A 57,671-nucleotide genomic window follows, 5' to 3' on the forward strand; every position below is an offset into this window, starting at 1 on the left:
TTTGGCCTCGGACCGACGACCGACGAAACTGCTCAGTTCGATCGGTAGGTTTCCTCGTTTTGCCGCCATGAGAATCGCGCCGAATTTGTACGTGCAGAGTGGATTGACCCCACACAGTGTACGCGGAATCGCGTGTGTGAAATCTGTCAAGGCACCACCGGTGTTCGCCCGTGATTGCCGTTGGGCCGAAGCTTTTCGGTGCATGACGCGGAATAGCGAACACTTTCCACCGACGTAGTTCGCGCCTCATTCGAAAGGGATGAGAGGCGCATTTCATCTTTCTGGCGCACTTACGATTCGGGCATGAAACGTGTGTGGGAAGGTGTGCGGCGCTACGGCAAGACGCTGCACTCGGTCGGGTTGTCGTTCGGTCTGGTGTTTTTCGTCCTCTCGATGAGCCCGTCCCTCTTACCGCGCGCGTGGTACCTGCAGGGCGTGGCAACCGGTATTTCCGTCGCCACCGGGTACGGCATCGGTGTGAGCGTGGCGTGGATGATCCGCAAATGCGGAGTCGAACCGACATGGTCGGACCGGACCAAGCGGATCGGTTGGGCCGTACTCGCCGTACTGGCAGTGATATTGGTGCCTCTTTTTCTGATCTTGGGTTCGTGGTGGCAGCAGATCGTCCGTGATCTGGTCGAGGCGCCTCGCGTGAACCGGGCGAACTATCTTCTGGTGCTGCTGGTTTCGCTAGTGGTGTGGTTGATCTTGCTGGAGGCGGGTCGCGGTCTGCGGCATCTCACCAGAGGACTCGCTGCCGTTGCTCTGCGGTTTGTTCCCAAGGAAGCAGCGAAAGTCGCGAGCTTGGTCGTCGTCTTCGCGTTGGCGATCTTCGTCGTCAACGGTGCCCTCTACAACGGGCTCATCGCTTTTGCGAACTGGAGTTTCTCCGGCGCGGACAACGACACGCCCGATGGTATCGACCAGCCTCTGATCGCCGAACGCAGTGGTTCACCCATGTCTGCGGAGGCATGGGATTCGCTGGGCAAGGAGGGTCGCACTTTCGTGGGTAGCGGGCCGTCTGCGGTGCAGATTTCCGCGCTGACCGGCCGGGACGCGAAGCAACCCATCCGCGTGTACGCCGGCCGTGAGTCGTCGGATTCCGTCGACGGTGTCGCGCAGCGGGTCGTCAACGAACTCGAGCGCACCGGCGGCTTCGACCGTGCCGTCCTGGCAGTAGTGACCACCACCGGCCGCGGCTGGGTGAACGACGACGTGGCGTCCGCTTTCGAATACGTCCAGGGCGGCGACACCGCCATCGCGGCGATGCAGTACTCGTTCCTTCCCAGCCCTTTGGCATTCATCGCCGATCGCGAAACCCCGATGGCCGCAGGCCGGGCGCTGTTCAACTCTGTCTATGCGAAGTGGATCGATCTGCCGCTCGACAAGCGCCCCAAGCTTGTCGTTTTCGGCGAGAGCCTCGGATCGTACGGGGGACAGGCCGCGTTCGCGGGAGCACAGGACATGGCGACGCGGGTGGATGGGGCGTTGTGGTCGGGGACTCCGAACTTCACCGCTCAATGGCAGGAGATCACCAGCAGTCGTGACTCCGGCTCACGGGAAGCCGTGCCGGTGATCGACGACGGGCAGTCGATTCGTTTCGCTGCCTATCCGGAGGATCTCGAACTGGATGCGCCGTGGAACGACTCACGCGTCATGTACTGGCAGCACGCCAGCGACCCAATTGTCTGGTGGTCTTTCGACCTGCTTCTGAACAAGCCGGACTGGCTTGCCGAGCCTCTCGGCCGTGATGTCGATCCGGGAATGACGTGGATACCGTTCGTGACATTCTGGCAGGTGACACTCGACATGGTCTTCTCGGCGGACGTTCCGCCAGGTCACGGGCACAACTACGGTGCCGAGGCGGCGGACATGTGGGCGCGGATCCTGCACCCCGACAACTGGTCTCAGTCGGACACCGACGCGATTCGCGGCGCTCTGACGAACGACTTTCAACCCACCAAGTAGTAGTGCGGAGTGCGGACCTCGTGACGGTCTCTCGTCGTTGGACCGGGAGTACTCGCTCTAGATCGTTCTATCACTGTTTGTCAGCTATCTAACAAGGAGCGCGATGCATTCATCAAGAACACTCGTAGCTGCGGTGGCGCTGAGCGCGATCACTGTATTTGCCGGGGCTGGGTCCGCGGTTGCCGCGCCGGCGGTCGGATCTGTCGATTTCGGCTCGTCGAGCGGATCCGGATCAGGAACCGGTTCGGCTAGCGGATCCGAATCTGGTTCTGTCGATTTCGGATCCGGCGGACCGGACGTCGAGCATCCGGTGTCGACCTGCTTCTGGTCCGTGCCGATCAATCCCGAGCGCGCGGACCCACAGCTCAACTACGCCTTTCCTGACACCGCGGCGATTTACTGGGCTGCGCAGTTCACAATCCCCGAGAACGCCGAGTTGGTTATCCGAGGGCAGTATGCGCATGCGCGCTATCAGTCGTTGAACTCGTACAACGCAGCAACCGCGATGCCGACCGCCGTCCTCAATGACATTTCGACAGCTCCCGACGCAGGTTCGCGCAACACCTATCTTCCCGGTGCCGGTCGATCGAACGAAAGCGCCAGGTCTTACACGGCTTCCGTCCTCAACGAGGCCTCGCCTGCTGAGCCGAAACCCAACACCTTGTATGCCGGTGTGCCAGGTCAGGACCGGATAAGCCTGCTTTATCGCATCTACCTGCCGGACAACGGGCGTGATCTCACCGGCGGCGTTGGACTGCCGGAGCCAGAGCTGCACCTTTCCGGCGGTCAGGTGTTGCGCGGGCAGGATCTGTGTTCAGCGGTCGGTGCGGACAACGGAATCTTGAAGCCGGCTTCGCTGTCGCTGGACACGTACAAGGCATTGCGTGACCAACCGGGCAAGCCTGCGACATTCCCTTCCGAGCAGACACCAGTCTGGCGGGCGTACTACAGCGCCGAGTTCACGCTCGGCTGTACCTATCTCGGCAAATGCGATGGCACACCCCAGCGGGTGGGCGGGCAGTACTCCAACATCGACAACAGCTACGTCACCGCCGAAGTCAACCGTGGGTTCGGCGAAGTTCTAGTACTTCGGGGAGAGTTGCCGAGGACTCCGAAGACGACAGGCGGCGCAAAGAATCTCGACAGCGCAGTCGACATGCGGTTCTGGTCGATGTGCAGCAATGAATCGCTGGCAACGACGAAGGTAGCGACGTGTCTGTTCGACGAGCAGATGGCCACTGATGCGGATGGTCGCTACACGATTGTCGCGTCGCTCCCTGAAGACCGACCCGCAAACGCTACGAAGGAATGTGGGGTGTCATGGCTTTCGCTCTCGCCGGCCGGTGACGGCGCAGGGCACCCCGACGATTCCCTCTTGATCATGCGGAACATGCTGCCGGCCAAGGACTTCAGCCACGCTGCACACGACACCAAGACGCCCGGTGACGAGAAGGCAGTGATGGGAGAGTATCTGCCGGACGGGCAATATACGTCCAAGCTCGCGTTCGAGGGCAGTGGCTGCGCGAAGTAACCCGTCCCTACGCGTGAGGTCACTACTCGAGATTGTGTCTGGTGATCCTCCTCGATGATGTCGGCTGCGCTCTGCTGCGAGCGCAGCCGACACACCGTTGACCAAGTCTTTTCGCGATCTTCGGTGGGGAATCGAGGCCTGCGGTTCAGGCACTCATCCCTTTCGAATGAGGCATCAACTACGCAGGCGCTCGCAGTGTCAGCATTGTCGCGCAGCGGTATCGGCTGTGCTCTGTTGTCCGCCGTGGCGGACAGGGGCGGCTTTTCTCGCCTACCGCCTATCCTGCTTGCCGCAATCAGAAATGAGTTTTGACATGGGTTCCGTTGTCGGAGAACTTCTCCCGTTGGCCGTCGGTGTCGCCGTGTCGCCGGTGGCCGTCATCGCCACCATCTTGATGTTGCTCTCCAAGCGAGCGGGTAGCACCAGCGCCGGGTTCGCGGTGGGCTGGTTACTCGGAATCTTCATCGCTACAGTTCTTTTCGTCATCTTGTCCAGTGCCGTCAGCACGTCAGACGACGGACCGTCCGCCACGGTTTCGTGGATCAAACTAGCTCTCGGTGTCCTCCTGTTGGCCGTCGGGGTCAAGCAGTGGCGGGGGCGCAGCGGCGAGCACGAAACACCGAAGTGGATGCAAGCCGTCGACGAGATGACCGCGGTCAAGGGATTGGGCCTTGGATTCGCGCTCGCCGCGATCAACCCGAAGAACCTGCTCATGTGCATCGCGGCCGGAGTGTCGATCGGCTCGGCGTCGTTGGCGACCAGCGGAGCGATCACCTCGATTCTCGTATTCACGGTCATCGCCAGTTCAACTGTCGCGATCCCGGTCATCGGATACCTGGTGGCTGCTGATCGCCTGCGAAAGCCATTGGCCAATCTCAAAGTCTGGCTCGAGGACAACAACACCACGGTGATGAGTGTGTTGATCTTGGTCGTCGGAGTTGTTCTGATCGGCAAGGGAATTGGCGGAATCTTCTGATACCCGCTCTTTCGCGTGGTGTGAACGCGCGATTCCCGGATGATCGTTCGATCAGGCGCGCTTGACCGCGTAGTCGCCGTCGGCGTGACCGATCAGTTGCCATCCGCCCTCGATCGGGGACAGTCGGACGTCGGAGAGATTCGTGGTCTCGAGCTGTGGCCGGTCGGTGCCGGGGTACCAGGCCTCGACCCGTCCGGTGCCGCTCCCGTCAAACCCGTCACGCGATACCTCCGTCAGCGAGCCGGGCGCTGCCCGCGGATACGCTCGCGAGAGTGGCGCGGCGAATCCCTTTACGAGCCCGAGTGATTCACCGGACGGGCAGTCGATGCGATTCAGATTTCCCTGCGGCTGGTGGGTATTGCCGTCGCGAACCGGGTGGGGGTCACCGCACGCTTGTGTCCACGACCACCACGCGCCGCCCATCCGGTACCTGTCGGTGGCATCGACGAAGCGGTCGACGTCTGCTCTCTGCTCGTCGGCGTCGCCGAACCAACCCCATTCACCTGTCCACAACGGTGCGTCGTACCAGGCGGCAGCGAGGTCGGCGATCTTGAATCCGTCTTCGATTCCGGGAAATTCGCTACTGACCGTTATCGATTCGCTGTAGAGATGGGGCGAGAAGACCACCAGGGGATCGGTCAGGTAATGGCGTGGAGGCAGCGCGTCGAGGCCGAAAGCCGACCAGATCGCGCTGGGCTCGAAGAACACGAGGTGTGGAAATCCTCCTGCTTCGGCCTGTCTGATGGCGTCGGTGGCCCGCTTGTAGAACTGCCCGATCTGATCAGCTGCCGTGAATGGATCGCGCAGGCCGGGGTTCGGTTCGTTCAACAGGTCGTATCCGGCTACAGCTGGTTCGTCTTTGAACTCGGCAGCCAACCGCGCCCACGTCGCGACGAGGCGACTCTGGATTCCTTGCTCGTCGTCGTAGAACGCCTGGAAGGCATGGGCGATCGCGGGTGCGGCTTCCCTGAGTCCACCGATGTTGCAGGTTGTCCATCCGCCGGTCAGGGTTGCCCACTCGGGTGCGCCGTCCCAGCCGACTCCCGGCTCCATGAAAGACGGGCACGACTGGTCGCTCGGGGTGCCGACGTACGGGCCCCATGCATCCTGATGCATGTCGAGAACGGTGTAGATGCCGTGGTCTTTTGCATCCTGGACCGCTACTCGGATGCGGTCGACGTACGCAGTGTCGAATGCACCGCGGGTCGGTTCCAGGAGGGACCACGCGACGTTGAGCCGGACGACGTTGAAGCCCAGCGCTGCCATCTGCGCGAAGTCCGTTCTTCCCAGCGGCGTAACGGTGGGTAGACCGGTGCCGTTGGTTGCGTAGTCATTGAGACCGTTGGCGTTCACGCCGCGGAGCAACACCGTTCGTCCGTCGACGTCCTTGATCGTTCGATCTGCGACGGTCAGTTGGGGGAGAGTCCAGCCCGGATCCGGTGGTGCAGCGTTCGCCGCCGGAGTTGCAATCTGGAGGACCAGGATTGCGAGGGTGGCAAGCAACAGCGCACGCATCCATCGACCTTTCTAGACAAACGTCCAATTCCGAGTCGAGGCTAGCGTGAGAAGACCTCTTTCCGGCGCGGTTTGCTCATACCTGTCACGGCCCCGCGTTGCCGAGAACACGTCGGACACGTGCTCCTGCTGGAGGTGTCATCATTGTCGACAAGTCTCGACCCGAGGGAGCCCTGGTGAAGCTTGCATTGACTGATCTGATCGAACAAATGCCTCGTGACGATTTGGCGAGTACGCGAGCGTTCTATGCGTCGCGGCCTGCCGGTGTCGGTCCGAGTTCCCTGCAGGAACTGCTTGTGGTGCGAGCATCCAGGGTGGTTGATCCCACGGCGAGCCGGGCTGTTGAACACGCACTCGACATCGAGGGCCGATCCGTTTCGGTGCGCGTAGTCACTCCGAAAGACGGCGATGTCAACGGGGTCTATCTGTATCTTCCGGGTGGGGGTTTCTACATGAGTTCAGCGGCCAGCGCTGACGCCCGAAGCATGAGACTTGCCGACGAGGTCGGGGTGGTAGTGGTTACCGTCGATTACCGGCTTGCACCGGAATTCCCTTGGCCGGCAGCGCCGGACGATTGTGAGGCGGTCGCCTTGTGGCTGCTTGATGTCGCTGCCGAACGGTTCGGGACGACCAGGCTCGCCATCGGTGGCGTGTCGGCGGGAGCAACCTTGGTGACGACGACGTTGCTGCGCCTTCGTGATCGAGGTCTGGCCAAGGCATTTTCGGGTGCGGTGCTGGAAGCGGGCACGTACGACGTCAGTGCCCAGACTCCCGCGGGCCGCACCATCAGCGACGAATACTTCATCGAAGCCTACGTCGGCCATGTCGATGATCGCACTCTTCCGGATATTTCTCCGACATTCGGCGACCTCAGCGGCCTGCCGCCGACCCTCGTTGTCGTTGGATCAGAAGACGTGGTCCTGGCAGAGAACCTTGCCATGGTGGCGCGACTGTCGGCGGCCGGAAACGACGTCGACTTGCGTCTCTATCCTGATGTCCCGCATGGATTTACAAACCATCCAACGCCTGTTGCCCGCCGCGCTGCGTCGGATATGGGTGCCTGGCTTGGGCAATGTCTCGACGGCGAGTCGGAGTGACAAGCACGGGCGCGGTTCAGCGTGCCGAGGACACGCGGCGCGTGTTCGGTGTCAGATGGTGGTCGAGCGTTCGGCGATGAAACAGTTCGAGGCTCACGATAGATTTCATCAGGCCGTCGAGGGTTCGCGCATCCCATCCGGTCAGATGCTGCCAGCGGTCGAGTCGATACGTGACAGAGTTCGCATGCAGGTGGATGTCACGGGCGGCAGCGCTGACGGAGAACCCGCTTCGGGCGAAGGCGCGGACGGCATCCATCAGATGTGAGTGCTCTTCGGCCACGGACGCCCCAGCCTGTAGAAGCGGCAGCAGCTCGTCCTGGTGGGTGGCAAGAGTGGCGATGAGCCATTCGTCGGCAAAACTGACCGTCGTGCCCGGCGCTGTCGCCAACTGCAATGTGCGCTCGGCGTCTTTGATGCTTTGAGCTGCGCCGACGAGCCCGACCCGGGGCATCCCGATACCTAGTGAAGTTCGTGGATGATCTCGCATGATTGCGTGGATGACTTCGGTTGGTTCGCCCTGACACATCACGATTACTCGGGAGCCATGTCGACTGCAATGCGCGACAGCATGCACGGAATCCAGGGTTCGTTGCAGGTTTTCCACTTGTGCTTCTGACCATTCCTCCTCGACGGCCGACAGTGCTTGGAACGATTTCTGTGTATCGAATCCGAGGGTTTGTGCCAGCTCTCGGGCGTTGCTCAGTTCCATATCCGTTGCACTGTGCAGTGTTTCGAAGAATCGGTATCGAACGCCGGCGCGGATGGCCTGCTCGCTGCGCGTTGCCTCGGAGTGTCCGACTGCGACTGCGCTCGTCGCGGCGTGAACGAGGTCCCAGAGTTTGCCGCCTGCTTGCAGCAGCTCGTGTGTTGGTTTCGTGGACCGCTGGACCATCGTGTCCCAGAGCTCACGAGATGCAATGTGATAGGTCTCGATGACATCGGAGAGGGGGAGCCCTTGCATCGCGCGACGGCGCCCGAGTTCGCGGTTTCGGTCGGTGTCTTCTGTGGTGATCGTTTCGTTCTCGGCGACGGCACACAGCATTGCGGACAACTGTTTGCGGATGTAGTTGCCTTGCTCGGCCACTGGTACCGCGGAGTAGGCCGGGAGTTCGCTGCGAATCTGTTGTACCGCGCGCTCGGTGAGCGCTTCGAGCTCGTCGGAAACCTCGCGACACAACCGTCGGATCGTGTCTTCTTCTTCGACGTCGGTTACGTCCACGGGGTTACTCCTTTGTGCGTGCTTGGTCTTGCGTCCCGTGAATTTCACGAACGAGCGTCGTGGATTCCGGGGTTCACCCATGGTCCCGCCATAGTGACGGGAGGCACACTCAACGCTAGACCGGACGACGATTCGACGGCAAAACGCCCCTCGCCTCATCTGCTCCGGATCGATCAACGGCTAAGGAGCCACAATCATGTCCAACGAGGCGAAGAGTGCCTTGCTCGCAATCGGAGTTCCGTTCGTCGGGGTGCTGGGCGGGATAGTTGCGCTCTCCGGATCCGAACTGACTGTTCTCGGATTTCCCATTTTGTTCGCGTGGCTTTTCCTGTGGATGCCGCTGACCTCGTTGTGTCTCCACATGGCATGGAAGTTCTTTGACCGCAAGGACTTCGAGGAAGCGGAACGAAACGAACTGGCTCAGGCCAAGACCGAGATCGGGGATCCGACATGATCGCTGCAACATTTACGCTCGTGCTACTCCTCGCGCTCGGCGCCGGAGTGCTTTCACGCCGTGGAAGCAAAAAAGAGATCTCCGACTACCTCGTGGGCGGGCGATCTTTCGGTCCCGTGCTGGTTTTCATCCTGGGAGCAGGTGAGGCCTACAGCATCGGTACGCTCATTGGATTCCCCGGCGGTGTGTACGCCCACGGGGCAAGCTACGGCGTCTGGTTCATCGGATACATCTTGCTTGCCTATCCGATCGGATACTTCTTTGCGCCCTACCTCTGGCGGGCAGGTAAGCGGTACAACGCGATGACGCTGCCCGATGTGGCCGGGCGGCACTTTCGGTCGCGCGGGTTGGAACTGACAATCGCGATTGCCTCGGTAGTCTTCCTCATTCCCTGGGGGCAGTTGCAGCTTGCCGGCCTCCAGGTCGCGCTGAGCGGACTTGGCATCACCATCAACCCGACGGTGGCAGTTTTCGTCGGCGCTGCGCTTGCTCTGCTCTTCCTCCTGCTTTCGGGTGTACGTGCACCGGCGTTCGTGTCTTACGTCAAGGACGCAGCTCTGCTGCTGGGAGCGATCCTGATCGGACTGGCCGCCACGGCCAAATCCGGCGGTATCACGAAGCTCTTTGCCGATGCGGCATCCCATGGGGCCGGGCAGGCCTCGCAATCCACCGTCACCGGTTCGTCGCTGACCTTCGTGCTCACCACAATTGTGTTCCAGTCACTCGGCTTTTTCGTCTTCCCCTTCATCGTGCAGGCCGTGCTATCGGCGAAGTCCGAGGCAACCCTCAAGCGAGTCGCCCGATTCAACCCGCTGTACATGCTCATGTATCCCTTCCTCGTCGCTGCTGCCTTCGGAGCAATTTCATTGCTGCCCAACAAGCTCGAGGGCGCAGAGTCCAACGAGGTCCTCCTGCAACTGTCCCGCCTCGTGCTCCCGGACTGGCTGACCGGAGTGGTGGCGGGTGGTGCGGCACTGTGCGCGATCGTTGTTCTGTGTGGCTCGGCGCTGGGAATCGGCTCGATCGTCTCGCGAAACATCGTTCCTGGAATACCCGAATCACGTCAGAGAGTGTGGGTGCGCGGGGTCATAGTCGCCTACCTCGGCCTCTCGCTGATCCTCACCCTCGCCGCACCCCAATTGCTGCTGACGCTGGTGAATACCGCGTATTACGGGGTGACCCAGGCCGTGGTGGTGTTCGCGACGATGATCTTCGGGTGGAAGCTGCGACCGGCAGCGCTCGCGATGGGCGTGGTGCTCGGCGACGTGCTGGTGCTCTGGCTGTACCTCGACACACACGGCACGGTATCGATGTGGTTGGCGGACAAAGGCATGAACATCGGTGCCGCAGCCCTTGTTCTGAACGTGTTGTTCGTGTCCGCCACCCGGGTGATGTGGCCTCCTGTCGAAGCGGTTTCGGGCCTCCGTGCAGAAAATCGATCGGCACCAGTGCCTTGCCCCGCAGTCCCGACCGCGAAGGCGGATATCCGATGACTCGGACACTACTCACCGCAGATGCAATCCTCACCCAAGACGCAGCGTCACCCCAGGTTGAGGCGCTCGTCCTCGATGGAGGCCTGGTTGTCGCCACCGGAAGTCGAAAGGACATGGGGGAGTACACCGGACCGGAAACTCGTCGGCTCGATCTCGCCGGCGCTACTGTGATCCCGGGGCTGATCGAGTCGCACATTCACCCGACCTACTCCGGCTTGACTGACGGATGGGCTGATTGCCGGACGCCACCGTGCGCCTCGATCACGGATATCCAAGGGGCTCTGCGGAACTCAACTCCCACTCACGGCTGGATACGTGGATGGGGGTACGACGACACACAACTTCGAGAAGGTCGCCATCTCACACGCGATGACCTCGACGCAGTCTGCACCGACCGCCCGATCATCGTTCTGCACATCTCGGGGCACTTTGCGGTGGCAAACACTGTTGCGCTTGCAACTGCAGGCATCGACGAATCGACGGTGGATCCAGGGGACTCGCAGTTTCCGCGTGGGGCGGACGGGAGGCTCACAGGGATGGCCTGGGAAATCGACGCCGTGGCACGGTTGAGTGGCGCGATACCAGACCTGACACAGGCAGAGGTGCAGACCGCGTTGCTGCGTAGCTTGACACTGGCGCGTTCGCGAGGAATCACGACCGTCCACGATCTAGGGGTCGGCCTGTCGGCGGGCATGCAGGAGTTGGCCGCCTATCGTGCCCTGGACACCATGGGCGAGATGCCCGCGCACACGGTTGGCTTCCTTCGGGGTGATCTCGCGATCGCAGAACTGGAGGAAAGGAACATCGCTTTCACGGCTGCACCGGCCCCAGGGTCACGCTTCCGCCTGGCCGGCGCCAAATTCTGGGCGGATGGGTCCATTCAAGGATTGTCTGCAGCCTTGCGAACTCCGTATACCTGCAGCCCGAACCATCACGGTGATCTGCTCTATCCGCAGGAGCAACTCGACGACATGGTTCTCCAGGTGCACCGCGAGGGAGGTCAGGTCGCGGTGCACGCCAACGGCGATGCGGCTGTAGCCGCCGCCATCGCGGCGCTGCGCAGTGCGCACCGCAGTGACGGACGTCGAGCGCGGCACCGTATCGAGCACTGCCAGGTGAGTGGGCCTGCGGATCTCGAGGCGATACGTGATGCCGAGATCGGGGTGAGCTTTTTCGTCAACCATGTTTTTCATTGGGGCGATCGTCACCGTGACCGTTTCCTCGGTCCTGAGAGAGCCGGCAACCTGGACCCGCTGGCGTGCGCCGATGACATCGGCTTGAAATTCGGGCTGCACTCGGATTGCCCGATAACGCCGATGGATCCCCTCCAGACGATTAGGACTGCTGTGAATCGGCTGACCATGGGCGGTGCCGTGCTTGGCGCCCACCAACGGATCGGAGTGCAGCGTGCAGTGCAGGCGATGACTGTGGACAGTGCGTACTTGGTCCATGACGAAGGACGGGTGGGGATCTTGGCGCCGGGTCGTCGTGCGGACCTTGTCGCGCTCGACGGCACTCTTGCTGCTCTCGCAGACGCTTCGTCCGACATTCCTCAGCCTGCACTGGTCATGGTCGACGGCCGGTAGCGCATGAGATTGATTTCGTCCCAACGGATACCAGCTCGAGGTGGAGATTCGTGCAGTTGCTCGACAGTGAAGTTGTTCGGCGCTGTGCAGTTACGGCTGCCGCCGCGGCCGCGGTCTGTCGTTCGATCGGGCCCGGCGTGGTCGATGGCGACGCAGTGACGGGCAAGAGTTTCTTCCTGCAGGATGGCGGCTGGCCGGGCACCTGAACACATGTCCGGTTTCTGGAGCAAAGTCGGGACGAGGAGCGTGCCACCCTTGTAATCTCGCACGGGAGTTTGCGGGGCGCGGGGTATCCCGCACAGCGAATGAGAGGATGAAGGTGACAACTGTCTACACGCGCCGCCGAGGGGCGCGCCCCTTCGGAATCGCCCTCGCTGCGCTGGTCGCTATGGGTGCGGCCCTGACAGGCCCCACACTCGCCTCCGCTTCGAGCGGCGACCTGCAATTGGGTTCGAGTCAGTTCGGATCGTCCGGGGAGCAACCGCCGCTGCCGGAGATCCCACCGCCGTCCGCGGCCGAGATCAGGCTCGACGAGGCGCGGAACTTCCGCGATATCGGCGGGTATCGGACTACCGACGGCAGGACCGTCCGGACAGGCCTGGTGTTCCGTTCCAACAAGCTCAGCTCGCTCAATGAGACTGATCTGGCAAAACTCACCGCCGCGAACCTGACCCTCGACGTCGACCTGCGCAACGCCTCCGAACGTGCGGAGGATCCCGATCGGATCCCCGCCGGGGTCACCTACCAGGTCGCCGACGTCGTCAGTATCGAACACGGCATCGCGTTCCACGAGTTCGTTCCCCTGACCCTCGGTCGCGCGTTGATCGACGGCGCAGTCAAGGGAACCTCGAACATCGGCCAGAGCATCGGCTACCCGTTCATGGTCAACTACCGTGGTTCCGATGTCGCCTTCCGTGACCTGCTGACTGCGATCGCGAACAACTCCGACGGCGCAACCGTCTACCACTGCAGTGCAGGGAAGGACCGCACCGGTTGGGGTACCGCGATCCTGCTGACCATTCTGGGTGTCCCGCGTGAGTTCATCAGTGCCGATTTCATGGCGTCGAACACGTACCTGGGCCGGGACGACGCGGTGGACCTGTCGTGGCTCGATGCGGCGTATGCACAGGTGGACCGGCTCTACGGCGGTATGGATACTTACGTACGGGAGGGCCTCGGCGTCGACCAGGGCACTGTCGACTCTCTGCGCGCCAAGCTTCTCCTCTAAGCGGAGCTCCACGCCCGGCTTCTTGCCTACTCGGACCTTCTTCTGTCCCAGTGCGACCTGTGGTTGCGGGAGCGCGCGATTGTGTGGCGCCGCTCCTGGGGTGGGCCCGAGGTTTCTTGGCCGTGTGCGATCACCAAGTGGCGCAAGAACTTGGCGCGCAATAATCACGACTGGTCATGGACTCGACGCTGGCCAATTGGTCAGCATCGAATCGAGAGCCTCGAGGATTCTTGCCCAGCTTTCGGCGCTGTCCGGTGCACTGTGGCTGAACGATCCACCCAGCTCGAGGCTGGCGTACCCATGAAAAACGCTGCCGAGCAACCGAACTGCGTGGGTCTGATCGAGATCGGTGAGGTTGTACCCGCGCAGAATCGATCGCATCATCTGCGAGTGTCTGAAACCCGCGCTCGCGGCCGCGGCCTCCGGGGTGAGGCGCATCTGTGACGCGGCGTACCGACCAGGGTGTGACCTCGCGTAGTTGCGGTACACGTTCGCGAAGGCGGTCAAGGCGTCGCGGCCGGACCGACCGGCCACGGCGTCGGCAGCCTGGTCGGCCATCTCTTCCAAGGCAAGCAGCGCGATTCTGGTTTTGAGGTCGTTCGAACTTTTCACGTGCGAGTACAGGCTTGCGACCTTGACGTCGAACGCTCTGGCGACCGCCGATACGGTCACCTGCTCGAAGCCCACCTCGTCGGCCAATTCGGCGCCCGCCACGGCGAGGCGTTCGGGTGTCAGTCCTGCGCGAGGCATGTCCGTTGGTCCTGTTCGTCGAGAAGTGAAACCGCTTGCCTAAATAGTATAGGCAAATTACTGTGTGCTGTAGTTAAAACCTTCGCAACTTATCTACAGGTGAATGAGATGAACAGCCAGAGCAGCTGGATTACTACCGTAATTTCCGAGGACATCGTGCGCGGAGCCCTCGAGCTCGAGCGGACCGAACGCGGTGTGCTGACACACCGTCTGCCTGCCAGAGCTCGCACGCAATTCGCTGACGGGCAGATGGCAATGGCGCAATCACAACCGTCCGGAGTGCGGCTGGTGTTCCGAACCAGCGCTACGGCCATCGAACTCGACACTCTGCCCACGAAAATGATCTACATCGGTGCTCCGCCGAGGCCGCAAGGGGTGTACGACCTGATCGTCGACGGCGAACCAACCGGGCACGCAATCGCTGAGGGTGGCAACACGGTGACGATCGACATGGCGACCGGTACCGCTCAGAGACAATCCGGACCCGTCAGCACCATCCGCTTCGCGGACTTGCCCGCGCGATCCAAGACCGTCGAGATCTGGTTGCCGCACAACGAAACCACCGAACTTGTCGCATTGCGAACCGACGCCCCGCTCGAACTCGCAGTCGGCACGAAGCGTGATGTGTGGCTCCATCACGGAAGCTCGATCAGTCAAGGCTCCGGCGCTGAAAGTCCCTCCCGCACTTGGCCTGCTCTCGCAGCCTCCCTCGGCGGCGTGGATCTGATCAACCTCGGGTTCAGCGGCAGCGCTCTGCTGGACCAGTACGTCGCCCGCGCTATGCGAGACACTCCTGCCGACCTCATCAGCATCAAGATGGGCATCAATCTGGTCAACTCCGACGTGATGCGCCTGCGGGCCTTCACGTCGGCAATGCACGGCTTCCTCGACACGGTCCGCGACGGCCATCCAGTGGCTCCACTGCTGGTCGTCTCGCCTGTCTATTGCCCGATTCACGAAGACACGCCTGGACCTGGTGCATTCGATTTCGACGCGCTTGCCAGAGGCGAAATGCGATTCGTTGCTACCGGCGATCCTGCCGAGCGTGCAGCCGGAAAGCTGACGCTGCGCTCTATTCGGGAAGAGTTGGCGCGCATCGTAACCCAGCGATCGGCGGCTGATCCCAATCTGCATTACGTCGACGGGTGCGATCTCTATGGTGCGGCCGAGAACGAAGAGTTGCCGCTTCCCGATCAGCTCCATCCGGACGCTGCGACGCACCGTCTCATCGGCGAACGCTTTGCCCAACGGGTATTCGCAGACGACGGCGCATTCGCACGCACGGTGTGATCGCGCAATCTGGTTCGATCGGATTTCACACGATTTGACCCTGACGTAGCGTGAGGGCTCACGATGACTTCATGACCGATACTTACCCGGCATTCGACATCAGCCCCGTCCCTGTCCCCGCTACAGACGCCGTGCCTCCGGAACAGTTCCGAGGTCTCTACGGAATGCCCATGTTCGTGTCGGTTCCGACATCGGATCTGGCCGAATCTGCCGACTTCTGGATCCGTGGGCTCGGTTTCTTCGACCTCTTTTCGGTGCCTGATCGACTGACGCATCTGCGGCGCTGGGCATTTCAAGACGTTCTGCTCGTGCCCGGCGAGCGAGCAGATTCACCACCGTCCATCAGCGTGAGCTTTGCGTGTGTGCTGAGTCAGATCGACCAGATAGCAAAGGCGTGTGAGGAATTGCGGCCCGGATGCACCAGCGGTCCAGACCTGAAGCCGTGGAATTCACTGGAGTTGGAGATCGTGACACCGGAGAACGCGCGTGTGATCATGACGGCCGCTCGTCCGTACGACCCGAACAGTGCCGAGGCCGAGCATCTGCGAGGCATGGGAATTGACGGACCCGTCGACTGAACCGAGGTCTGACGCTGTGGCCTCCCGAACCGCGTCTGTCAGACTGGATCACGTGACGGACCAACTCTTCGGAGACGAGGCAGACAGTGCTCTCACTGTCGGTGCTGCCGCATCACGACTAGGCATAACCGTACGTACCCTCCATCATTGGGACGCAATCGGTTTGGTGCGTCCGTCCGGGCGCAGTGACGGGGGCTACCGGCTGTACACCGACGCGGACCTCGGCCGCATCGGCCGGGTGCTTGTCTACCGAGACGTGGGTTTGTCGCTCGACGAGATCAGGATATTGCTCGATGCGCCCGCAGCCCACGTGGACGAGACGCTGCGTGGGCAGCGCGCCGAGTTGCGGCAACGGATAGCCGACTTGGAGGAACTGGGCGAGTCCTTGGATCGCATCATCGATGCCAGGAAGTCGGGTGTGCTGTTGCCGGCACACGAGCAGGTGTCGATCTTCGGCCGACACTGGCAGCCGTCATGGGGGCCGGAGGCGCACGAGCGTTGGGGTGACAGCGCGCAGTGGGCGCAGCACGCGGAACGGTCGGCGGGTAGGACCGCTGAGGATTGGCAGAAGATCGCCGACTGCGTCGAGACGCTCAACGAAGATCTGGCGCTGGCCTGCCGATCCGGTGTCGAACCGGGAAGCGCCGAGGCGAATTTGCTGGCAGAACGGCACCGAGCGTCGATCGGGGTTTACTTCGACTGCACACATTCGATGCAGGTGTGTCTGGGACGGATGTACGTGGCCGATCCGGGATTCACCGCGTTCTACGAGCAGGTCGAGACCGGTCTGACAGTGTGGCTCCGCGCTGTCATCGATGCGAATGCTCGGGCCAACGGGGTTGTCCCCGAATCGGCGACGTGGGTGTGAGTGAGCTGGTGGTCGCTCGTCAGTCCAAAGACGCACACGCAGTGCACCACGGTCGGCCGTCGACTCCGGGCGCACGATGGGACACTGCGATGCGCGCGGCCAAAATGCAGCTTTCGTTGTCGTGATAGACGTCGAGATCCGAAGGAACCGTCGAGTGGAACGCCGGGACCTTCATGTCTACCTCCGTTGTGGCTCGCCAGGGAGTTGGCTCGTTGCGGCAATCCTCCCACCACAGAGATCATCTCGCCTGTCGGCAGAAGCAGGGCCGTTGCTCGGCCAAATTGCCAGGGGTCGACACGTGCGGTCCCGTCCGCGCGATTGTGCAGCCCCGCAGCGACTTACGGGCGTGGTTACTTGGTCGCCCTGCCTTCCGAACAGATGCGCACTGCGCGCGCGGTGTGATCTTCGACGGCGCTCACCGCAGAGAATCCCGCAGGGATAGGCTGGACGGATGCGTGGAGAGTACAAGGTTCCTGGTGGAAAACTGGTCGCGGTCGACGTCGAGGTGGCGGACGGTCGGCTGTCCGAAGTCGCAGTCTCGGGGGACTTCTTCCTCGAGCCCGACAGCGCGCTCGACGACATCAACGCGGCGTTGCGCGGAATGCCCGCCGACTCGGATGCAGAACAGTTGGCGCATGCCATCTCCACTGCGCTCGACGAGTCCGTCTCGATGATCGGCTTCACGCCGCAGTCGGTCGGTATCGCGATCCGGCGCGCACTCGGCCACGCCACGAGCTGGGCGGATCACACCTTCGACCTCATCCCGCCGGTGGTTCTCGATCCCGCGATGCACGTCGCGCTGGACGAGGTCATCGCGCGTGAGGTCGCATCGGGTGAGCGTCCGCCGACATTGCGTTTCTGGGACTGGGACTCGCCCTTGGTCGTGATCGGATCGTTCCAGTCCGTGCGTAACGAGGTCGACTCCGAGGCGGCTGCGCGGTACGGCATCGGGGTGGTGCGCCGAATCTCCGGTGGCGGCGCGATGTTCATGGAACCGGGCAACTGCATCACGTACTCGTTGGCAGTACCGGCGTCATTGGTCGAGGGTTTGAGTTTCGAGCAGTCCTACGCGTTTCTCGATCAGTGGGTCATGGGAGCGCTTGCCGAGGTCGGTATCAACGCTCGGTATGTGCCGCTCAACGACATCGCCTCGGACAAGGGCAAGATCGCCGGCGCCGCTCAGAAGCGATTCGCGTCCGGCACTGTGCTCCATCACGTGACCATGGCCTACGACATCGACGCTGAGAAGATGACGCAGGTGTTGCGAATCGGACGAGAGAAGATGTCGGACAAGGGAACCAAGAGTGCGGCCAAGCGCGTCGATCCGCTGCGTTCGCAGACCGGAATGACGCGTGCAGCAATCCTGGAGTCGTTTGCGCAGCACTTCCGAGGTCAATACGACACCCACGACAGCGATTACACGGACTCGGAGTTGGAGCAGGCGCGCAAGCTGGTGGACACGAAGTTCAGAACCGAAGAGTGGACTCACCGCGTCCCGTGAAACCGAGAAACCGGGACGAGACCCGAGCGGTCTCGTCCCGGTCGCCTAGGTAGCCGGAGTCGCTGAGTTTGCCCCGAGGAGCTCGGCGTCGGCCGTCCCGGAGTTCCGCTTCGGAATGGTGAAAGTTGCGCTCACGCACAGGATTGCGATGACGAAGCACGCCACTGTGTACCAGAGGTTCCCGATGGGATCTCCAGCGCTGGTGGAACCGTCGACCGCGTCGAAGAAGTCGGGAAGCGCACTCGCCCACAGGACGGCCATGACAACCAGGTACACCACGCTGTAGATCTGCACGAACCTGTTGGTGTGTGCAGGAGTGTTCGATTCTGCCGAGCGCAGGTGCGTCCATTGGCGGACGAGAACCACGATCGCGACCACTGTGAGGACTGCAAGTTCAGCGGCGTAGAGGAACCCGCGGACAGTGTCGCTTCCCATACCGAAGACCGTCGCCGGGAGCGGGAGAATGAACGTACCCAGCGAGGCCAGCAGGCCGATCACGATGGTGCGCCATACCAATTGAAGTCCGGAGAAGTGCTTGCCGGCATCGACGTGCCGTCCGACGAAGTACTGGACGCAGAATGCCAACGACATCGGCCACAGCGCGGCGAAGACGACCACGCTGGGAAGTGGAACCGCGTCGAACATGGGTTGGTTGATCGGGTTCGACGTCGACCACTCCCACCACCGCAACTGGGGCCCCAGGTGGTCGAAGATTTCGTAGAACGCATGGTGGACGAAGCCGACGCAGACAGCGCCCAGTAGTGGACCGTATTTGCGGAAAACGCCGAGCATTCTGACTATTTCGAAGGCCAACGTCGCCATCAGTGGATAGATGGCAACGATGTACAGCGGCAGTCGACCCCACATGAAGTCGACGGTGAACACGTTGTGCGCGAACATCGTGTCCACTTGTTCTTCGATGCCGAACGCCGCCGGGAAGTACAGCGGAGGCTCGATGATGAACAGGTAGGCGGTGGCGCCGAACCAGAGAACCAGATTGGTGGGGTCGCCGTTGCGGCGCAACCGCACGATCGCCAGGACCAGTGCGAGCACCGAGCCGACGATGATGGTCCATTCGAGGACGGGCAGGGTCCAGTTCTCCAGCGCCGCCGGGTTACGGAACTCGACGAGTCCACCTGCTTCCTGACAGGAGAAACCGAGTTCTGTTGCGAGCTGGGAGAACGTGGGGGAGCAGTGTTCTGCCATCAGTTGGCCCCTGACGTGATCGACTCGGCTTGTGCCTGAGATTCGGCGGTGTACCAGCGTGTGCAGTCGTAGCCGTCGTCGTAACGCTTGAACCACTGGTCGGCGAGTGCGGGGAGTTTCTCGTGGTCCGGGTTGTGATTGGGCATCTGGCTGCGGAAGACACCGCCGAGTGCGACGAGTTGTTCTCCGAGTTGAAGGTGATCGAAGGCGCGAGGCATCGTGCCCTTGGTCAGATACGGAGCGAACGACGTCAGAATCTTCTGCTTGGTGCGGTGGGTGGCGAACATCGACAGTGAGTCGACTTGCCGCTCGGAGAGCGGAACGTGCTGGTTGAAGCCTGCGCAGGCGATACGAATCACCTTCATGACGTGTGCGAAGATCGACGGCGCCATTCGCATCCGGTAAAGCTCGCTTCCGACAACGGAATTGAAGATGATCAGTGCCGAGCTGCGATGCTCGACCTCCTCGACGAAGTGCCAGATGAACAGCGACGCGACGCGGTCGTCTCCCGGACGGAACAAGGTCGCCTCGTTGTCGAGCATCAGTTTGAACACCGGAGTGAAGGTCGCCTCCAGGTCCGCGGTGTATGCAAGCCGGTAGTTCAGCGAGGTCGCCTCGGTCAGTAGATCGAATTCACCGATCACAGCGTCGAGCGTGTTCTGTAGTCCGGGGTAGCGCCTGATCAGAGCCTTCACATGCTGGCGGTGCGCGGTCGAGTGATGGCCTTCCTGACGCATGAACGCCACGGCTTCCTCGGCCACTTCAGGATCGCTGATCCGCGACTTGGTCTGCATGATCATCTTCACGATCATCTTCTCGAAACCGATGGCCAGGAACGAGACCGCGTTGGACATGCTCGACCAGGCCGGATTCTCCGGGTTCCACAGGAAGGGAACGTCCTGATCCTCGAATCCGAAGTCCATTTTTCGGGGTTGAAGGTTGGTCACTTGTCGAACCTCGTCTTTCGGAGGGGCTGGTCAGGTGGCCGCTCTGGCACTGGAAGCCACGTGTGGCGGTAATCATACATATTGGTGTGCAGTTGTATGTTCACTTTCGCGAGGGGAGTGAATTCGAGGGGCGCAGATGCAAAACCTGCCTGTGTTAGCCTGTGGCTCTTGGACTTCGAGCGCAAAGACATGGTTCGAGCCTCGTTCGAGCGAGGAAGTGGGCAGTGGCACGAAGGCGTGGGTGGGGCGGCAATCCACCGGACAGTGACGAAGATGCGTCTCGTCGCATTGTCGAGGCCGCGGTCGAGTTGATCGCACGGACGAGTTCGGAAATCAGCATCGGCGACGTCGCCGAGTCACTGGGCGTGATCCGGCAGACCGTGTATCGATACTTTCCCAGCGCCGACGCTCTGATGCGGGCAGCTGCAATCGCGTCGGTCGACGGCTACCTCGATCGGCTCACCACACACGTGAGCGGCATCGAAGACCCCGTCGAGGCGATGACCGAGGGTGTCGTCTACACCCTGACCCAGGTCCACCGAACGCCCCATCTCGGCATTCTGCTCACCAGCACGAATTCGAGTCTTCATCCCGAAGGTCTGACCTCTCAGGAGGCGCAGGCCTTCGGAATGGCGATGATCACCCGCTTCGACGTGGACTGGGTGCGTTTCGGATACGACGACGCATCACTTCAGGAACTGGTCGAATACGTCCTGCGGACGATGCAGTCGTTTTTCCTCGCGCCCGGCGACCCGAAGCGGAGCGACGAGGAACTGCGGCGATACCTACGGCGCTGGATGGGTTCTGCGATCATCGCCCAGGGAAATTCTGTCAGCGGTGACCCGATCAGCGCAGAACCAGAGTCAAAACAACCGCGCTGACGCACGCGGCGATGACGACGGTCAGTGCGAACAGGTCGGCGAGCTGAGGGCGCTTGGGGTACGCCGCGATCAAACCGGTGCCCCCGCGAGCGGAGATCGCTTCACCCATCTCGGCAGAGCGCCGAATTGCCACCGACATGGTCGTGGTGATCAGATCGACTATCGAATTGTCGGCAGCGCTGTTCACCACAGCTTTCGGGCGTAGTCGTCGCGCCGCCACCAGGGTGAGAATCTCGTCGATCAAGAGCGGAAGTGAACGAATGCAGAGAGCCGTCGCGATCGCCCACTCGTCGACCGGGATCTTGAGGAATCGTAGCGGTCTACCGAGCGTTGCCAGTGCCGGCGCCACATCGCTCATCGACGTGGTCCATGCCAACATCAGTGAGACGCAGAGCAATACAAGACCGAACGTCACAGCTTGCAGGTAGATGAAGACTGCGTCGAGGCCGATCGGAAGATTGATCAACGCGCCGAGCAGGATCAGCGCCCACAACCACCACGGAGGTCGCGGAACTGCAGTCGGGGGGATGCGTCCGATCACCGCGGTCAGCAACAACAATCCGAGTACGACGCCGATCGCCGGCCAGGACGGAGCGGTCACGACCACGATGCTGACGAGAACGACGGCAACGATCTTCGTTCCGGCCCACAATCGGTGGATCGGCGATGAAGTCGGGACTTCGCGCAGAAGTGTTGTCACGTCGTCGATCCTTCCAAGGCGCTGCTGGCGGCAGGGTCGAGGATGCGACCCTCCGACAGTCGAATTGTTCTGCTGCACACGGCGTCCATGCCGTCGACATCGTGGGAGATGACGACTACTGCGGTTCCGTTTCGACGAATCCACCTGAGTACGTTCAGGATTTCGTGTCGACCGGGTGGATCGAGACCGGCCAGCGGTTCGTCGAGGATGAGTACCCGCGGTTGGCGCACGAGGAGACCGGCCAGGACTACGCGTCGCATCTGTCCGCCGCTCAACTCGTCGATGCGGCGGCCGGCGATGTGACGGTCGAGTCCGACGGCGTCGAGCGCCCACGAGACTTGCACCGATCCGATCTCCGGACCTCCGGCGGCCTCGATGTCTTCGGCGACGGTTCGGCGTTGCAGCTGCAGTCGCGAATGCTGGAACGTGAGACCGACGGTGCCGAGTTGGCGTGAGACGGGTTTGCCGTCGAAGACTGCGGTTCCCTTGCTCGGTGCGATCAAGCCCGCCATGATCCAGGCCAGAGTCGATTTACCGGAACCGTTGCCGCCCAGAACCAGCAGCCCGTCGCCGTCGCCGATTGTGAGGTTGACGTCCGACAAGGCGCGCCGCGACCACGGAGTCCGGTCGTTGTACGTGTGGGTGACATCGGTGAGTTGGAGGACAGCTCGAGTGCTGACCGGCCACGGCGCAGACGGCGGACCCCCGAACGTCGACGTCATCCAACCGGGTTGGTGATCGATCTGCCGTCCGCGTTGTAGTTGAATCACCCGATCTGCGTTGCGGGTGTCGGCGTGGTGATGGGTGACCAGTACCACGGCCATCGGGTGGCGTCGCGGAAGTTCGGCAAGGAGCGAGACCAATTCCTCCCGGCCGGCCTGATCGACCATCGCGGTGGCTTCGTCCGCGATCAGCAGAGCGGGGCGCCGCGCCAGCGCGGCTGCAACAGCCAGACGTTGCATCTCGCCACCGGACAGCCCGGAGGTCTCACGCATACCCATGCCCGCGAGTCCCACCTCGGCCAGCAGTGCATCGACGTCGGGATGCGACTCGGGGGGGAGCCCCCAGACGACGTCGTCCGCGACGCGGGTTCCGAGGATCTGGCTTTCGGGTCGTTGGAGGACGACGGCGGTTCCGCCGTGTCGGCCGAGACCGGCGGACCCGGGTCTCGTCAGCGTCCCGACAGTCGGCGCGCGACCGGCGAGCAACCGGGTGAGTGTGGACTTGCCCGAGCCGTTGTGGCCGACGACGGTGACGAACTCTCCTCGTCGCACGGTGAAGTTGACGTCGACGAGGGCCGGTGTCGTTGCACCCGGATAGGTGAAGCCCACGTGATCGAAAGTGACCGGCAGAGGATCGATCGGACGGTCGTCGGGTGCTGTCTGGAGCGGGTCGGCCGAAGGGAGTGCAGCCAATCGGTCGAGGACGGCGCCGAGGACGAAATAGGAGACGACGGTACTGAGGACGATTCCGGAGATGATGGACACGCCGATCCACAACCACCAGTAGTCGATGATCGAGCCGATGCTGTTCTCGATCCATTCGGCTGCGCCGACCAGTGTGGGGGCACGCTTCAAGATCTCGGCCACGCCCAACGCGGTGTTCTCGAGCGAGGTCAACAACAAGGTGCGCAGCGGAGCGAGAACAAGCAACAGGACTATGGAGAACAACGCCAGCGCGGGCCCAATGACCAATGACGACAGCAATGCGGAGACGAAGCCGAGACCGCGCCGCTTGACCGTACCGATGATTCCGCCGAGGAGAGCGCTCAATGCGACCGCCGCCGCAGATCCCGAACCCGCCGCGACAAAGGCGACTGCCGTGGCCGAGATACCGGCCGTCGTCACGGCGCGGACTCGGAAGCGCTGGGCAACAATTCCCATCGGAACGGCGGCCACGAGGTTGAGGGCGCTGGCCATGGGGATGACCGTGGCAATGACGGACAACGCGACCGTGAATCCGGCCATGACGGCACCCGTTGCCAACTCGAGTGGTCGAAGGTTGCCGGTTTCGCGGACTTGCGGACGGTTGCTCACTACGTCCAGTGTGCCAGTGGTGACATAACTCCCGCCCGACTGATGGTGAGCGCATCGGGGTGATTGCGTAGGCTTCACCTCAAACAATGCATCGGACGGAGCGTGGAAGACGTGAGTGCAGCACCCATCAGGGTCGGGGTTCTGGGAGCCAAGGGCAAGGTCGGTCGAGCGATCTGCGAGGCAGTGGAAGCTGCTCCCGATCTGGAACTCGTCGCTCAGGTCGACACCGGTGATCGCATCGAGACGTTTGTCGACACCCGCACTCAGGTAGTGGTCGATTTCACGCACCCCGACGTCGTCATGGGAAATCTGGAATTCCTCGTGGCCAACGGAATTCATGCAGTGATCGGCACCACCGGTTTCGACGAGTCCAGGCTTGCGACTGTTCAGTCCTGGCTCGACGCCCAGCCGGCAACGGGTGTTCTGATCGCCCCGAACTTCGCCATCGGTGCTGTGCTGTTGATGCGCTTCTCGGCTGCCGCGGCGCGCTTCTTCGATTCCGTCGAGGTCATCGAACTCCATCACCCCAACAAGGCAGATGCTCCCTCGGGCACCGCATACCGAACGGCCGCCATGATCGCCGAGGCTCGCGCGGAAGCAGGCGTCGGACGCAGCCCTGACGCCACCACGACCGAGCTCGAGGGTGCGCGCGGAGCGGACGTCGACGGCGTCCGGGTTCACTCCGTGCGGATGGCCGGACTGGTCGCGCATCAGGAAGTGATTCTCGGAACTCAGGGCGAGACACTGACCATTCGCCACGACTCGATCGACCGGAATTCGTTCGCGCCGGGCGTTCTGCTCGGTGTCCGCCAGATCGGCTCGCGTCCGGGTCTGACGGTCGGTATCGATTCCTTTCTCGATCTATGAACAAGACCACCCGCACCGTCGCACTGATCGTCGCGATTTGCATCGCGCTCGCGGTGTACTTCGTGCTGCTCGGCCAGCGCGGAATCCAGCTCATCCAGGACGGTGGCGGCGCCGCGATCGGTCTCGGGATCGGCGTGCTGATCCTGCCGTTCCTGGGGCTGTGGCTCGTCATCGCCACGCTCCGTGCCGGCTTCACGCACCAGCGCCTCGCGCAGCAGATTCACGACGAGGGCCTCGCTGTCGATGCGTCTGCGCTTCCGAAATTGCCTTCGGGCCGGATCGAGCGAGCGGCCGCCGACGAGTTGTTCGCCCAGATCAAGGTCGACTGGGAAGCAGACCCGGACAACTGGAAGCAGAACTTCCGACTCGCTCGCGCCTACGACTATGCCGGTGACCGAAGCCGGGCTCGGGAAACCATGCGACGGGCAGTCGAACTGGAACGCCGTTCACGAGGCAAGTAGGTGTCTACGCCGCGAAGCGGGGCCTGCTGAGACGCTACCGCTCCGGAACGGTTGTGGGAGATGACGGATCCGGAGTGGTGGGGTCGAATGGCGGCGGGTTGTTCGGGTCGAAGCTCGTCACCGGCACCGAACAGGTCGCGCCCACTTCGGGATACGTGTTCGGGTTGACGCGCAGAGCCGAGACGAACTGATCGATGCGCGCGTCCGCGGCGTTGTCGAGCTTGAGCTGACGGCCCCACGACTGCAGCGAGATCGGCGAATCCAGGGTCGGATACGGCGACATCAACGTGTAGCTCATGCCCTCGACTCGCTGTGCCAAGCGAGCCTGATCCTCGCTCGAGACGAGGTCGGGGTTGTACGTGATCCACACGGCCCCGTGCTCGAGAGAATGGACCGCATTCTCGGTCCGAATCGCTTGTGGATAAACAACTCCGGTGCAGTTTGCCCAGACCGAGTCATGACGGCCTCCGAAGGGCGGTGAATATGTGTACGCCACGCGTTCGTTCGGGCGTACGTGTTGGGCTGCTGGGTAGTCGACCGTGACAACTCCGTCGATGGCTTCGGACGGATCCGGGTTGTCGATGCTCGGAACAAACGCATCCGGGCGCGGTGATCCTTCGAGGGAATTCGCACACGAAGCCAGTGCGAGAACTGCCGAGACCACCACTGTCGCTCGAAGTTGTTTGTTCACTCGGCCATGATAGCGGCGCCTGTCCGCTTTCCCGGGGACGCGAATCGACTACGACCCGAGAGAGCCGCTCGCTCCGCCCGACAGTGCGATGTCGCTGGCGCCGCGAAGAATTCGGATTGGTGGTAATGGCCCTCGGTATGCCTCGGAGCCACTGATCAGATCACCGGCAGCGTCGAACGCGATCGCCTCACCTTGTGGCTCGTCGGGAAGGGGGACGCGAATCGGGTTGGTGTTCAACGCTTTCACGATATCGCCGTCGGGAGCTGCGTACAGGTAAGCGTCGGTATACGTGCGGAGCGCTACCACCGTGCCGTCCTTGCTCACGGCGCCGCCGGTGACAGCCATCGTTCCGGCGTGGGGAACGGGCCCACCGGGTGTGAGGGTGGGAGTAAATCTGAGCTGACCTACTTTGGCCAACATGGTCGGCGAGCCCGTACTCAGATCCTGAACCTGCTGTCGCTCAGCGGTTGTGTAGACCACGCTTGCACCTAGGTAGTCCTTGGTGACGATGACGGGAACCCCGTCGCTCTGGATCAGTAGTGTCTCGGCGTCGTGCGCGCCGTCGGGATAGACCAGGGGGTAGGAGGTCGCCGCACCTGAAGCCGGATCGAGTTCGATCAGCCCGACCGACGTTCGTACCGCGTTGTTGTCGCCGATGTCTGCCAGCCACAGATGGCCGTCGGGAGTCGACGACAGATCCTCGACGTCGACACGAGGGGTGCCCACGCTGATCCAGCGCTGCACGTGGCAGTTCGAATCGAGTTCGGCGACCCGATCGTCGGAGCCGCTGTCGCCGATTGCGTACATCCCGGCCGCGGTGACGGTGAGTCCGGACAGCTCGGAAAGGCCTGCATCGGTGGGTGTGCACAGTACGTCGAAGACGCGGGCCTGTTGCGCCGCCGCAGGAACGGTGTGAACGCCGACAATCGCGGCGGCGAGAACAACCGATCCGGCAGCCCAAGCGACTGAGTGGGTGAGCGGTCGATTCCAGATCACGATGCAGTCCTCCAGGCCGAAGAATCGGGACTTAGTACCCAGAGAATACTGGACGTCCGTCTCACTTTGACCGAAACTGCAAGAAATCGCATCTGCCGAGACGCCGTGATGCGTCAGTGATTCACCGAGTGAATCCGCGTGCAGGAGGGGATACTCGACTCACCGGAGATCGGCGGCGACGAGCAGGAAGTGACGAAGCGATGGCGAAGAGTGAGTCCGACAAGCAAGGCGCAGATTCCCCGTCTCGGTTGATCGACAAGCGAATCGAGGAACTCGGAGACTGGCAGGGCGAGATGCTCGCCCGGATACGAACTCTGATCAAAGAAGTGGATCCGGATGTGGTGGAGGAATGGAAGTGGCGAGGTGTTCCCGTGTGGTACCACGCCGGAATGATCTGTACCGGTGAGACTTACAAGAGCGCAGTGAAGGTGACCTTTGCCAAAGGCGCATCACTCGACGACGCTTCAGGACTCTTCAACTCCAGCCTCGAGGGCAATACGCGACGGGCGATCGATTTCCACGAGGGCCAAGCCGTCGACGAAAAGGCGTTCAAGGCACTCGTTCACGCCGCGATTGCCCTGAACACCTCGAAGAAGTGACGCCCTGTCAGAGATGATGTTCAGCGAGGTCGAACGCACTGAGTAGCGTGCGGAATTTTGTACTGGTCTCTCTCAATTCGATTTCCGGGTCGGAAGTAGCGACGATGCCGCCGCCGGCGTAGGCCCGCGCCGAGAGGCCGTCTGCTGCGATCTCGGCGCAACGAATAGCTACCATCCACTCGCCGTCTCCAGTCCGGTCGCACCAGCCCACGGCACCGGCATAGAACCCACGATCGGCTTCGGTTGCGGTGATGTGCTCGCGTGCGGCGACCGTCGGTGTGCCGCAGACAGCGGGAGTCGGATGCAGCGCCATTGCGAGTTCGAGCGAGGTCAGGCTCGGGTCGATCAGGACACCTTCGATCTTGGTCCCGAGATGCCACAGTTGCGGTGTCCGAAGGATTTCCGGTGCGCTGGGTGCATTGAAGGACGTGCACAGTGGTCCGAGTATCGCGCTGATGGAGTCGACGACAAACGCGTGTTCGGCCAGATCTTTGGTCGACGCGCGGAGTTGCTCGGCATTCGCCTCGTCCTGATCCGAATTCGGATGGCGTGCAATCGAGCCCGCCAGCGGGTGGCAGGTGACGACGCCGCCTCGCCTTTCGATCAGAACCTCGGGCGTCGAACCGACCAGCGAACGCCCGCGGTACTTTCCTCCGGCGGGGGACAGGTCGACGCAGAAACCGTTGTGCGCGTGATCGAGTGCAATCAGTTTCTCGGCCAGAGCGGCGGGGAAGATCGTGGACTCGGCCTCGATGGTCAGGGAGCGTGCGAGGACAACTTTGTCGAGTTCGCCTGCTCGAAGTCGTTCGATGGCTCCGCGGACCCTGTCGGTGTGGATCTGCGGGCTGGGTTCGAATCCGGCTACCCGCGAAGTGGGTAATGACGGGATGTTCGAGTGATATAGATCACCGCGGACTCGTGTGAAACTCAGTGGCGCGGTGAGCGCGGACGGCGTCTCCGGGGAGAACGGCAGGGCGCCGACGACCGAGTCGATGCGCCCGGTCTTGAGGGCTTCGGCAGCGTCGAAGGCCGAGTCGAATTCTTCGACTACTCCCGAAGTGCGGATCGACGTTTGCCTACGTGAGAGCAGGAAAACGGAGTCCGTTTCATCGTCAGTCCGGTTGTTGCGCAACGGGAATTCGGAGACTTCGGCGAGTGCTGACATGGACACCCTTCCAGTTCGACAGATTGCTTGTTATGTTGAGGCTAGCCTTAGTTTGGGTGAATTTGTGTTGCGAGCGTCCGGGTTGTGTACTTCCGTACCGTTATGGTTAGGCTGGCCTAAAGTCAAGGCGTGCGGACGGGGTCGACACGAGGTTGGGTTGGCTCGATCTGAGCGCGTCGACCACTACTCGAGGAGACCGATGAGCAACACCGTGGACCGTGACCAGATCGTGCGCGACGTCGCCGAGGTTCTGTCGATGAGGGCAGAACAACTCGGCGACGACGCGGACCTGGGTGACGAAGGCCTTGACTCGGTTCGCTTGATGACGCTCGTCGAACGGTGGCGGGGAGCGGGCGCGGATGCCGACTTCGCGGAGTTGGCAGAAGAGCCCACGATCAATGCCTGGGTTCAGGTCCTGTGCCCGCAGTGAGCGAGCGCCGAATCGCCGTGGTCACCGGTGCTGCGGCGGGGATCGGCGCCGCAGTAGCCCGCACGCTTGCGCGCGACGGGTATTCGCTGGCGTTGCTCGATCGCGACGACGTCGAATTGAAGCGGGTAACTGCGGAATTGGCAGAAACAATCGTCGAAGGCGCCGATATCGAGAGTCACGTCGTGGACGTGACCGATCGGCAGGCAGTCGACGCTGCAGTGGCCTCGACGATGGACACGTTCGGCCGGATCGACGCGCTCGCGCACGTCGCCGGAATTCTCGACACCGGATCGGTGCTGGACTCCGATCCGGACCAGTGGCGGAAGATATTCGGCGTCAACGTCTTCGGATTGCTGAACGTGCTGCAAAGCGTGGGACTGGAAATGCGTCGCCGTCGGGCCGGGGCGATCGTGGTCGTCTCGTCGAACGCGGCCGGTGTCCCACGTATCGGGATGGGTGCTTACGGTTCGTCCAAAGCTGCTGCCACCATGTTGGTTCGAACCGCTGGACTGGAGCTGGCTACTGACGGCATTCGTGTCAACGTGGTCGCTCCGGGATCCACCGACACAGCGATGCAGCGGTCACTGTGGTCGGACCCTTCCGACGATTCGGGTGCCGACGCGGTCATCGAAGGCAATCTGGCGAGCTATCGCCTGGGTATTCCGCTCGGAAAACTGGCCACCGCAGACGATATCGCGGACTCGGTGCACTTCCTGCTGTCCGACCGGGCGGCCCACATCACCATGCAGGCGCTGTACGTCGACGGTGGAGCGACGCTCAAAGCGTGAGACGTATTTGCTGACAGTACTTTCGAACAGGAGTCACTTGCATGACCTCGAGGATCGCTCGCGAGCCCTTGGCACCCGTCGCACAGTATCCACCCGATTTGGTGACGTATTATCGGGAACGAGGCTATTGGACTGACGAGACGCTGGCCGGATTCGTCACGGCCGCGGCCGCACGGCATCCCGACAACGAAGCGGTGGTCGGCAGCGATGCCTTTGGCACACAGACACGGCTGACGTATTCCGACCTCGATCGTCGCAGCTCGGCCGTGGCCGGAGGCCTGTCCGGCTTGGGTGTTCGCGCCGGTGACCGGGTGCTTCTGCAGCTGCCGAACATCGTGGAATACGTCGAAGCATTGTTCGGTGTGTTGAAGCTCGGCGCCCTGCCGGTATTCGGGTTGCCGGCGCATCGCCGAACCGAAATCGGATACTTCTGCCAGTTCGCTGATGTCGCTGCCTATATCGTCGCCGACCGTCATGGCGGGTTCGACTACCGCGCGCTGGCGCGTGAGGTGAACGAAGGCCTCGAGACTCCGCCTGTTGTGATCGTGGCCGGTGACCCCGAAGAGTTTGTCGGTTTCGATTCGCTGCGCGGATACGAGGTTCCCGTTCTTGCCGACGTCGATCCGTTGTCGGTCGCCTTTCTTCAGCTTTCCGGTGGCACGACCGGTGTTCCGAAGCTGATTCCGCGAACGCACGCCGACTACCTCTACTCGGTGCGAGCGTCCAACCCGATCTGTGGCGTCGACGACTCGACGCGCATGTTGGTGGTTCTTCCTGCAGCGCATAATTTTCCGATGAGTTCGCCGGGCATCCTGGGCGTTCTCCACGCGGGCGGCTCCGTGGTTCTGGCGCCGGACACCATGCCCTCCACAGCTTTCGGTCTGATCGAATCAGAGCGAGTCACGCACGCTTCCTTGGTTCCACCGATCGCGTTGGCCTGGATGGCCGCCCCCAGTAAGGCAGATCACGATCTGTCGAGCTTGCGGGTTCTCGGCGTCGGCGGAGCGAAGTTCAGCGCCGAAGCCGCTGCACGCGTACCCACGGAGTTGGGCTGCACCCTCCAGCAGGTGTTCGGGATGGCCGAGGGGCTGGTCAACTACACCCGCCTCGACGACACGCAAGAATTGATCGTCAGCACTCAGGGCCGGCCCATTTCACCCGACGACGAGGTTCGTGTGGTCGACGACGAAGGCGCGCTCGTCGCGCCCGGAACCACGGGGCACTTACTGACTCGGGGTCCGTACACGATCCGCGGCTATTACCGGGCGGATGCGCACAATGCCGAGGTCTTCGACGCCGAAGGTTTCTATCGCACCGGCGATCTGGTCAGCGTCACCGATTCAGGACATCTGATAGTCGAGGGGCGCGCAAAAGACCAGATCAACCGCGGCGGTGAGAAGGTTGCGGCCGAGGAGATCGAGAACCACCTGCTCTCGCATCCGGCTGTCCACGATGCGGCCGTCGTCGCCGTTCCCGACGAGTACCTGGGCGAACGAACCTGTGCTGTTCTGGTGATTTCCGGAGATGCCCCGACCGTCGGCGAGATCAAGCGATACATACGAGGCCGAGGCGTTGCGGCGTACAAGGTTCCGGATCGAGTGGAGTTCGTGACCGAGTTCCCCGTCACCGGCGTCGGAAAGACCAGCAAGGCGGCCTTGCGCCGTGTTCTCAGCGAATCGATTGCCGCACAGACTCTGTCGAGTTGATCGGTTCCCACCCCCACATTTTCGAGGAGATTCATCATGGCGCTACCCACAGCAGTGCGATACGAGATGCCCACCGAGTTTCCGCAAAATCGGGTCGACTGGACTCTCGATCCTTCCCGAGCGGTGTTGCTTCTGCACGACATGCAGGAATATTTCGTGAACGCGTACGACCGAAGCGTCGACCCGCTCCAAACCGTGGTTCCGAACATCGACCGGCTTCGTTCGTCGGCGCGAGCTGCCGGAATCCCGATCGTCTACACCGCGCAACCCGGTGATCAGGATCCCGAGGAGCGTGCGTTGCTGTCGGATTTCTGGGGACCGGGTCTGAAGGCAGATCCCGCTCACACCGACGTGATCGCCGAGTTGGCTCCGCATTCGGACGACGTGATGCTCACAAAATGGCGCTACAGCGCCTTCATCAAGACGGATCTGCGTGAGCGGCTGCGCGAGAGTGGGCGTGACCAGCTGATCATCACCGGAATCTATGCCCACATCGGTTGCCTGACTACCGCTTTGGACGGGTTCATGCAAGACGTGCAGATCTTCTTCGTGGGCGACGCGGTAGCCGACTTCTCCCTGGACGAGCATGTCGGTGCGCTCGAGTACGCGGCCGGGCGCTGCGCCTCGGTCACCCGAACCGACGACCTGGTCAAGGCGATGAGCGCGGAAACCGTTTCGGCGTAGGCGTGAACGGCGACGGGTGCGCCACCCGTCGCCGTATTGTCAGATGTGTGAAGACTCTGTTGGTGGTTCACCACTCGCCCTCGCCGACAACCCACGAATTGTTGGATGCAGTCCTGGCCGGGGCTCGCGATCCCGAGATCGAGGGCGTCGAGGTGAAGGTGATGCCGGCGTTGGCGGCGACGGTGCCCGACGTCCTCGCTGCTGACGGCTATCTTTTCGGAACCACCGCCAATTTCGGTTACATGTCGGGCGCGCTGAAATACTTCTTCGACACCACGTACTACCAATGCCTCGGCGCGGTTTCGGATCGACCGTACGGCCTGTGGGTTCACGGCAACAACGACACTGCCGGTGCAGTGTCCTCGGTGCGCAAACTCGCCACCGGGCTCGGATTGGTCGCGGTGGCGGATCCGCTCGAAGTGACTGTGAGCGTGGACAAATCTGTCCGCGATGGTTGTTATGAACTGGGCGGAACCGTCGCGGCAACGCTGATGGACTAGCCTTCACTTTCTCGTTTCGATTCACGAAAGAGACTGTCCCGCAAGCGGTTGTAGAAGCGCGTGTCCTCTGATTGACGCGTCGGGAGCCGTCGGTTCTCGGGTCACCGGCGAGGCGGATTCCCCGATTCATTGACATTTAGTTTAGGCTACCCAAAACGACGTTAGGTCACCCTTGGGTGACGTGTGTCCACAGACGAGGGGATCAGTGTGAGCGTTCTTCCAGGTTCGAACTCCGGAGCGGCGAGCGAAGCTACGTTTGCTCTCACAGGAGCTCAACTCGGGATTTGGAACGCACAGAGGCTTGATCCCGAATCTCGGAGCTACCTCGTCGGTGAGGTGCTCGAAATCTCGGGCGACGAACCGATCGACACCGAACTGCTGACAGCCGCCATCACGGCGACGATCGGTGAAGCCGAAACCATGCGGCTGCGGATGATCGAGACGGCGGACGGCCCGCGTCAGTACATCTCCGACGAGCCGGTTGGCATCATCCCGATCACCGACGTCCGTGACGAGCGCGATCCCGTAGCCGTGGCGCACGCACTGGTCGACGCCGAGCGCAGCCGGGCGTCCGAGTACTGCCGCCTGATGGTGGAGCGTCCGCTGTACACCTACTCGCTGATCAGGCTCTCCGATCGCGAGATCTGGTGCATTCAGCTCTATCACCACCTGATCGTCGACGGATACAGCGCAGCAATGATTTCGCGCCGAGTCGCCGCGCACTACACGGCCGCGAAGAAGGGAACCGAGGTCGCGCCAACGCGATTCGGTTCTATGACAGATCTGGTCAGCGAGGACGAGGCGTACCGGGCTGGCGAGCAGTTCGCGGAAGATCGTGACTACTGGCGTGATGTCCTGACGCCGTTGCCCGCGTTGGACGGACGCGGCCAGCAGGTCACCGGTCCGGCGGAACGAACGATCCAGGTTCGCGAGGTCATTACCGCCGACGCCCTCAGCTGCCTCAAAGAGGTGGCAGACGCGACGGGAACAACGTGGGCCGAGGCACTGATCGCCTGCTACGGCGCGTTTCTCCACCGACTGCTCGGCGAGACGGATGTTGTCATCGCGATGCCACTCATGGCGCGCGTAGGCCGCACGGCACTCAAGACGCCGGCCATGGCAGTCAACGTTCTGCCTCTCCGGTTGACGATTCGCAGCCACGATCGACTCGGTGACCTGAGCAAGCAGGTGGCCGCCACGATGAAAAGCCTGCGCGCACACCAGCGCTACCGCGGTGAGAATCTTGCTCGGGACCTGGGCGTCGCCGGCACCGGCGCACTGCTTCACGGGATCGGAATCAATCTCAAGGCTTTCGACTTCGCCCTCGATTTCGCCGGCGCTGTGGGTGTACTGCGTAACGTCGCCGGGGGACCGCCGGAGGACCTGGGTTTGACGGTGACGCCCATTGCGGACGGCGAAGTTCTACTCGGATTCGAAGTGGACGCGCGTACCAATACTCGGGAATCGGTTCAGCGTCGCCTCGCCGGTTTCGTCAGCATCGTCAACGCGATGGTCGGGGAGGGAGATCCTGCCGTCGGTCAGGTGGAGATGATGCCTGCGGCCGAAGCCGCGCGGATTCTCGCCGGCCGCGAAACTGCACCGCTGCCCGGCTCGGTCGAACTCGTTCCCGACGTGTTCGACCGCATCGTCGTCGAGCACGCGGATGACACAGTCCTCGTGTGCGGTGACGAAACAGTGACAGGCGAAGAACTCGGTGGCCGCGTCCACAAGCTCGCCCGGTTGCTTCGGGCCCGCGATGTCGGCCCGGACGACATTGTCGGACTTGCGCTTCCGCGTACTTCCGAGATGGTGGTGGCTCTGCTCGCGACATTGAACGCGGGCGCAGCGTACGTGGCCCTGGATCCGCAGCACCCGGCCGAGCGGTTGCGAGATCTGATCGACGATGCGCAGCCGAAGGTCGTGATCACCACTTCCACTCTGGCCAAGCAACTCGTCGGAGGTTTTCGGCCCGACCCCCTCGTCATCGATTCCGACGCAGTCCGCGAAGAACTCCGTGCTAATTCCGAGCTTCCACTCGAACTCGGTGAACTGGCGACAGCACGGCATGGTGATCACCTGGCGTATGTCATCTACACCTCGGGATCGACAGGCAAGCCCAAGGGTGTGCTGGTCAGAGGCGGTGGATTGGCGCACCTGCTTCACCACCATCGCGCCACCATCTACCGGGACACCGCCGAGCGCGTCGGGAACCGCCAACTGCACACCGCGCACACAGCGTCGTTCGCCTTCGATGCGTCTCTCGATCAACTGTTGTGGCTGCTGTGTGGTCATCGTGTGCACGTATACGACGAGGAACTGCAGAAGGACGCGGTTGCTCTGGTCGCGGCGTTCGAGCGAGATCGCGTCGACGTGGTCGACACGACGCCGTCGATGGCGGCAGCGATGGTGGACAACGGGTTGCTGCGTACGCATCGGTTGCAGCTCCTCGTCGTGGGTGGCGAGGCGGCACCGCCCGCACTGTGGGACGCGATCATCGAATCCGGTGTTCCGGCTCGAAACCTGTACGGCCCCACCGAAACGACGGTCGACGCGATCGCGACCACGGTCGAAGGTGCCGGACCGCGTATCGGGTACCCCCTCGCGGGTACCCGTGCGTACCTGCTCGACAGCGCGCTCGAGCCGGTCGCCGACGGTGAACGAGGTGAGCTCTACCTGGCCGGACCGCAATTGGCCAGGGGCTACCTCGGCCGCGCCGGCGCGACCTCCGAGCGTTTTGTCGCAGATCCTTTCGGGGCTCCGGGAGATCTGATGTACCGCGCCGGGGACGTGGCGCGGTGGGTGCCGGGGCGGGGCTACGACTTCATCGGTCGCAGCGACAAGCAGGTGAAGATTCGCGGACATCGAGTCGAGTTGAGCGAGGTCGAGGCTGTTCTCGGATCGGTACCCGGAATCGGCGCCGCTGCCGCGCTGATCCGTACGGATGGGGGACGGCCCAGCCTCGTCGGCTACGTTGTAGCCGCCGCCGGCGCGACGCTTCCGCCGCAGGAAGAATTGCGCCGTGACCTCGCCGGTCGCGTACCGGATCATCTCGTTCCCGCCGCAATCGTCGTTCTGGACGAACTGCCCGTCACGGTGAACGGAAAGCTCGATCGTGCGGCACTACCTGCCCCGGCTGCCGAATCGGAAGGTCGCGCTGCATCCACACCACACGAGGAAATCCTCTGTGACGTGGTGGCCGAGGTGCTCGGCCGCGAACGCGTCGGCGTGGACGAGGATTTCTTCGGCCTCGGTGGTGACAGCATCACGGCAATCAGTGTCAGCAGTCGACTGCGGGTGCGTGGTCTGATCGTTGCTCCCAAAGAACTACTGGCACAGCGAGATCTGGGAACCATCGCCGCTGCGGCGCGTGAGATTGCCGATGACGCCGACGCCGTAGCCTCGGTTGCGGACGTGGCGACCGGCACCGTGATCGCCCCGCCGATCGTTCGAGCACTGATCGACAAGAATCCGACAGACGAGGCAATCGCGGGCTACGCGCAATGGACCGCAGTGCGCATCGACGACAGCCTTTCACTGGGTGACCTGCAGTCCGGCGTGCAGACGATCCTCGATCACCATGACGCTCTACGCCTGCTCCTGCGCCGTGACAACGACAGCGGCACTGCCGAATTGATCGTCCGGGACGCCGGTGCAGTGCGCAGCGAGGGACTCGTTCGCGAGGTGTCCGACACCTCCGAGCCGTCCCGGATCAGAGAGCTCGCGGAGGCGTCGGCGGCGAGTCTCGACCCACGCGCCGGTGAACTCCTGCGAGTCGTACTGGTCAATACCGAGGCCGGTCGACCCGACCAATTGATCGTCGTGGCTCACCATTTGATCGTCGACGGTGTGTCCTGGCGAATTCTGCTTCCAGACCTCCACGAAGCTACCGATGCAGCGCGCGAGCGTAGGTCGGCCCGGTTGGCTGCAGGCGGAAGTTCGTGGCGTCGATACGCAGGGTTGCTCGCGGAATTCGGGGCCTCTGGCAGCAGGGCGTCAGAGCTCGAGTACTGGAAGTCCGCGTCGGTACAGGCGGACGACGAGCCGATCGGCAGTCGTCGTCTCGACCCGAAGATCGACGTGACCGCAACCGCCTCTCGCACGACAACCATTGCGCCCCCGGCCGTCACCGACGCGCTGTTGACCACGCTTCCGGCGGCGTATCGAGCCAAGGCCGACGAAGTGCTTCTCTCGGGTTTGATGCTTGCCTTGCGCTCATGGCAGCACGGCCGCGGCCTCATCGGGCTGCCCGCGCAGACAGTTACCGTCGAAGGTCATGGCCGCGACGCGCTCACCAGCGACACCGACTTCGCCGGAACCATCGGGTGGTTCACCAGTGAGTTCCCCGTCCGGGTTCCCACCGATGCACTGCTCACCGCAGACGATCTTGCCGACGCACTGAGCGGCGGAGCAGCTGCGGGGCATCTCCTTCGTGCGGTGAAGGAGGCAAAACGCGCCGTACCCGGAGGCGGAGTCGGCTATGGAGTTCTGCGGCATCTGGATCCCGACACCGCACCTGACCTTTCCGCGTGCGCTACACCCGAACTGCTGCTCAACTATCTGGGCCGCTTCCCGTCCTTGCCCGGAACCGGATGGCGATTGCCGGAGCAGGATCCATTCGCGGTCATCGAGCCGGCGACGAAGGTTATGTCGGAAGTGCTGGCGCTCAACGCATTTGTCCGAGAGGACGACTCGACGACGCTGGCAGTCGAATGGACTGCGGCGGGTTCAGTGCTCGACGGCGCGACGATCGTCGAGCTGCAAGAGCATTGGGAACGTGCGCTCGCTGCCCTGACCGCGCATGCCGCGCTCTTCGAGGGTGGTTTGACGCCTTCCGATTGCTCGGCGACGATCTTCGGCCAGGGCGCGGTGGTCGATCAGGCAGGGATCAACGAACTCGAAGCCGTCCACGGACCGCTTGCCGACGTCCTTCCGCTCTCGCCGCTACAAGAAGGTCTCCTGTTCCATGCGGTCCGTGACGGAGCCGCAGACGTCTACACGCTCACTGCACGCTTCGACCTCTCCGGGCCACTGGACGAGGCGAAGTTGGCCGACGCGTTCGAGACCGTGATCGACAGGCACCCGAACCTTCGCGCCGCGTTCCACTACGAGCAGTTCGCACGGCCCGTTCAGATCATTCCGCGCGGCGCAAAAGTCGAGTGGCGTTCGGTCGATCTGACCTCCGTTCCAGCTGACACTGCATTCCGCTCTGCAGATCAGCTCGAGGACGAGGCCGCCAAGCATGTCTTCGACGTCAGTACACCGCCTCTGCTGCGTGCACTACTGGTTCGGCTGCCCGGCGGGGTGCACCGTTTGGTCCTCAACGCGCACCACCTGCTCACCGACGGTTGGTCGACTCCGATCGTCCTGCGCGAGCTGATGAACGTCTACCACGACGGCGACAGCCGCCTCCCTGCGCCGACGCCGTATCGCGACTACTTGGCATGGATCGCCGGCCGTGATCAGGACTCTGCCCGCGCAGCGTGGAGCGAGCGTTTGCGTGGGCTCACCGCGCCGACTCTCGTTGCCGATGCCGGAGCGCCGCGAAGTGTGCCCGTCGCGCTCGAGGTTCCTCTCGCGACATCGGACGCCGAGGCGCTGATCGAACTCGGCCGTGCGCGAGCGCTGACGGTCAACACCCTGGTTCAGGGTGCGTGGGCAGCAGCGCTCGCCGAAGCGACAGGACAGTGGGACGTCGTGTTCGGGGCCACGGTGTCCGGCCGACCTGCCGAACTCTCGGGGGTGGAGGGAATGGTCGGGTTGTTCAGCAACACGATTCCGGCCCGCCTCGACATCGTCGCGCACCGGCCTTTGCTCGATCAGTTCGTCGGTCTGCAGAACGCCCAATTCGACATCGTGGACGTCGAACACACCAGTTTGGCCGAGATCGAACGCATCGCCGGAATCGGGCAACTGTTCGACACGCTCCTGGTGTTCGAGAACTTCCCGAACTCCGGTGCGGGACAGCCTGCATCGCACACACTGCGGGTCGAGGGATTCACCAACCGCGGAGTCACGCACTATCCGATGACGTTGATGGCGCCGCCGAGCACCGGTCTGGATCTGGTTCTGTACCACGATCCGGCAGTTGTCTCCGACGCCACGGCGCAGCGAATGGTCACACGGCTCGCGGAGATCCTGCGTGGGTTGCTGACCGAACCGACAGCTCCCGCATCCGCGGTGCTCACGGTAGTCCGACAGGCAGCGTCCGTTGCCGTTGCGGTGTCTGCCGCGAAAAATGTCGCTGTCACGAAAAAGGTGGCCGCGTCCGATCCTGCGATCGATGTCGATCCCGCGGTCGTGGATGCAGTGTGCGCCTGTGTCGCAACGGTGTTGGAGATTCCCGACGTCGATCCGGGCGACAATTTCTTCACTCTCGGCGGTCACTCGCTCACTGCGATGCGGTTGGTGGGAAGCCTGCGCAAGCTGGGAATTCGCGTCGTCGTCTCGGATGTCTTCGACACCCCGACCCCCCTCGGTCTTGCCGTGGCCGCACGCGTCGATCGGACGAAGTTCTCGCCGGATTCGGTCGTTGGCGTCGATCGACCCGTCGTGACCGTGGCGACGTTCCGCGCCCCGGCGGTGGCGGGAAATCCTGATCACGAGCGGTACTGGGTTCGCACGCTCGCGGACCTGCCCCTCGAAACGGACCTTCCGTATGACCGCCCGCGCGGCGAAGAGTACCGCCCGCACACCTACCTTCGTCAGCTACGCGATGCCCGGTTCGGTGACGAACCAGGATTCGACGCGGTGCTGTTGGCCGCCGTGGCGGCGACGCTGAACAGCTTCGGCGGTGGTCGGGACCTTGCGGTCGGACTGGTCTCGGAAGGGACTGACACCCTGATTCGGGTCGACCTGTCCGGTCGGCCGAGAATTGCCGATGTCGTTCGGCGAGTCGATAACGCTGTCTCCGAGGCACTTGCGCATTCCGATGTCAGCCTCGACCGAATCGCCGATCTACTCGGGCGTCCGACGAGCAGCCTGTTCGCTGCCCGTGTCGGTCACTCGCCCGGAAAGAGCGTCGACCTCGAATTCGTCCGAACCGCAACAGAACTTCGATTGACGGTTGATGCCGGGCTGTTCGACGCCGCGACTGCGGACGCATTGCTCGACGGTGTGATCGCGGTCCTCGGTCACGAAATCAGCACTGTCGTCGCGGATCTGCGACTGGCGGAAAACAAGCCGGATCGCGACCCGGGCCGACGCGCGACGTCGCCGTCGGGGATCTCGCAGTTGTTCGCTCGACACGTCAGCCGCCACCCCGACGACATCGCGGTGATCTCCGGCGAGGTCGGAATTACCTACGGGGAACTGTCGGCGCGCGTCGACGAGCTGGCCCGCGAACTTCTCGCGGTCGGCGCCGGACCCGAGAAGGTAGTCGCCGTCGCGCTGGATCGAAATGCGGATCTGGTGGCCGGACTGCTCGCGGTACTGCGCATCGGCGCTGCGTACCTGCCACTCGACGTCGATTACCCGACTGAGCGGCTCGAGTTCATGATCGAGGACGCGGCTCCGGTGTGTGTCCTGACCAGTATCGACAGCGCCGGGCAACTTCCGTTGACGGTCGCCACGAGTGTCTTCGTGGACGGTGAGTTCACCAACTCGGGTGTCGTGCTTCCTCCGCCGCCCGCGGCGGGTGATCACCTCGCCTACATGATCCACACCTCCGGTTCGACGGGTCGCCCCAAGGGCGTGATGGTCTCGACGGGCAACCTCGCAGCCTTCGCGGACACGGTACTCGAGGATTGCTGGATCAGGCCGGGCGATCGCATCGTCGCGGTGACAACGGTGTCGTTCGACATCGCGGCACTCGAGTTGCTGTGCCCGCTCGCGGCGGGCGCGACTGTCGTGATCGCAGACCGCAGGACGGTTCGCGACCCGGATGCGTTGTCGGCGTTGATCATCGCAAGCGATGCGACAGTGATGCAGGCAACGCCGGCGCTGTGGCGAGTGGTCACCGAACACGAGAACGCAGTCGGACTCGCCATGGTGCGAGCCCTGGTGGGAGGGGAAGCCCTCCCGCAGGATCTGGCCGACGATCTGGTGGCCAACGCTGCTTCGGTCCGGAATGTCTATGGACCCACCGAGGCCACGGTGTGGGCGACATCTTCGGTCATCACGACCGGCGACCGAGTCACGATCGGTCAGCCCTGGACCGATGTGCACGTGCGAATCCTCGACGACGACCTGCGTGAGGTTCCGGAAGGCGTTGCGGGCGAGCTGTATCTGGGCGGTGCGCAGGTGGTCCGCGGATACCTGAACCGCCCCGATCTGACCGTCGCTCGGTTCGTCGCCGATCCTTCTCTGCCGGGGGCACGCCTCTACCGCACCGGCGATCTGGTCCGACGCCGGCGCGGGGTTTTGCACTTCCTTCGTCGTGCTGACGATCAGGTGAAGGTTCGTGGTTTCCGCATCGAGCTCGGCGAGGTCGAAGGCGCGCTCGGATCGGTGGCAGGTGTGTTCCGCGCGGCAGCCACCGTTCGCGTCGATGCGGCGGGTACCGGAAGTCTGCACGGATATGTGGTTCCCGAAGGTGCAACCACGCTCGATTCGGTACTGGTGCGCAAGGAGATTGCGCGGCTCCTACCCGAACACATGGTGCCGCAGACCATCACGGTGCTCGAAGCACTACCACTCACCCTCAACGGCAAGGTGGACCGGAAGGCATTGCCCGACACCGCGCCGGATCGTGTGCCGAGCCCACTCGTAGCCGTCGATGCGGATCGTCGGGCACGGCTCGAGTCGCTGAGCCCGGGCTGGCAGGACGTGCTGCCACTTGGTCCCTTGCAGGAAGGCATGTACTTCCAGTCGGTTCTCGACGGCGCCGGCGGCACGGATGTCTATCACATGCAGCCGCGATTCGAGTTCTCCGCCGATGCCGCCGTCGACGTTCGCTCACTCCGAGCAGCGGGGGATGCGCTCTTGCGACGCTATCCGAACTTGCGGGCCGGTTTCACACACGCCGGGTTCGACGCTCCGGTGCAGTTCGTGCCCAGGGAAGCCGAAATGCCTTTCCGTGAGGTCGATCTGAGCGCAGTCGCACCCGAGGACTTGGATATCGAGGTCCGCGCCGTCGACGAGGCCGAATTCGGCAGGCTGTTCGACTTGAGTGCGCCGCCACTCATTCGAATGGTGTTGGTCTGGTTGCCAGGTGGGGGAGCGCACCTCGTCTTCACTCAGCACCACCTGCTGACCGACGGTTGGTCGCAGACCTTGATGTACGCGGAGTTGTTTGCGCTCTACGAGTTTGCTCGCACACACGGCACGGACCCGGTCGGACTCGACGGCGCGCTCGACAAGCCTGCGGACTTCCGTGATCACCTGCGATGGATCGCCGAAGCGGATCGCACGGACGCCATCTCGTCCTGGAAGGACTACCTCGCGGATCTCGAGCAACCCACACTCGTGGGTGGTACGGGATCAGGCGGGCGCGCTCCGTTGCCGGTGTTCACCCGGGTTCAGCTCGAACAGAGCATCACCGAGCACGTACGCGAGTTGGCCAGACGTAGCGGAGTGACGCTGTCCACCGTCGTCTCTGCGGCGTGGGGCCTGGCATTGCGCGCCGTGACGGGGCGTGACGACGTGGTCTTCGGATCGACGGTTTCGGGACGTTCACCCGAGGTCGAGGGCGCCGACCGCATGGTGGGCTTGGCGCTCAACACCATTCCCGTGCGTGTCCGGGTCCGGCCAGGCGAGGAGATCTCGGCGTTGCTCGGACGCCTGTTCCGTGAACAAGGTTCGCTGCTGGGGCATCACCATCTCGGGCTCGGCGACGTGCAGCGAAGTGCAGGGTTCGCCACGCTCTTCGACACGCTCTACGTTTTCCGCAACACCCCTCGCGACGAACAGGCACGTCGAGACACGTTCGGTCGCAGTGGAATCGTCGGGTTCGATGCGGTGGACGGCACGCACTATGCGCTCACGCTCGACGTGGATCCGGGTGTCGGGGACGCGGCGATGGCGCTCACACTCGAAAACCGTCCTGACCTGATTCCGCACGACGTGGCTCAGGACATCCTGTCCCGCACCATCACGATTCTCGAAGTGATGGCGAATTCCGATACCGCCACGGTGGCGGACACGGCGGTTCCGCTTTCGCGCACCCCCGCGGAATTCGCTTCGGAGCACGTCGTGATGCCACGGCCGGACCAGGCCGGCGGTAGCGTGGACGCACTACTGCGCGAAAGGGCAGCGGCAACTCCGGACGAGACGGCGCTGGTCTTCGGAGACGTCACACTGAGCGCAGCCGAGATGAACTCTCGGGTGGACAGACTGGCACGGATACTCGCGTCGGCGCTGGGGCAGTCGGTACCAGGCGGGGGACCGACCCGTGTTGTCGCGCTCGCACTTCCGCGTACTGCCGATCACGTCGTCGCAATCTTCGCCGTCATGAGAACCGGAGCGGCCTACCTTCCCTTGGATCTGGCTCACCCGCCGGCACGCCTGCGCGAACTCATCCTCGACAGCGATGCGGCGCTGGTAGTCACCACGACTCAGACGCGTGACCTCGTAGTTCCCGATGGACAGGCATGTCTGGTCCTCGACGACCCGGACGTGGCCGGGGTACTCGACGGGCAGTCTTCGGCACCAGTTGTCGACGAGGCTGCGGTCTGCGGGCCGACCTCACCCGACCAGCCTGCCTACGTCATCTACACCTCGGGCAGTACCGGAAAACCCAAGGGCGTCGTGGTGGGTCACCGCGGGTTGACGACGATGTATCACAATCACAAGGCCGAGATATTCACTCCGACCGAAAACAGTGTGGGTGGCCGACGTCTGCGCATCGCGCATACAGTCTCGTTCTCGTTCGACATGTCGTGGGAGGAACTGTTCTGGTTGCTCGCGGGGCACGAAGTTCACGTGATCGACGAGCAGGCGCGACTGGACCCCGCGTCTCTGGTGAAGCATTACCGCGAAGTCGGTATCGACGTCGTGAATGTAACCCCCTCGTATGCACGGGAACTGATGGCCGCCGGTCTCCTCGACGGTGAGCGGACGCCGGTGTTGGTGATGCTCGGCGGAGAAGCTGTACCTGCCGAGTTGTGGTCGCGATTGCGCGATCAGGACGGTGTCGACGGGTACGACCTTTACGGGCCGACGGAGTTCACGATCAACGCGATGGGATCCCCGGTTCAGGGGAGCGAGACACCCTGCTTGGGTCGTCCGATTCTGAACGCGTCTGCGCGGGTACTCGATTCGGGTCTGCGGGAGGTACCGATCGGAGCGGCGGGCGAGCTGTACATGTCCGGAGACGGAACGGCGATGGGTTACCTTCACCGGACCGCGTTGACCTCCGCTGTGTTCGTTGCTGATCCGTACTCCGTCGGCAAGCGCATGTACCGCACGGGCGATGTCGTACTGCGTCGTCGCGACGGTGAACTCGAATACCTGGGTCGCGCGGACCATCAGGTCAAGATCCGAGGCATTCGGATCGAATTGGGTGAAGTGGAATCCGCGTTGGCGTCGTTGCCGGGAGTGTTGCGAGCGGCAGCGTCCGTCCGTAGCGAAGGCGGCGCGCCGCCGAGACTGGTCGGCTACGTCATCGAAGAACCCGGTGCCGATTCAACCGATCTGCGAGCTGCGTTGCGGGAACGCGTACCGGCACACCTGGTTCCGTCGGACATCGTCGTCGTGGATTCGATCCCGTTGACGCCCAACGGAAAACTGGACCGCGGTGCGTTGCCGGCACCCCCCGCCCGAGTAGCGGCCCGAGCACCGCGAACCGAGATGGAAAGGCAACTGTGCCAGGTCTTTGCGCGGGTACTCGGCGTCGAGGCAGTCGATCCCGAAGAGAGTTTCTTCGATCTCGGCGGCGACTCGCTTCGAGCAATGCGACTGGTGGGGGAGATGGAGCACGACCTGTCGGTGAGCGTCGGTGTGGCAACGCTGATGGCCCGTCCGACAGTCGCTGAGCTCGCAGCACACCTTGACGAGTCGGCGTCCGAAATCGATCTGAGTCGCGATCGCCTCCTGACACTGCGAGCCGACGGCAGCGGAGAACCACTGTTCTGCGTGCATCCGGCCGGTGGATTCGCTTGGCCCTTTGCGCCTTTGACCGGTGTTCTCGAGGCCGACCGTCCACTGTTCGGCCTGCAACTGCCCACAGTTGCCGGTGAGCCACTCGAACCGACGAACGTGGACCAACTGGCAGCGATGTACGTCGACACGATTCGCGGCGTGCAACCGAGCGGGCCGTACCACCTGCTCGGCTACTCGTTCGGTGGCAACGTCGTTGCCGCGATGGCGGCTCAGCTGGTCGATATCGGCGAGACAGTGGAGTTCGCCGGTCTGATCGATACTCATCCACTGGGAGATCGTGACGATCACGGTCGCGACGATTCCGACGACCGAGATCTGGCCGCCGCCCTGCCACCCGAGATCCTCACTCAGGCACCGGGACTGGTCGACGCTGTTCGGGCGGGTTTTGATGCCACTCGTTTGCTCGTGGCCAGCTCGACCGACACAACCTACGACGGACCGGTTACTCTGATCACCGCCGACGCCGAGGCGTCCGGACAGCTGCTGGCCGATCGCTGGCGCAGAGTCCGCGGGGACCGGGACATGGCAGTACACCATCTGCCGTACGACCACGCCGGTTTGGTGACCCCAGCCGGGTGGGCGGCGATTGCCCCGCTGCTCGACAGCCATTTGTCGAAACGCACGGCCACATAGTTCGAAAACCACACAGTTGAAACACAATGGGAGCTCAATGATGAAGTCCACACCGCCCCTCGCGATACGGAGTTGGCGACGATTCGTCGCCATCGCAGGGTTGCTGATCGTCGCACTCGTGGCGATGATCGGTTGCAGTAGCGATTCGAACGACGAACCGACCAAGGCTGCAGAGCCCACGACCCGTGTGATCGAGACCGAGAAGGGCTCGGTCACCGTGCCCGCGTCGGCGGAGCGCATCGTGGTTCTGAGCGGCGGTCTCGCCGGATACCTGTACGCCCTGGACGCACCGGTGGTTGCCACCGATACCCGCGTCCTCGGTGTCACGAACCTCGACGGTGGATTCCCGCCGGCTTGGGCGGACGCCGCAAAGGCGCAGGGCACCAAGGAATTGCCGGCCGGCGAGCAGCTCAACATCGAAGCCGTCGCGGCGGCTGAGCCCGACCTGATCATCGGCGGTGGCCAGGGAATCACCTCGGTTCAGTCCGAGGAACTCTACGATCAGCTCACTGCTATCGCACCCACCGTCTTGGTCCCCAAGACGGTCGCCGCGTGGGACAAGCAGCTCGAAATCGTCGCCGACGCGGCGGGCCGTTCCGACCAGGTTCCGGCACTGATGAGCGCATACGAGGACAAGGTCAAAGAGGTCAAGGGCAAGATCAAGGTTCCCGAGGGAAACGTCGTCTACTTCCTCTCGGTCTCGAGCAACAAGCCGTACCTCGTTCCGCCGACGGCCGCGCTGCCCGCGATGCTCGCCGAGCTCGGTTTCAAGGCCGACGACGTCATGGCCAAGGCCGGCAACCCGCAGCTCTTCGGCTCGGGTGACTCGTTCGAGGTCAGCCCGGAACTGCTCTCGCAGGTCGCCGATGCTCCTGTCGCCTTTGTGATTCCGGTGTCCGGTCGCCCGATGGCCGAACTTGCCACCGATCCGCTTTACTCGCAGTTGCCGTCCTTCAAGGCAGGCACGACGTTCGAGCTCCCCGCCAGCAGCTACCGTCCTGACTACGACGGCGCAATGGCTACCCTCGACCTGATCGGCCAGACCTTCGCATGACTCGATTCGGTGGGCTGGTGATCGATGTTTCACCCTTGCGGACCAGCCGTCCCTTCAGGTACGCCTTTTCCGCGCGATTGATCTCGCTGCTCGGGATCGGACTGCTCGTCGTAGCCGTCCCCGCGCAGACGTACCAGCTCACCGGCTCGACCTTGCAGGTTGCCGGAGTGTCCACGGCGATGGCCATCGCCATGTTCTTCGGCAGCCTGTTCGGCGGCGTGCTCGCTGACCGTTACGATCGGCGACGCACCATCCAGTTGGCCCGCAGTGCTGCGGGTCTCGGCTTTGTCATTCTCGGGTGCAATGCGCTCTTGCCACACCCGTCGATGTGGGTCATCTACGTCGCGGCAGCTGTCGACGGCTTGGCCGGCGGTGTCAGCAGCTCGGCCTTGATGGCTTTGATGCCGACGTTGTTGCCGCGCAACAAGATGGCTGCGGCCGGCGCTTTGGTAGCGCTGACCACCGACATCGGGACGATGATCTCGCCGGCAATCGCCGGCGTGATCATCGCCTCCGGCGGCATTCCCGCGACATACTTTGTTGCTGCGGTGGCCACCGCAGCAACTGTCACGTTGTTCCAAGCCATCGGCCCTTCTCCTGCACCGGGCACGAATCACGAAAGCCCGATGCGCGCGCTGGTGACCGGCGTGAAATTCGCCGGCACGCACACAGTCATTCGCGGCATCCTGATCAGCGGTCTGTTGGTCATGTTCGTCAGCGGGCCGATGGTGTTGCTGCCTGCCTTCGTCGACCAGGTCCTCGGCGGCGGACCCACCATGCTCGGTCTGCTCTACGGCGCCCCCGCTGTCGGCGCTGTGGTCGGTTCCCTCACCAGCGGTTGGACCGGACGAGTCCACCGCAACGGCGCCGCGATGTTGATCTCTGTTGCGCTGATGCCTCTCGGCCTGGTGGTAGTGGGTGCGTCGGGAGCAGCGATTGTCGCGTTCCTGGGCCTGGCCGGATTCGGCCTCGGCCGCGCACTCAACGACATTCTGAGATTTGCAGTCCTTCAACAGAACACGCCGGACGAATTGCGCGGACGCGTGTCCAGTCTGTGGATGGTGCAAGCCGTCACGGGTACGGCGATCGGTTCGATGGCAGCCGGGTTCCTCGGGCAGTGGCTCGAGCCTGGCGCCGCGCTACTGGTCTTGGGGCTCGCCGGTGTGACACTGGGCCTGGTTCTCCTGGCAGCATTGGGTTCGGTGCGCCGGGTAACTTCGGAGATCAACGAAGTCGATCTCTCCGAAAACACTGTGTCGGTGGGGAATGCTCCGCCGGAAAAGGAAGGTAGTTCATGAACCGAGGAGACCACCTCGCGACCATCGCCGAAGTTCTGGCGGGAACCACCGGCGCAAAAGTGCCGTACCCCATCGGCATTCGCGAACTCGAAGTTGTTCGCAGCGAAATGGTCGGGACCGGACTGTTGCGTCTGACCTTGGGTGGACCGGAGTTGGCGGGCTTCGAATCGCACGCTCCCGACGAGCATGTTCGCCTGGTCTACCCGGATGCAGACGGAACTTTACGTCTACCCGAACGCGACGGATTCAGCCTGAAGTGGCCTCGTCCATTGCCGATCTCGCGTGAGTACACCGTCCGTCGATACGACGCCGAGGCGGGGGAGTTGGACCTCGACTTCGCGCTCCACGAAGGTGGGTACGCCTCTGATTGGGCTCAGGCGGCCACCGTCGGCACTCGGGTGCACGTGGCAGGTCCGCCCGGTGGCGTCGTGGTTCCGTGGACGTACGACCGCTATCTGCTGGCCGGTGACATCACCGCCCTTCCTGCCATTGCTCGTTGGCTCGAGATGATGCCCGCTGCTGCCGCCGGGTGGGTGTTCGTCGAGATCACCGACCCCTCACAGGAAATCGAACTCACTGTTCCGGAAGGCGTCGAGGTGCGATGGCTGCACCGCGGTGACGTCCCAGCCGGTCACTCGGATCTGCTCGAGCAGGCAGTACGGACGGTCACCGTGCCCGAAGGTGAGCGCCTCTACGCCTGGATCTCCGGTGAGGCCACCAGTCTCAAGCCGATTCGCAGATTCGTGCGCGACGAACTCGGCCTGAGTTCGGGCGACCACCTGATCACGGGCTACTGGAAGCGCGGAGTCGCAGACTTCGACGAAAACGAGGACGACCACTGAACATCGGTTGACGCCGGTTTCGGCATCGTCACCGCGACAACGAGTCCGACAATCGCAACGATTGCCGCCACTCCGAAAGCCGTGGCGAATGCCGAGTGCTGGGGAAGGCCGCCGGATGAAGTCGCGCTCGCGATGATCCCGGCGGCAATTTGGGTTCCCACAGCAGAACCCAGCGATCTGGCGATCGTGACTATTGCCGTCGTGACACCTACGCGGTCTGCCGGTGCGCTGTCGGCGGAGATGACGAACACTGCCGTCGACGCGGCGGCAACGCCGGTACCCGCAAGGATCAGCACCACAACGATCTGCCACATCGTGGCTGCGAAGACCCCGACGGCGCCGCTCAGGCCGAGGAAGGCAACTCCCGCTACCGCAATGGCTTTCGTGCCGACCCGTTGTGCGAGCTTTCCGGAAATCACCGACGCGATCACCGCTGCGCCGTAACCGATGCACAGCAGGATTCCGATGGCACTTGTCGATGCACCGCGGCCGAATCCGCTCTCTGCCGGCACGGCGAGTTGTTGCGGAAGTAGATAGACAACAGCGCCGTAGGTGAACCCGAAAACCACGCCGACGACCACGGCGCTCCACATCGAACGATGCCGCATCATCGTCAGGTCGACCATCGGCTCGGTTGTCCGGCTCTGATACCTGGCCCAGATCGTGAACACGGCAGCGGAAGCGAGAACCAGCAGCATCGACGTCGGTGCGCCCCACCCGTTGCTCGACGCGCTCGCAAGCCACGCCGTCAGCGTCAACAACCCCAGAGCCAATCCGCCCGCTCCCGGCCAATCGAGTCGGCCGCCGACGTTCGACATGTGATCTCGTGGTGTGCTCACGGCAAAAGCAATTGCGCCGAGCAAAACGAACGCGGTCGGAACTGCATACATCGCGCTGCGTGAGACGTTTTCCGCGACGGGTCCCGCCAGCACGACTCCCAGAGCGCCGCCGGCCACTACGACAGCCCCGAGCAAACCCGTGGCCGTCTTCAGTCGGTCCGAGGACAAAGTGCGTCGTAGGACCACGAAGCTCACGGGAAGCAACCCGAGCCCGAATCCCTGGAGAAATTGGCCGAGGACGAACAGCGGGAAGATCGTTGCGAGAGCGGACACGCTGCCGCCCAGGACAACGATTGTCGTGATCGCGAGCAAGGTGGGGCGGGCGCCGTACACGTCGGCTATTCGCCCGGCCATCGGCGTGACGAGGACAGTGCTCAACGTCAGAGCGACGGATGCGAGCGCTCCGACGTCGGCCGTCACTCCGAAGTCTCTCTGTATCAGGGGGAGTGCGGGGACGATGATGCTTTCGAGCGCGGCCACGGCAGCGATCAGCAGGGTCAGGCTTGCGATAGTTGCTACCGGTCGCGGCTGATTGCCGGAGACGCTCTCTGTGGTCATCGTGCTCTCTTTCGATCGGGGAGTGAGGAGCTTATGGACGCGACGAAACGCCGCCCCTCCAAGAGTCCGGAAGGGTTGTGGCACTGGATATATCGGGCTGTGAAGTAGACCGTCTCTTTATTTCGTTACGCGTACCGTTATTGTGGAGAAATGTAATCGGATTCAGCGCACAAAGCAAGAGTCGGATGGGGTGGAAATGGTGTCATGTATCGCCAGATCGCAACGGGCAGACTTTTGCTGCCACCGTCGGTCGGTGTCAGGTGATGTGACGATGGGGCTCATTTCTCGATGAGCATGACGCTGGTCACCAAAATGCTTCTCCGAGCAGGGAGTTCATCTGCCGGACACATCCAAGGTCCCCGTTTGAATGCCGGGTTTGTTAGCTTTCTGCCTGTGACGCGACGTCACGGAAAGTTCACGAATCACGGAGGATCATCATGGGTTCTATTTCAACGATCATCGGAATCTTCGAGCTCTACAAGCTTCTCGAGCCGCTGCTGAGCTCGCTGAGCTGATTCAGGTGTGATTTCGCTGTCGAGCCGGGGCGCCGAGGGACTCGGCTCGACAGCGGATCTCGAGGATCCGGCGCGATCAGGACCCGTGGAACGGATGTCGGCACCGGCAGAATTCCATCGCTCCGGTGTAGTGGTCCATCACCAGGATTTCTGCACACCGAGCGGGCTGCGGAGCGAACCTGAGGCAGCGCTCGATCCACCCACGCTCCAGCGAAGGGGCGGGGTGCGCGCAGTTCCCGCATCGGCCGGGACGTTCGGCGACACGTACGGAACCGTGGTGCTCCGGGGGCATGCCAAACATCTTGGTGGTGCGATGTTTCCAGGGCAATGGTTCGGCTCGAGCGGAAGCTATGTCACGAAAGCCCGGCGGCGATATCCGAGGACCGAACCCGTTGAGCTGCGCTACCTGGATCCCTGATAATGCGATTGCCCAGACTGAGTTTTTTTGGTGCAAGTTGCGGCTACTGCGCTGACGCCCAGAAATTCTCGGACTATCTGGGCAACGATCATGTGGTGGTAACCGCGAACAGAATCCGATCCGGCTCGCGTTGCATACGGGTGATCGCGACGCGGCCCCCGATCCAAGCACCAAGTGCACCAATCGCAACAGCGACAGGGATGGCGAAATAGTTCACCGGGTTCGGTAGCAGCGCCCCGAGTAGAACGCCGGGCGCCGTTGTCGCGGCGAAGATGACGATGGCGAGGATGATCAGTCCGAAGGACGAGCCGTTGAAGGACCCGCGGGTGTTGAAGGAGAACGTCTTCTTCATCTCCGGAACCGGGTAGGGCGCTTTGGCGGATATCGCCACTACCAATCCTGCACCGACTCCCATCATCGAAATGCCGACGGCGAGCGGCACGGCCAGTCGGTCGGTCCCGAGGTCCCCGAAGATCCGTACAGCAGCTGTTGCGACGACCACGAAGGGTGTCATCACGATTGCCCACGCGATTTGTCGGCCCCGGACGTCAGCGGCAGCGGCTTCGGGGATCATCACCAGATGCCAGATCGATGCGCCGTCGAATCCGTACAGATTCGATCCGGCTGCCATTGCCAGGTAGATCAGGAACCAGGCACCCCATGCGGCGGAGAAGGGGATCGATGACGAGATCAGCGGTCCGAAGCCGGAGACCAAGGTCATGATGGCAACGGAGAGCAGTTGTGTTCGTCGGCGCATGTCTCCGTGCCAGAGCGAAAGCTCGCGAGAGATGACGGTGCCCAGTCGGGATGCGCGCCAACCGGTTCGAATGTCGCGGCCCTGGTTCTTCAATTGCACGGAAGTGGCGCCCGCTGATTCTGCGACCTTCCCGTTGAAGTAGCGAACGACCAGGCGTTGCCATGACCACAGCAGTGCGAGATCGACCAGCACCAGGGCGAGGACTGCTCCGGCGGCGAGGAGCCAGGCGCCTCCTGCTGCTGCGTCGACACTGGTGATTCCCCACGCGAACGGGATCGAATGCGCGATCGTGAGCGGCCACGTGACGTCGCCGTCCACGACCGTGCCGAGGTGACTCTGCAGCGGAAATTGCAGCAGATACAGTCCGCCGAAGAACGTGCCGAATGCCAACAGTCCCAGTTCGCGGCTGCGACGACTCCGCAGGAGCTGCGACATCGCCAGCATCGCGACCCGTGAGGTGCCGACAATGAGCAGGACCGTTGCGGGCCAAGCGATAATGGCCAATGGCAGTGCGGCAGGGTGGTGTGTAGCGGCATAAATTGGAATCGCTGCTGCAGCCAACGCGGTAATCGGCACGGTCATACCGACCAGCGACGTCGAGAACAGTGCTCTGGCGAGTCGGACGGGTTCCAGGGGGAGTAGTTGGAAATGTCTGGGGTGAAGATTGTCATCTGACAGACCAGACATGATCGGCATCAAGATCCACATCACGCCGATAGCCGAAAGTGCGAGACTGGTTGTGCCGCTGACGAGATCGGGAGAAACACCGTTCTTTCCCGAAGCTCGTAGGCACAGTAGCGCTGCCCCCAGAACCCCGAACAACGCTGCAATGACCTTGATTACAGCTCTTCCACCGGTGAACTGACGTTTGTAGAGGGTCATGCGCATGCGGAGAACAGTGCGCCACACAGAGACCGACGGGTTCCAGCGTGTCGGTGACAAGCTGGTGGTGGTCATGCGCGCATCCATGACAGTCCGTCGGGACTGGGACTGCGGCTACCGACAAGGCGAACGAATGCCTCGTCGAGAGTGTTGCCTGCGCGCACCTCGTCGACCGTTCCTGAAGCCACGACGCGACCGTCTGCGATGACTCCGATGTGAGTACACAGTTGTTCGACAAGGGCCATCACGTGACTGGAAAGAATGACCGAGCCACCTGAGTGGACGAACGAGAGCAGAATGCTCCGAATTCCGGCCGAAGAAATGGGGTCGACAGCTTCGAACGGCTCATCCAGTACCAGTAAGCGAGGGCCGTGCAACAAGGCCGAGGCCAACCCGATTTTCTTCGTCATGCCCGCTGAATAATCGGCGATGACCGTTCCACCTGCATCGGCGAGATCGAGCGCGGCCAACAGTTCGTCGCGTCGTGACGCGATGACGTCCTCTGGCATACCGCGCAGGCGTCCGAAATAGGTGAGTAGTTCATGGCCGGTGAACTGCGCGGGTAGCGCCAAACCGTCGGGTAGGACGCCGAGCAGACTCTTCGCTGCCACAGGGTCGTTCCACACGTCGTAGCCGTACACCAGGCTGCGACCGTAGTGCGGGCGAAGCAATCCGACAGCCATCGACAATGTGGTCGTTTTTCCCGCACCATTCGGCCCAACCAGACCGAACAACGAACCTGAGGGCACCGCAAGAGAAAGGTCGTTCACAGCAACTTTCGCACCGAACGCCATGCAGAGGTGTTCCACTTGCAAAGCCATCGGTCCGGGAGGTAACTGTCCTGTCTCGGGGAGAGGGTGCATCGATCGAGGGTAACTGTCCGGAGCCATGTGCGCGGAGACGGAGCGGAGCGATGCAGGCTGCGTGCACCGAATGTCATTCCTAGGTGAGGGTTGCGACATGAGTCGCTGGTTCGCAAGGGGAGCGGATGGCAGGAGTCGAACCTGCGTGGACGGTTTTGCAGACCGCTGCCTTGCCGCTCGGCCACACCCGCATTGATCCAATTATGTTCGTAGTGAACAACAGTCGCCACCATTGTGATCAGGGTGAGTTGATCGCTGTGTGACGGATCGCAGGGACTGCGGGGGAAGTGCCGGGTCAGGCGCGGGAGAACACCGCGACCAGGAATTCGGAATCCTCCTTGAACGGGCGAAGATCCCACGTGGAGAGCAGCAGATCAGCCTCGAGGCCACTCGCGGTCGCGTCGGCGAGAAACTCGGGGAACTCGTAGCCACGGCCGGCACCGAATCCGATGACCACTCGGCCGCTCGGAGCGAGATGACGAGCAAATCCTGACAATACTGCTTGCCTGGTGGACGGCGCGAGAAACGCCACCACGTTGCCTGCCGACACGATGACGTCGAAATCTGCCTCGACACCGCGGGCCGGCAGATCGAGTTCGGCGAGATCGCCGACAAGCCACGTCGGTCCGCGGTGGTCTTCTTCTGCGGCAGCGATGAGAACCGGGTCGACATCGACTCCGACAACCACATGCCCGACGTCGTGCAGATAACCGCCGAGTCGGCCAGGCCCGCACCCTGCATCGAGAACCCGGCCACCGCGTCCGAGCATCGCGTCGATCAAACGTGCTTCCCCGACAATGTCCTTGCCGTCCGCTCTCATGGAACGGAAACGCTCGACATATCGTGTGGAATGCGTCGAGTCGGCTGCAGTGATCTCTTCCCACTGGCTGGGGATGCGCTCGTTCGGGGCGTGTGCAGTCATCTTTCGAGGGTACCGACAGCTCACCGGGTGCCGACGACCGTCCCGTCTGCGGCATATCCGACGAGGGTTGGACGAGGGGACGTGAGCGACAGGGGAATCCATCCGTAGAAGCGGTCTTCGGCAAGAATTGTCGGATAGATCTGGCCGTCTGTGGTGTGAAGTTCGGCTCGGACAGCACCTCCCGCTCCTGCGTCGTAGGTCGCCTCGTGCGGACCGGCCTCGTACCCGGCGCCGCCCCCGAATGAATCTGCGCCGTACAAGTCAATTGATCTGCAGCCGTGTCCGAGGCCGATGAATTTCGACGGACCAACCTTGTCGATGTCGGCTGACGCCTCGAAAACCGGGGCGACGCACCTCCAGCCATTAGCGCCGTGGGCGACAAAGACGCTGAACAAGGTTCCGTCAGGTCCGGGAATGGACCCGACCCGCTCGGCGGTGGACGGATCTATTCCGCCGTTGGTTCCCGGCATCGTCTGCCAACCCGAGTACATGTCGGTGAACGCTTTCGGCATCATCCCCGTGGCAGCGGCGCAGCCCACCACCACTGCTGCGCAGATCGCCGCGACGAGAACGATGGCACCGACGCGACGGCGTGGAGCTTTGGTTGCCCCAATGTTGTTTTCGGTAGCCATGATTCGGGTGCGTGCGGCATCTTGGACGTTCTCGGGCCAGAGTTCGGCGGAAACCGTATCGCTCGGCCGCAGCTTCTCGAGCGTGGTGAGCGGATCTTTGGTCATGGGGTACTCCCGTGTTCGGCGGCAGCGCAAGGTCGGGCGGTGTTCATCGGGATTACGGTGTCGGATTCTGAAGTCAACCCGGCGCGCAATCGACGCCGAGCGCGAAAGAGACGAACATGCATGGCCGGAACCGAACACCCAGCGACCCGCGCGGCTTCGGTGGCGGTCAACCCGTCCCAGGCAGTCAGGAGCAGGGCTTCACGTTCGGTGACGGTGAGTGTTGCCAGTGCTTCGAGCAGTTCCGTGCGTTCGGTGACAGTGACGTCGGCGCCCGGCGTCGATGCCGCAATCTGCTCGATGCGTCCCATCTTCTCGGTGAGCGCGTCAAGGCGCCGAACGCTGCGACGGTTGTTGTTCACGGTGTTTCGAGCCACCACCAACAGCCACGGCAGTGCCTGGTCGGGCACTTCGTCCAAGCGTCGCCAGGCAACGAGGAACGTCTCGGAGACAACCTCCTGCGCGCTGTGATGATCAACGTGGCGACAGGTATACGCGAACACCCGACCGGCGTAGGCGTCCCACAGGGCGGTGAACCGCTCTTCGCCGCTCGGCGGTGGCTGTTCCTCGGATTTCGGGGTCATATGAAGAGATGTCCGGCTGGTTGCTGATCCTTACAGCCTCTGAGCTAATGGACGGTTTGGCGTGTTACTCCGGCCGAGAACTCCCACTGTCAGAAGCAACAGAGCGAGGATGTACAGCGTCATGATCCAGATGCCCGCAGCGGCGGGCTGCCACTTGTTCGCCTGGCCGAGCAGGATGAGGGCGTCAGAGGTGAGGAACAGCGCGCCGCCGATACCGGTGATCGAGTTGTACGTCAGTGCGGTTGATGCGGTTCCCACCAGTATTGCGGCGTACACGGGGACGGCAATTCGAAGTTCAGGTTCGAGACCGGTCCAGGTGTACGACACAAGAGCGATCCCAGCGACGGTGTAAGCGCACAGAAACCATGGCCGCCTTCGTATCTCCCGAAGCGCGCCGTGTGAGAGAAAGAATCGGATGAAGCAGAGGTGACCGATCGCGAAGGCTGCCATCCCGATGACAAACGTGGTCTCCCAGATCAGGAACAAATCTCCGAAAGCACAGGCAATCAGCGCAGCAGCAACAATTCGAGGTCCGCGTCGGGCGACAACCCAGGCAGCCAGAATCGGAGCGAGCATGACCTTGGTGATCCCGTCCCAGGGCGCAGCATCAGCGGCATTGAGGATCAGATGGACAATCGCTACCGCTGAAAACACGACGAACCATGGGGCCCGGATGATGCTCGGCAGCCCGGGGTCGAGGTCAGATTCACGCATCGGCTCAGTGTAGGAAGTCCGCTGCACGCTCGGCGAGGTCGAGCGCCGGCTGGGGGAGTATGCCGAGGATGAGCGTGACACCGGCGCCGAGGCCGATCACGCTGCTGGTCAGTGCACTCGGCACCACGACGGTCGGAGCGTCTGCGGCCGATTCGGTGAAGAACATCAACACGATCACTCGCACGTAGAAGTACGCGGCGATCGCGCTGCACAGGACGCCGACGATCACGAGAGGTGCGGCCCCGCCCTCGGCTGCCGCGCTGAACACCGCGAACTTTCCGATGAACCCACTGGTCAACGGGATCCCGGCGAAAGCCAGCAGGAACAGTGCAAAGACAACTCCGACCAATGGTGAGCGCCGGCCCAACCCGGCCCAGCGCGAGAGCGTCGCGACCTCACCGTCTGCGTCCCGAACCAGACTCACGACGGCGAACGCGCCCACGGTGCTGAATCCGTAGGCCAGAAGGTAGAACATCGCCGAGGCCAGGCCGGCGTCCGAATCCGCAACCACAGCGGTCAGAATGAATCCGGTGTGCGCGATGGCCGAATACGCGAGCATCCGCTTCATATCGGTTTGCGTCACAGCGACGATCGATCCGACAACCATCGTGAGAATCGCGACCGCCCACATCAGTGGACGCCAGTTCACGTACTCGTTGGGCAGAGCCACATAGAAGACACGAAGGATGGCACCGAATGCGGCGATCTTGGTCGCAGTAGCCATGAAACTGGTGATCGGCGTCGGCGCCCCTTGATAGACGTCGGGAATCCACGAATGGAACGGCACGGCACCGACTTTGAACAGTAATCCCACGGCCACGAGTGCTGTCCCGAGCCACAGGAAGGCGTCGGTACCCGACCCGCTGCGAGCTGCGTCGGCGATACCGGAGAGCGTGACCGTCCCGGCATGGCCGTACAGCAACGCAATTCCGAAAACGAAGAACGCCGACGAAAATGCCCCGAGCAGAAAGTACTTGAGCGCAGCTTCCTGGGAGAGCAGGCGACGTCGGCGTGCCAGACCACACAGGAGATACAGAGGCAGTGAGAACACTTCGAGCGCAACGAACATCGTCAGCAGATCGTTGGACGCGGGAAAGAGGAGCATGCCGCCGACAGCGAAGAGGGTGAGCGGAAAGACCTCGGTCTGGGCGATACCCACCTTCACTGCTTCTTGCTCCGCAACACTTCCGGGGACGCTCGACGCTTGAGGGGTGAAACCGCCGAGCGCGTCGTGTTGCGCGATCACCTCGGCGGTGTTGCCCGAGCCTCGCTCGGCGATCAGCAGTACTGCGGGGATCGACACGAGAAGGA

At 62.8% G+C, this 57,671-nt stretch carries 47 protein-coding genes and 1 tRNA gene (2 of these 48 running past the window's edge); 27 read left to right on the top strand and 21 right to left on the bottom strand.

Annotated elements, in window-relative coordinates:
* On the bottom strand, positions 1 to 150 hold the 5' portion of the coding sequence (locus A0W34_RS12685; RefSeq protein WP_081558799.1) for a LuxR C-terminal-related transcriptional regulator. 2,256 nt of this gene lie to the left of the window's left edge; only the first 150 of its 2,406 coding nucleotides appear in the window; the start codon lies at positions 148 to 150; its stop codon lies off the left edge, out of view.
* Positions 151 to 303: 153 nt separating this feature from the next.
* Here A0W34_RS12685 and A0W34_RS12690 point away from each other — a divergent pair, with 153 nt between their 5' ends.
* The 3 genes from A0W34_RS12690 (at position 304) to A0W34_RS12700 (ending at position 4,475) form a co-directional block, all read left to right on the top strand.
* Positions 304 to 1,968 carry an alpha/beta hydrolase gene (locus A0W34_RS12690; protein WP_081557760.1) on the top strand — a complete coding sequence of 555 codons (1,665 nt, stop codon included), beginning with the start codon at positions 304 to 306 and terminating at the stop codon, positions 1,966 to 1,968.
* A 103-nt stretch (positions 1,969 to 2,071) separates the two neighbouring features.
* Positions 2,072 to 3,499, top strand: a complete 1,428-nt coding sequence (locus tag A0W34_RS12695; protein ID WP_081557761.1) for a hypothetical protein — start codon at positions 2,072 to 2,074, stop codon at positions 3,497 to 3,499.
* Between the two features lie 313 nt (positions 3,500 to 3,812).
* On the top strand, positions 3,813 to 4,475 hold the full coding sequence (locus A0W34_RS12700; protein WP_042922581.1) for a GAP family protein: 663 nt from the start codon (positions 3,813 to 3,815) through the stop codon (positions 4,473 to 4,475).
* Between the two features lie 51 nt (positions 4,476 to 4,526).
* Here the strand turns inward: A0W34_RS12700 and A0W34_RS12705 are convergent, their stop codons facing one another.
* The gene (locus A0W34_RS12705) at positions 4,527 to 5,990 is read right to left on the bottom strand and encodes a glycoside hydrolase family 5 protein (protein WP_081557762.1); all 1,464 of its coding nucleotides are present in this window, start codon (positions 5,988 to 5,990) and stop codon (positions 4,527 to 4,529) included.
* Positions 5,991 to 6,166: 176 nt separating this feature from the next.
* Here A0W34_RS12705 and A0W34_RS12710 point away from each other — a divergent pair, with 176 nt between their 5' ends.
* Entirely contained in the window at positions 6,167 to 7,087 is a 921-nt protein-coding gene (locus A0W34_RS12710; protein WP_081557763.1) for an alpha/beta hydrolase, read from the top strand.
* A 16-nt stretch (positions 7,088 to 7,103) separates the two neighbouring features.
* Here A0W34_RS12710 and A0W34_RS12715 read toward each other — a convergent pair whose 3' ends face one another.
* Complete coding sequence (locus A0W34_RS12715) at positions 7,104 to 8,306, bottom strand: PucR family transcriptional regulator (RefSeq protein WP_042922652.1); 1,203 nt, start codon at positions 8,304 to 8,306, stop codon at positions 7,104 to 7,106.
* Positions 8,307 to 8,502: 196 nt separating this feature from the next.
* Here A0W34_RS12715 and A0W34_RS12720 point away from each other — a divergent pair, with 196 nt between their 5' ends.
* From A0W34_RS12720 to A0W34_RS12735, 5 genes are all read left to right on the top strand, one after another.
* Positions 8,503 to 8,760: a DUF3311 domain-containing protein gene (locus A0W34_RS12720; RefSeq protein WP_003942271.1), complete on the top strand. Its 258-nt coding sequence runs from the start codon at positions 8,503 to 8,505 to the stop codon at positions 8,758 to 8,760.
* Positions 8,757 to 10,253 (top strand): sodium:solute symporter family protein, encoded by a 1,497-nt coding sequence (locus tag A0W34_RS12725; protein WP_003942149.1) that lies wholly within the window; start codon positions 8,757 to 8,759, stop codon positions 10,251 to 10,253. The genes A0W34_RS12720 and A0W34_RS12725 overlap by 4 nt, the downstream gene beginning before the upstream one ends.
* Positions 10,250 to 11,839, top strand: coding sequence for an amidohydrolase (locus A0W34_RS12730; RefSeq protein ID WP_081557764.1), 1,590 nt, complete (start codon positions 10,250 to 10,252; stop codon positions 11,837 to 11,839). The genes A0W34_RS12725 and A0W34_RS12730 overlap by 4 nt, the downstream gene beginning before the upstream one ends.
* A gap of 50 nt (positions 11,840 to 11,889) precedes the next feature.
* On the top strand, positions 11,890 to 12,045 hold the full coding sequence (locus A0W34_RS32770; RefSeq protein WP_155419219.1) for a hypothetical protein: 156 nt from the start codon (positions 11,890 to 11,892) through the stop codon (positions 12,043 to 12,045).
* Between the two features lie 107 nt (positions 12,046 to 12,152).
* Positions 12,153 to 13,067, top strand: coding sequence for a tyrosine-protein phosphatase (locus A0W34_RS12735; RefSeq protein WP_007735104.1), 915 nt, complete (start codon positions 12,153 to 12,155; stop codon positions 13,065 to 13,067).
* 174 nt (positions 13,068 to 13,241) lie between these two features.
* Here the strand turns inward: A0W34_RS12735 and A0W34_RS12740 are convergent, their stop codons facing one another.
* Complete coding sequence (locus A0W34_RS12740) at positions 13,242 to 13,817, bottom strand: TetR/AcrR family transcriptional regulator (RefSeq protein ID WP_030535586.1); 576 nt, start codon at positions 13,815 to 13,817, stop codon at positions 13,242 to 13,244.
* Between the two features lie 108 nt (positions 13,818 to 13,925).
* Here A0W34_RS12740 and A0W34_RS12745 point away from each other — a divergent pair, with 108 nt between their 5' ends.
* The 3 genes from A0W34_RS12745 (at position 13,926) to A0W34_RS12755 (ending at position 16,553) form a co-directional block, all read left to right on the top strand.
* A complete protein-coding gene (locus A0W34_RS12745; RefSeq protein WP_081557765.1) occupies positions 13,926 to 15,107 on the top strand; it encodes a GDSL-type esterase/lipase family protein in 1,182 nt (393 codons plus the stop codon).
* A gap of 71 nt (positions 15,108 to 15,178) precedes the next feature.
* The gene (locus tag A0W34_RS12750) at positions 15,179 to 15,685 is read left to right on the top strand and encodes a glycosyltransferase (RefSeq protein WP_081557766.1); all 507 of its coding nucleotides are present in this window, start codon (positions 15,179 to 15,181) and stop codon (positions 15,683 to 15,685) included.
* A 52-nt stretch (positions 15,686 to 15,737) separates the two neighbouring features.
* Positions 15,738 to 16,553, top strand: coding sequence for a MerR family transcriptional regulator (locus A0W34_RS12755; protein WP_232330030.1), 816 nt, complete (start codon positions 15,738 to 15,740; stop codon positions 16,551 to 16,553).
* Positions 16,554 to 16,572: 19 nt separating this feature from the next.
* Here the strand turns inward: A0W34_RS12755 and A0W34_RS33160 are convergent, their stop codons facing one another.
* Positions 16,573 to 16,728, bottom strand: coding sequence for a hypothetical protein (locus A0W34_RS33160; RefSeq protein WP_003942131.1), 156 nt, complete (start codon positions 16,726 to 16,728; stop codon positions 16,573 to 16,575).
* Positions 16,729 to 17,004: 276 nt separating this feature from the next.
* Here A0W34_RS33160 and A0W34_RS12760 point away from each other — a divergent pair, with 276 nt between their 5' ends.
* Positions 17,005 to 18,054, top strand: coding sequence for a lipoate--protein ligase family protein (locus A0W34_RS12760; protein WP_003942269.1), 1,050 nt, complete (start codon positions 17,005 to 17,007; stop codon positions 18,052 to 18,054).
* 45 nt (positions 18,055 to 18,099) lie between these two features.
* Here the strand turns inward: A0W34_RS12760 and A0W34_RS12765 are convergent, their stop codons facing one another.
* Positions 18,100 to 19,260: a DUF7802 domain-containing protein gene (locus A0W34_RS12765; RefSeq protein WP_030535582.1), complete on the bottom strand. Its 1,161-nt coding sequence runs from the start codon at positions 19,258 to 19,260 to the stop codon at positions 18,100 to 18,102.
* Complete coding sequence (locus A0W34_RS12770; protein ID WP_030535581.1) at positions 19,260 to 20,207, bottom strand: metal-dependent hydrolase; 948 nt, start codon at positions 20,205 to 20,207, stop codon at positions 19,260 to 19,262. Before A0W34_RS12770 ends, A0W34_RS12765 begins: the two co-directional genes overlap by 1 nt.
* Positions 20,208 to 20,431: 224 nt before the next feature.
* Here A0W34_RS12770 and A0W34_RS12775 point away from each other — a divergent pair, with 224 nt between their 5' ends.
* Positions 20,432 to 21,088, top strand: coding sequence for a TetR/AcrR family transcriptional regulator (locus A0W34_RS12775; RefSeq protein ID WP_050655771.1), 657 nt, complete (start codon positions 20,432 to 20,434; stop codon positions 21,086 to 21,088).
* Here A0W34_RS12775 and A0W34_RS12780 read toward each other — a convergent pair.
* The gene (locus A0W34_RS12780; RefSeq protein WP_081557768.1) at positions 21,054 to 21,788 is read right to left on the bottom strand and encodes an energy-coupling factor transporter transmembrane component T family protein; all 735 of its coding nucleotides are present in this window, start codon (positions 21,786 to 21,788) and stop codon (positions 21,054 to 21,056) included. The genes A0W34_RS12775 and A0W34_RS12780 overlap by 35 nt on opposite strands.
* Entirely contained in the window at positions 21,785 to 23,824 is a 2,040-nt protein-coding gene (locus A0W34_RS12785) for an ATP-binding cassette domain-containing protein (protein WP_081557769.1), read from the bottom strand. Before A0W34_RS12785 ends, A0W34_RS12780 begins: the two co-directional genes overlap by 4 nt.
* 111 nt (positions 23,825 to 23,935) lie before the next feature.
* Here A0W34_RS12785 and dapB point away from each other — a divergent pair, with 111 nt between their 5' ends.
* Together dapB and A0W34_RS12795 are read left to right on the top strand one after the other, a co-directional pair.
* Complete coding sequence (gene dapB / locus A0W34_RS12790) at positions 23,936 to 24,691, top strand: 4-hydroxy-tetrahydrodipicolinate reductase (RefSeq protein ID WP_007735114.1); 756 nt, start codon at positions 23,936 to 23,938, stop codon at positions 24,689 to 24,691.
* Positions 24,688 to 25,152, top strand: coding sequence for a hypothetical protein (locus A0W34_RS12795; RefSeq protein WP_003942246.1), 465 nt, complete (start codon positions 24,688 to 24,690; stop codon positions 25,150 to 25,152). The genes dapB and A0W34_RS12795 overlap by 4 nt, the downstream gene beginning before the upstream one ends.
* A gap of 34 nt (positions 25,153 to 25,186) precedes the next feature.
* Here A0W34_RS12795 and A0W34_RS12800 read toward each other — a convergent pair whose 3' ends face one another.
* Positions 25,187 to 25,843 carry a DUF3105 domain-containing protein gene (locus A0W34_RS12800; protein WP_003942235.1) on the bottom strand — a complete coding sequence of 219 codons (657 nt, stop codon included), beginning with the start codon at positions 25,841 to 25,843 and terminating at the stop codon, positions 25,187 to 25,189.
* A 48-nt stretch (positions 25,844 to 25,891) separates the two neighbouring features.
* Complete coding sequence (locus A0W34_RS12805) at positions 25,892 to 26,839, bottom strand: hypothetical protein (RefSeq protein WP_058038678.1); 948 nt, start codon at positions 26,837 to 26,839, stop codon at positions 25,892 to 25,894.
* Positions 26,840 to 27,039: 200 nt separating this feature from the next.
* Here A0W34_RS12805 and A0W34_RS12810 point away from each other — a divergent pair, with 200 nt between their 5' ends.
* Positions 27,040 to 27,438, top strand: a complete 399-nt coding sequence (locus tag A0W34_RS12810; RefSeq protein ID WP_081557770.1) for a DUF1801 domain-containing protein — start codon at positions 27,040 to 27,042, stop codon at positions 27,436 to 27,438.
* A gap of 7 nt (positions 27,439 to 27,445) precedes the next feature.
* On the opposite strand, the gene A0W34_RS12815 is transcribed toward A0W34_RS12810, so the two are convergent.
* Positions 27,446 to 28,603, bottom strand: coding sequence for an isochorismate synthase (locus tag A0W34_RS12815; protein WP_020969440.1), 1,158 nt, complete (start codon positions 28,601 to 28,603; stop codon positions 27,446 to 27,448).
* A gap of 199 nt (positions 28,604 to 28,802) precedes the next feature.
* Here A0W34_RS12815 and A0W34_RS12820 point away from each other — a divergent pair, with 199 nt between their 5' ends.
* The 9 genes from A0W34_RS12820 (at position 28,803) to A0W34_RS12860 (ending at position 48,574) form a co-directional block, all read left to right on the top strand.
* The gene (locus A0W34_RS12820; protein ID WP_003942230.1) at positions 28,803 to 29,033 is read left to right on the top strand and encodes a phosphopantetheine-binding protein; all 231 of its coding nucleotides are present in this window, start codon (positions 28,803 to 28,805) and stop codon (positions 29,031 to 29,033) included.
* Entirely contained in the window at positions 29,021 to 29,821 is an 801-nt protein-coding gene (locus A0W34_RS12825; protein ID WP_003942103.1) for a 2,3-dihydro-2,3-dihydroxybenzoate dehydrogenase, read from the top strand. Before A0W34_RS12820 ends, A0W34_RS12825 begins: the two co-directional genes overlap by 13 nt.
* 41 nt (positions 29,822 to 29,862) lie before the next feature.
* The gene (locus A0W34_RS12830; protein ID WP_042450693.1) at positions 29,863 to 31,527 is read left to right on the top strand and encodes a (2,3-dihydroxybenzoyl)adenylate synthase; all 1,665 of its coding nucleotides are present in this window, start codon (positions 29,863 to 29,865) and stop codon (positions 31,525 to 31,527) included.
* A 36-nt stretch (positions 31,528 to 31,563) separates the two neighbouring features.
* Complete coding sequence (locus tag A0W34_RS12835) at positions 31,564 to 32,211, top strand: isochorismatase family protein (RefSeq protein WP_003942132.1); 648 nt, start codon at positions 31,564 to 31,566, stop codon at positions 32,209 to 32,211.
* Between the two features lie 47 nt (positions 32,212 to 32,258).
* On the top strand, positions 32,259 to 32,711 hold the full coding sequence (locus tag A0W34_RS12840; RefSeq protein WP_003942217.1) for a flavodoxin family protein: 453 nt from the start codon (positions 32,259 to 32,261) through the stop codon (positions 32,709 to 32,711).
* Positions 32,712 to 32,918: 207 nt separating this feature from the next.
* Positions 32,919 to 45,380 carry a non-ribosomal peptide synthetase gene (locus tag A0W34_RS12845; protein WP_232330031.1) on the top strand — a complete coding sequence of 4,154 codons (12,462 nt, stop codon included), beginning with the start codon at positions 32,919 to 32,921 and terminating at the stop codon, positions 45,378 to 45,380.
* 40 nt (positions 45,381 to 45,420) lie between these two features.
* Complete coding sequence (locus A0W34_RS12850; protein WP_003942170.1) at positions 45,421 to 46,434, top strand: Fe2+-enterobactin ABC transporter substrate-binding protein; 1,014 nt, start codon at positions 45,421 to 45,423, stop codon at positions 46,432 to 46,434.
* Positions 46,431 to 47,732 (top strand): enterobactin transporter EntS, encoded by a 1,302-nt coding sequence (gene entS, locus A0W34_RS12855; protein ID WP_081557772.1) that lies wholly within the window; start codon positions 46,431 to 46,433, stop codon positions 47,730 to 47,732. The genes A0W34_RS12850 and entS overlap by 4 nt, the downstream gene beginning before the upstream one ends.
* Complete coding sequence (locus A0W34_RS12860) at positions 47,729 to 48,574, top strand: siderophore-interacting protein (RefSeq protein WP_081557773.1); 846 nt, start codon at positions 47,729 to 47,731, stop codon at positions 48,572 to 48,574. Before entS ends, A0W34_RS12860 begins: the two co-directional genes overlap by 4 nt.
* Here A0W34_RS12860 and A0W34_RS12865 read toward each other — a convergent pair.
* Entirely contained in the window at positions 48,523 to 49,971 is a 1,449-nt protein-coding gene (locus A0W34_RS12865; RefSeq protein WP_081557774.1) for an MFS transporter, read from the bottom strand. The two genes, A0W34_RS12860 and A0W34_RS12865, sit on opposite strands and share 52 nt — an antisense overlap.
* A gap of 522 nt (positions 49,972 to 50,493) precedes the next feature.
* Here A0W34_RS12865 and A0W34_RS12870 point away from each other — a divergent pair.
* Positions 50,494 to 50,904, top strand: coding sequence for a hypothetical protein (locus A0W34_RS12870; RefSeq protein ID WP_050655779.1), 411 nt, complete (start codon positions 50,494 to 50,496; stop codon positions 50,902 to 50,904).
* An 88-nt stretch (positions 50,905 to 50,992) separates the two neighbouring features.
* On the opposite strand, the gene A0W34_RS12875 is transcribed toward A0W34_RS12870, so the two are convergent.
* The 8 genes from A0W34_RS12875 to nuoN form a co-directional block, all read right to left on the bottom strand.
* Positions 50,993 to 52,618 carry an ABC transporter permease gene (locus A0W34_RS12875; protein ID WP_081558800.1) on the bottom strand — a complete coding sequence of 542 codons (1,626 nt, stop codon included), beginning with the start codon at positions 52,616 to 52,618 and terminating at the stop codon, positions 50,993 to 50,995.
* Positions 52,615 to 53,406 carry an ABC transporter ATP-binding protein gene (locus tag A0W34_RS12880; protein WP_051649609.1) on the bottom strand — a complete coding sequence of 264 codons (792 nt, stop codon included), beginning with the start codon at positions 53,404 to 53,406 and terminating at the stop codon, positions 52,615 to 52,617. The genes A0W34_RS12875 and A0W34_RS12880 overlap by 4 nt, the downstream gene beginning before the upstream one ends.
* A 120-nt stretch (positions 53,407 to 53,526) precedes the next feature.
* Positions 53,527 to 53,597: transfer RNA gene (locus tag A0W34_RS12885), tRNA-Cys, on the bottom strand.
* A gap of 104 nt (positions 53,598 to 53,701) precedes the next feature.
* Complete coding sequence (locus A0W34_RS12890) at positions 53,702 to 54,328, bottom strand: class I SAM-dependent methyltransferase (RefSeq protein ID WP_081557775.1); 627 nt, start codon at positions 54,326 to 54,328, stop codon at positions 53,702 to 53,704.
* Between the two features lie 20 nt (positions 54,329 to 54,348).
* Entirely contained in the window at positions 54,349 to 55,065 is a 717-nt protein-coding gene (locus A0W34_RS12895) for a hypothetical protein (RefSeq protein WP_081557776.1), read from the bottom strand.
* Positions 55,062 to 55,646 carry an RNA polymerase sigma factor gene (locus A0W34_RS12900; protein ID WP_007735137.1) on the bottom strand — a complete coding sequence of 195 codons (585 nt, stop codon included), beginning with the start codon at positions 55,644 to 55,646 and terminating at the stop codon, positions 55,062 to 55,064. The genes A0W34_RS12895 and A0W34_RS12900 overlap by 4 nt, the downstream gene beginning before the upstream one ends.
* 30 nt (positions 55,647 to 55,676) lie before the next feature.
* Positions 55,677 to 56,360 (bottom strand): lysoplasmalogenase, encoded by a 684-nt coding sequence (locus tag A0W34_RS12905; RefSeq protein ID WP_007735138.1) that lies wholly within the window; start codon positions 56,358 to 56,360, stop codon positions 55,677 to 55,679.
* 4 nt (positions 56,361 to 56,364) lie between these two features.
* Positions 56,365 to 57,671 carry the 3' portion of an NADH-quinone oxidoreductase subunit NuoN gene (gene nuoN, locus A0W34_RS12910; RefSeq protein WP_081557777.1) on the bottom strand. Its footprint extends 289 nt past the window's final position, so 1,307 of the gene's 1,596 nt are visible here — the last part of the coding sequence; its start codon lies off the right edge, out of view — the gene reads right to left on this strand; its stop codon occupies positions 56,365 to 56,367.

It is taken from the genome of Rhodococcus sp. BH4, assembly GCF_002079265.1.
In the GTDB taxonomy this organism is placed as follows: Bacteria; Actinomycetota; Actinomycetes; order Mycobacteriales; family Mycobacteriaceae; genus Rhodococcus_F; species Rhodococcus_F qingshengii.

Bases quoted from the DNA above. Each gene is read 5' to 3' on its own strand.
- A0W34_RS12895 (WP_081557776.1), bottom strand. From the start codon at position 55,065: ATGACCAAAGATCCGCTCACCACGCTCGAGAAGCTGCGGCCGAGCGAT.
- A0W34_RS12860 (WP_081557773.1), top strand. From the start codon at position 47,729: ATGAACCGAGGAGACCACCTCGCGACCATCGCCGAAGTTCTGGCGGGA.
- A0W34_RS12810 (WP_081557770.1), top strand. From the start codon at position 27,040: ATGGCGAAGAGTGAGTCCGACAAGCAAGGCGCAGATTCCCCGTCTCGG.
- A0W34_RS12835 (WP_003942132.1), top strand. From the start codon at position 31,564: ATGGCGCTACCCACAGCAGTGCGATACGAGATGCCCACCGAGTTTCCG.
- A0W34_RS12900 (WP_007735137.1), bottom strand. From the start codon at position 55,646: ATGACCCCGAAATCCGAGGAACAGCCACCGCCGAGCGGCGAAGAGCGG.
- A0W34_RS12735 (WP_007735104.1), top strand. From the start codon at position 12,153: ATGAAGGTGACAACTGTCTACACGCGCCGCCGAGGGGCGCGCCCCTTC.
- A0W34_RS12690 (WP_081557760.1), top strand. From the start codon at position 304: ATGAAACGTGTGTGGGAAGGTGTGCGGCGCTACGGCAAGACGCTGCAC.
- A0W34_RS12830 (WP_042450693.1), top strand. From the start codon at position 29,863: ATGACCTCGAGGATCGCTCGCGAGCCCTTGGCACCCGTCGCACAGTAT.
- A0W34_RS12880 (WP_051649609.1), bottom strand. From the start codon at position 53,406: ATGCACCCTCTCCCCGAGACAGGACAGTTACCTCCCGGACCGATGGCT.
- A0W34_RS12750 (WP_081557766.1), top strand. From the start codon at position 15,179: ATGACCGATACTTACCCGGCATTCGACATCAGCCCCGTCCCTGTCCCC.
- A0W34_RS12875 (WP_081558800.1), bottom strand. From the start codon at position 52,618: ATGACCACCACCAGCTTGTCACCGACACGCTGGAACCCGTCGGTCTCT.
- A0W34_RS12820 (WP_003942230.1), top strand. From the start codon at position 28,803: ATGAGCAACACCGTGGACCGTGACCAGATCGTGCGCGACGTCGCCGAG.
- A0W34_RS12795 (WP_003942246.1), top strand. From the start codon at position 24,688: ATGAACAAGACCACCCGCACCGTCGCACTGATCGTCGCGATTTGCATC.
- A0W34_RS12705 (WP_081557762.1), bottom strand. From the start codon at position 5,990: ATGCGTGCGCTGTTGCTTGCCACCCTCGCAATCCTGGTCCTCCAGATT.
- A0W34_RS12905 (WP_007735138.1), bottom strand. From the start codon at position 56,360: ATGCGTGAATCTGACCTCGACCCCGGGCTGCCGAGCATCATCCGGGCC.
- A0W34_RS12760 (WP_003942269.1), top strand. From the start codon at position 17,005: ATGCGTGGAGAGTACAAGGTTCCTGGTGGAAAACTGGTCGCGGTCGAC.
- A0W34_RS12765 (WP_030535582.1), bottom strand. From the start codon at position 19,260: ATGGCAGAACACTGCTCCCCCACGTTCTCCCAGCTCGCAACAGAACTC.
- A0W34_RS12865 (WP_081557774.1), bottom strand. From the start codon at position 49,971: ATGACCACAGAGAGCGTCTCCGGCAATCAGCCGCGACCGGTAGCAACT.
- A0W34_RS12745 (WP_081557765.1), top strand. From the start codon at position 13,926: ATGAACAGCCAGAGCAGCTGGATTACTACCGTAATTTCCGAGGACATC.
- A0W34_RS12700 (WP_042922581.1), top strand. From the start codon at position 3,813: ATGGGTTCCGTTGTCGGAGAACTTCTCCCGTTGGCCGTCGGTGTCGCC.
- A0W34_RS12815 (WP_020969440.1), bottom strand. From the start codon at position 28,603: ATGTCAGCACTCGCCGAAGTCTCCGAATTCCCGTTGCGCAACAACCGG.
- A0W34_RS33160 (WP_003942131.1), bottom strand. From the start codon at position 16,728: ATGAAGGTCCCGGCGTTCCACTCGACGGTTCCTTCGGATCTCGACGTC.
- A0W34_RS12720 (WP_003942271.1), top strand. From the start codon at position 8,503: ATGTCCAACGAGGCGAAGAGTGCCTTGCTCGCAATCGGAGTTCCGTTC.
- entS (WP_081557772.1), top strand. From the start codon at position 46,431: ATGACTCGATTCGGTGGGCTGGTGATCGATGTTTCACCCTTGCGGACC.
- A0W34_RS12740 (WP_030535586.1), bottom strand. From the start codon at position 13,817: ATGCCTCGCGCAGGACTGACACCCGAACGCCTCGCCGTGGCGGGCGCC.
- A0W34_RS12730 (WP_081557764.1), top strand. From the start codon at position 10,250: ATGACTCGGACACTACTCACCGCAGATGCAATCCTCACCCAAGACGCA.
- A0W34_RS12890 (WP_081557775.1), bottom strand. From the start codon at position 54,328: ATGACTGCACACGCCCCGAACGAGCGCATCCCCAGCCAGTGGGAAGAG.
- A0W34_RS12725 (WP_003942149.1), top strand. From the start codon at position 8,757: ATGATCGCTGCAACATTTACGCTCGTGCTACTCCTCGCGCTCGGCGCC.
- A0W34_RS12850 (WP_003942170.1), top strand. From the start codon at position 45,421: ATGAAGTCCACACCGCCCCTCGCGATACGGAGTTGGCGACGATTCGTC.
- A0W34_RS12695 (WP_081557761.1), top strand. From the start codon at position 2,072: ATGCATTCATCAAGAACACTCGTAGCTGCGGTGGCGCTGAGCGCGATC.